We start from the raw sequence: 57,671 nt of genomic DNA, 5'->3' as shown, positions 1-57,671 counted from the left end.
TTGTACTTGTTCTCGGGGCATCACTTTATCCCTTCATGGTCTGGTTATAATCTTTCCGTTTTATTGCTTAGAAGCAGCCGCTAATGGTTGTTGAGCTTGTCTTTGGATCCTCGCGCTAATCAGCTGTACACCTATAGCGCTAGCAATTACGATAAACATACCGAACAGGCTTAATGTATCCGCATGGGAAGAAGAGATACTGTCTGGCCACCAATTATTCGCTACACAAAGCTCCGTTAGAATAAACGCGGTGACCGGAGAGAGTGCAACTGAAGCACTCACTTGCACGGTTTGCCAATAACGCATGGCTTGGGCAAAAGCGCCGTAAGCAATCAGTGTATTCAAACAACAAAAGGCAGCAATCCATGTATCTTGTGATGACATGGTCAGCAAGAGGCTTGGCGTAGTGAAGGGAAGCATCACTACGGCGGCATAACCGTAAATAGCGAGAAATATATTGGAAGGCCCTAAATACTTAAACAGGGACTTTTGTAGTAATGCGTACATAGACCAGCATACGGCTGAGACCTGGACGATCGCAAAGCCGACCCAAATTGTGCTTTTATTCGTTTGTCCAAACACGGGGTGGAAGAAAATTAACATCCCCAAGCCAATCATCGCGAAGCAAAGCCATTGCTTCCAATGAATCTTTTCTTTCAAAAAGAACACTCCCCCTAAGGCAAGAAAAAGCGGCGCTACTTGAAAGCTCAATTGAGCTGAGCCGGGTAATAGATAACCTAGACTCCAAACGAAGGTGGTGTAATTGACAATCAAAAAGCTAGCCGCAGCGCAAAGGCGTAGCCAATCCTTTCTTTTTAATGCTCGAAATTCACCTAACTTACCTCGTAGCCATTGCCAAAGCGCAAGAATGACTCCAGCGACGAGGAATCTAAGCCAAGTTAAGGTGATGGCATCAGCGAATCCGCCAGATAATTTCAGGGCGATGGGCAGCATTCCCCAGAATAAAACGGCGATGCAGCTAAAAAAAAGCCCGTATAAAAATGTTTGTTTTGCTGTCGGCATGTGTTGCTCTATTTTTGGACTGTTAAGAGGCTTACATCATGACTTTTCTTCTTCATCAAATCCAATGCATAATAGGTCTAACTATTATGTAAAAATCGGTTTTTACTCAATGACTTCTAATGCACTTCAGCAACTGGATCTTAAGGAAAGTCCTCTTGTCACGGCAATCGCTTCTGCATTGCCCTAATAGCCTAGATCCATGTAGGCATCAGCATGTGGATAAAAGCCGGTTATTCGAGGCGAGTGCAGAATGTGAATAGTTGCCCTATTGTCGAGGTGCTCCACAAAGAATTCGGACTTTCAGCCGCAAGCCAGCAGCCGGACTTTTCGATTGCAAACGACCCATTATTAGGCTCAACCTTATGTGCCTGCGATTGCTGAGCGTTTTTATCAAGAAGCGCCTTTAGCCTGTTTAGAAACGGCCACAGTGACAGAAAATACTTTACTGGATCAGGCAAAACATAGGGTAGATGTCGTATTGTGCAGTGAATATGTTTATATTTCAGATACTTACAGAAAAACTTTGCTAGGCTATGAAAAATTTCACTGTATTATGGCAAATCATCACTCCCTTGCTAAACCAGACAAGATTAAGCCTGTGCCCATCGAATTTCCTGATTCGAAATATTATTTAAGCTGGCCAAAAAGCATTGAAAAAGCCCCTGCGGTTGAATGGTTTCGAAACCTTATGGCAGAAGTGGCGAAGGGGCTATTTCTACCCTTTAGTTCAAGTTAGGGAATTCAGTTATACTCTTTTCTTAAAATAAGTATTTTAGATTAAGGTGACGGCAGCGTAGTGGTATCCAGAGGCAAGCATACAAAAGGTAAGCGGGTGAATAAGTTAGAACTTCATGTTCGTAACCCCCATCGAGCGCGTTATGATTTCGCCCTGTTAGCAGACTCTTGTCCAGAGCTATCCGCTTTTATTCAGCTTAATAAGTATGGCAATGAATCTGTTGATTTTTCTAACCCAAATGCGGTGAAAACATTAAACCGAGCCCTATTGAACCATTTTTATGGCGTTGCCTTTTGGGATATTCCACCGGGCTACTTGTGTCCTCCCATCCCAGGTCGAGCTGACTATATTCATTATCTTGCGGATCTTTTGGCGCACAGTAATAACGGTGTGATTCCAAGAGGGAGGGGCGTTAAGGTTTTGGATGTTGGGGTTGGCGCGAACTGTGTCTATCCCATTATTGGGCACCAGTCCTATGGTTGGCAGTTTGTTGGTTCCGATGTAAACCCAGTTGCTGTAGCGACTTGCGATACTATTATTAAATCTAATGCTTGTTTGAAGGGAAATATTTTTGCTCGCCTACAGGCTAAAGAAGACAAGATGTTTGATGGTATTTGGAATGCACAGGAACGTTTCGATCTGACTCTTTGTAATCCTCCTTTTCATACCAGTGAAGCCGCTATGGTTGGCGAAAACCAACGTAAATGGCGTGGTGTTAAATCGAGAGCGTCATCCGATGGGGCTAAACCAACATTGAATTTTGGCGGCACGGCAGCTGAACTATGGTGCGATGGTGGCGAAGTGGGCTTTGTATCACGTATGGCAAAAGAAAGTGTGCAGTACGCTGATCGCTGTTTCTGGTTTACGTCGTTAGTGGCTCGCCAAGAGAACTTAGACGCCATTTATCGAGCATTGAAAGAAGTAGGTGCTCGGCAAGTGAAAACCATTGAAATGGCCCAAGGTCAAAAAATCAGTCGATTTGTCGCTTGGAGTTTTCTCGCAGACGATCAAATCGACTTTTGGCAGGATAATTATTGGCAGAGCTAGCCGATAAATTTAGAGAGCAACTGCAATTTTTGCCGCAAGGCGAGCATTGTTAAAGACCAGTTGGATGTTACTGGCTAAGCTGTTGCCGCCAGTTAATTCTGCCACTCGCGCCAATAAGAAAGGCGTCGACTCTTTACCTGCAACCCCTTGCTCTGCCATTTCTGCTAAGGCTTGATTGATCGCGCTATCAATAGCGCTTTTTTCCATGGCAAACTCTTCTGGAATTGGGTTGGTGATAATGGCACCGCCATCTAATTGCATTCCCCATTTTGCGGTTAGGAATTCGGCAATGTCCGTCGCAGATTGTAGGTTGTAATCAACAGTCTGATCGCTTTCTCGAGTGTAAAATGCAGGAAGTGTATCTGTTTTATAACCTAGTACGGGTACACCTTGAGTTTCTAGGTATTCGCGTGTCAAGGCCAGGTCTAAAATGGACTTGGCGCCGGCACAGACTACGGCCACATTGGTTTTTGCCAACTCTTGTAAATCTGCTGAAATATCAAAGGATTGCTGTGCACCGCGATGAACGCCACCAATGCCTCCGGTGGCAAATACCTTGATGCCAGCCATGGCGGCAATGATCATGGTGGCTGCGACTGTGGTGGCACCATGTTGTCTTTGTGCAACGACGAAAGGCAAATCACGACGAGAGCATTTGGTTACCGATAGCCCTGCTTGACCAAGAACATCGATTTCATCATTGCTTAGACCTGCTTTTAGACGGCCATCAATGATGGCAATGGTCGCGGGTACGGCGCCATTATCACGGATGATTTGCTCGACTTTTTTTGCTGTCTCTGCGTTTTGTGGCCACGGCATTCCGTGAGAAATAATCGTGCTTTCTAAGGCCACTACAGGTTTTCCAGCAGCAAGTGCTGTAGCAACGTCGGGATGTATGTCTAAATATTGATTCATAGGGATGCGATCCATTGAGTTACGTTTTGAATGGTTAATTCGGGATTGTTTGCGAAAGGGCTTTCTAATGTCATAGCGGCACAAGCAAGAGCAAAGGAAAGTGCTTGGTCAAGCTTTTGGTTTTGCTGGCTGGCACTTAAAAAGCCTGCGAGCAGAGCATCTCCTGCGCCACTGTCACTAATGGGTTGGCTTGGGTGGCAGTTTTTTTGCAGACAATTTTCGCTGTCTGCATATAAAACCCCTTGGCTACCTAGACTGAGTAAGACACTCTTGACACCAGTGGTAAGTAGGTCTTGTGCGAGTTTTTTAGGATCAGTCTCGGTGCAAGCTAGGATAGCTCTGGCCTCATCTTGATTGGCTTTTAATAGCGTGAGTTGTGACAAGATGGGCCGTAATCTTGGGGCTTTTGTGGCTGAAACCGCATCGGCTATCCAGTTGGTGTCGAATGTTTGTTGGGCGAGCCAGTCGATGGTATTTGACGGTAGGTTAGCATCGACGATAATGCGGTAAGCACTTTGCAGTATCGCTTGTTTAGTTTTTAATTTATTTTCATCTAGCGCATCAATAATACGCATATCCGCAATGGCCGCTTGTAGTTGGCCATCTTCATCGTTGATTGATAAATAAGAACCTGTAGGTAGGCTTTCGTGGCGCAATATGTGGAGGGTTTCTACACCACATAGGCGGGTTTGCTCAATCAACCAATTGCCCCGCTGGTCTTCTCCTATGGGGGCGATTAAATGTACTTTTTCGCCCAGTCTTGCAAGGTTTTCTGCAATATTACGGCCTACTCCGCCAGGGCTTTGATTGATGGTGCCTGGGTTAGAGTCATAGGCTTGCAGGGCTTTATGGCTATGGCCGTTAATGTCAACATTAGCGCCACCTATCACCACAAAGGTATGTTGTTCGGCGAGTAAATAGCCTTTTCCTAAAATGTAGCCATGACGGGTAAGTTGCATTATGTGACCTGCGACAGATTCACGACTCATTTGTAGGCGGTCCGCTAGGCTTTGTTGTGAGGCTAGCGGATCCAGCTTAATGGCTTCATAAACGCGACGAGTAAGTTCTTTCATAATGTTGTTTAACATAAGTTTAAATAAATAACATATGTTAAAGTGTCTGTGTGTACAAGTGTCTTATTGGCCCATATAGCATAAAGACTCTATAAGTCTTATTATTCTTTTTACATTAGCTTGTATTATGTGAGCCGGGTACCAGATCAGTATGAAATCATTTATGAGGTTAAAGGTGTTAAAAAGCTTTCAGGCACGACTGATTCTGTTCATTTTGGTATTGCTCGCCTTGGCTCAGCTAGGCACGGCGTTGGCTGTTTTATCTACCTTAAAAGAAGATAATTTCAAACAAGGTGTTAACTCCATTGATGTGGCGCGTAAGGTCTTTGATTTTTTACTTCAAGATCGAGCTGAAGAGTTGACCAAAGGGGTTGAGATTTTGACCTCGGACTTTGGTTTTAAACAGGCTGTGGCAACACAAGAAATTGGCACCATTCGTTCTGCTTTGGTCAATCATGGTGCGCGAATTGATGCTGACTTGTCTTTTTTAGTCTCCCCTAAGGGGAAGGTGATCACGGCGACTACAAAGGTTAGTACTAATACTATGATCGCTGATTTAGTGCTAGAGGCGCGTCGATCTGGTGGTTCTTCTATTAGTACCATGATGGCGTTCGACAATAGTTCTTATCAGTTGGTTTTAGTGCCTATTCGAGCTCCTAATATTATTGCTTGGGTAGGCATGGCATTTTCATTGGATCAACTGGTTGCAGAACAGATTAAGAAGGTGACTGGCTTAGATGTCAGTGTGGTGTATGAGACGGAAGGTGTTCATCGTCTTTGGGGTGTGTCTACTTTACCTGCTGTGGATAAAGATATTCTGTTTCGAGAAGTCACTAATGTTGCCGAAATATTGCAAGTTCCTAAGTTCTCCAATAATGAAAAATACCTTTCTTTAGGCGTGGATCTAGGTGCGAAAAACCAATGGGGGATTTTGCATTTACCTTATGGTTCTTGGCTCGAGAGTTATGAGAATACTCGAAATCAATTGTTACTTATTTTTGCTGGTGCTCTGGCATTGGCTTTGCTGCTTGGTCTAGTACTAGCGCGTAATATGACACAGCCGATTAAACGATTAGTCGAATATGTTAATCAAATTAGTATTGGCAGTAGTCGTATTAAAGCACCGGAGTTTAGTGGTGAGTTTGGTGTGTTATCTCACACCATGGACGTGATGCAAGATGCCATTGCAAACCGGGAAGAGGAGTTAACCTATCGAGCTTCCCACGATTCATTGACGGGTCTATATAATCAAAGCTCAGTTGAGTCTTATTTGAAAGAACAGCTTCCGCGACAAACGGGTTGCCTCGCTATTATTAATGTTCAGCGTTTTAAAAATATTAATAATATGTTGGGTTATGATGTGGGTAATGTGCTGATGGCTAAGGTCGCTGAACGTCTTCAGGCATGGGGAAGGGATGCGCAAATTGTTGCTCGAATGGGCTCAGATAAATTTTTACTCATCTTTGAAAAAGAGATGGTTGCAGCGGATTGTGACAGCTTAGAGGCTGAATTTGATAGGGAATTTGAGGTAGAAACAGGCTCTGAAATTCGATTGGGTATTAGTATCGGTGTGTTGCTTTTTAAGCATACTACCTCGAGTGTTAATGATGTGTTTAGGCGCATCGATATTATTGAAAGTATCTCTAAAAGTGCGCCAAAGTCATATGCTTTTTATGAGGTGGGACAGGATGAAAGTCATCAGCGTCAGCTCGCTATTATTCGAGATCTGCCTGATGCTTTAGAGAGCGGTCAACTGTTTGTTGTTTATCAACCTAAAGTTGGGGTGGCGCAAGGGGACTGTCAGGAAGCGGAAGCGCTTGTTCGTTGGCAGCATCCTGAGCTTGGGTTTGTTCCTCCAGATGAATTTATTACCCTATTAGAACATGCTGGTTGTATTCAAATTCTAACCAAGTGGATGTTGAAAACTGTCTTGGCTCAATTAAAAGAGTGGTGGCAAGCGGGGCATGAAATTCGCGTTGCTGTTAATTTATCTACTTACGATTTATTGGATGAAGAGTTACCTGATTTTGTCGCTGATGCGTTAGAAGCTCAGAATTTGTCTACCCGCGCGCTTGCGTTAGAGGTGACAGAAAGTGCCGTCATGGAAGACAGAACCAAGGTTATTAATGTGCTAAAAGCTTTGCAGCTGATGAAGATACATTTGGCCATAGACGACTTTGGAACTGGTCAATCTTCTTTGGCTTATTTACGCGAGCTGCCAGTGAATGAGGTGAAAATTGATAGGGCGTTTATCCAGCATATGGATACGGATAAAGGTGACGCTTTTATCGTTAAAGCTTCTATCGACTTATCCCATAGTTTGGGTTTTCAAGTGACGGCGGAAGGTGCAGAGAATGAGGCAGGTGTGGCTTTGTTGAGAGATTATCATTGTGACAAAATACAGGGCTATTTCTTCTCGAAACCATTGCTCGCCAAAGATTTTTTCCAATGGCGTAAAGATTTCCATGAAGCGAAAGCATAATGCAAAAATATCAATTACAGAGACAATTTTCTGGTGATGTTTTGTAACAAATCTTATTTGTTTTTTTATGGTGAGGTTTATTTCAAGGTGTTGTTTTTAATCAGGATTTTAATTTTATTCGTGCTTATTGTTGGCGTGACTTTTTTCGGTACCTTGCTCTGTTTAGCGGCACCTCGTTCAAAAAATCGTGTCCATAATGTGGCTCGAGTATTTACCAAAGTAGCGCCTTTATTTGGATTGTCAGTAGAAGGTCGGGTTAATCCGAGTTCGAAAGCTGTACCGCAAGCTGTCTATGTCGCTAATCATCAAAATAATTTTGATTTGTTCACTCTCTCTGTGGCTGTGCCAAAAGGCGTGGTGACAGTTGGTAAGACGAGCTTACGCTGGATTCCTTTTTTCGGCACTTTATATTGGGCGAGTGGCAACATTCTTATCAATCGTGATAACCGTCAACAAGCCATCGCGACGATTGATCAGGTGGTTGCCAGTATGAATAAAGCTGGGCTTTCTATTTGGATGTTTCCTGAGGGAACTCGCAGTCGAGGTCGTGGTTGGTTACCCTTTAAACGAGGGGCTTTCCATGCTGCGGTTCGGGCTGGAGTGCCTGTTATTCCTGTGGTTTGTAGTAGTACTCATCAACAGGTAAAAATGAATCGTTGGGATAATGGCAAGGTGCTTGTAGAGACGTTGGCGCCTATTGATACTACAGGTATGAAAGAAACAGATGTGGTGTCTTTAATGGAAAGATGCCAGACCGACATGCATCAAGCTCAACTGAGACTTAATGCGGAGCTCAGCGACTCTCAATTCGTTGCTTCAGCTAAGTGAATTTGCAGTAGCTTTATTATGGCCTGTTTACTTGGTTGAGAATCATCCAATTGTATATCAATCCATTCTGGGTGTTGTTGAGCCTGTTTCCAGTATTTCTTCATCTTGTCAACTAAAGTGTTTAACGCTTGGCTCTGTTCTTTACTGGTGATTTGGTAAGCCAATACAGAGGCATGGCCTCGCTGATGTAGGTGAACGATTGCTGTTAACCCTCTTACGCAGAGCAGTGTTAAGGTCGCATTATCCGTGCATAAATAATGTTGATTAGTGAATTTGTTTTTTAACGTGTCTTTGTAATGTTGTCCTGTTTGCCAAGTTGCTCCCAGTATGGCGCCAATCGTTGTTGCTGTGCCCAATGTTAGACCTGCCGAGATGACATCAATTCCTGCCCCTATCGCTGCGCCGGTGAAAGCACTGGTGCCTGTTTCTATGCCCCATTCCTTCAGTGTGTTTGTATCAAAAATGTCCTGTTGCCAGCGGCCATTTTGAATCGCTAATGGCGTAACAATGAGGTCTTCTTCGCGAAAATCATACAGGGCTAATAAAGAGGACAGGCAGTGCTTTTCTAATGATCTGAGTTGATGTTCAAATTCTGAAGACTCGGCCTCTTCCGGTGGATATTGCTGACACTCAAGGCGTGTGCAGGCGGCGTTTATTAATAAATCGGCTAGTTGACTGGTTGCCATTTGCAAGCGTAATTGTGCGGCTTGTTTTCGACTTTGTATTAAACGAGAGATTGCTTCGTAGTGGTCTGGCATGAGACTTTGAATGCTCTGATAAAGGCGTTTTTCGTCTTCAAAGTAAAAGGCAACAGAGTCGTATTTGACGACAGCGTGTAAGTGACGTTCAGCGAGTATGGTGCGCCAATTCTCTAAATGAATACTGGTTTTGGCGCTGAAATTTAAAATAGGCACGATGGGCTTATTGGCACTGGCGAGCAGAGTGAGTTCGTCTAGATATTTGCCGAGAGGGGCTTGGCGAATATCTATTACGTATAAAATGATATCAGTCGTGAGGAGTTGCTTGAGTATTTTAGCTTCTTGTTCAAATTCATCTTGGGCGTAATGACTGTTACAAAAAGCGGTTAACCAAGTATTGCCTTGAAACGTTTGGAAAGTATCACTTTGGCGAATTTTCCATAGGCCAATAGAGTCTTCAAAGCCTGGAGTGTCGGTTAATGTGAGTACTGTCTCGTTGGCAATTTTGATGTTTACGCTTTCCACATGACGAGTCGTGCCTGCTCGATCACTGACTTCACCAAAATTATGTTGGCGAAGTAGCGTGCGTATCAAAGACGTTTTCCCTGTGTTGGCGTGGCCGACGACCAAGAGTGAAATTGACATGGCTTACTCCTCTGCTTGAGGCTGGAAGGATGGCACGGAGGTTTCTTGACCTAGACGCAGCCACTGTTCGGCAAATTTGGCATTTTTTCCCTGAGATATCACCATGCGTAAAGCAGAATAAGCGACGTTAGCTTGTAGAAAGAAGCGCCTTGTTCCTCGATCTGGACTATGGTTTCCATCCACCAAAATATAGACAGGGTTATGGCTCGAAGAGGTTAAGAAACTATCCTGTTGTTCGCGACTATTTAGCATGACTTTTGTGTTGGCCGAGTGCAAGTAGCTTGGTTCGGTTGTACTCCATTCGAATAATCCCCAATCTTGCTTGAAAGCTTGAGCATCTAGTATTGATAGTACATTTTTACCATGACTGGATGCTGAGGGAATAATGGCATGTTTATCATTGTCTATGATGTGACGATTTTGACTTTCTGCATCTTGGTAGCGATTCTGGATGATTTTCTCCTGTGTACTGATCGGCTGTGTGGCTCGTTTTAGTTGATACATAGCAAGGCTGAAGAGCGCTAAAACCAGTCTTGGTAATACGCCATATAGCATTAGGCTGGCGAGTAAAAAATTCGCCCAATGTTGCCTCGTTGAAGCGGTCTGAGTAATAAGGTCGACACGACTTGCCAGCACGTCTAGCTGGTTAGGAACCCTGATGCCTAGCCAGTTAGGAATGACACTCAAGGTATCCGTTAACGTTAAAAATGCTTGATCACTGAGTAGGGTGGTTTCCCAAACAAAATTCACCTGATTGGTCAGTAGCAGTACAAGTGTCATTAGCCAACCGGCGAGCAAATAACAGCCCCAAGCAATATGGGATAGTGTACTTATTAGCCATTTGTTTGCGTTAGGTTGGCATTGCCAATGGAGGAAGGCATGGCTTACATCTGTTTTTATATGTAAATGCTTACTTACTTTTTGAGTGATGAAAATCAGGCTGCTAAGAAATATACCCTTGGCTCCAGTAGTACGGAAATTACTGGTCATTAAGGTAGCTAGCCAAATGATGAGATTCAGGCTGTGGAAGCCCAGCAGCACTATGAGTAGCCAAAAAACATTAGCCTGATTTGCTTGGTCGGTCGCAAAAACAGGTGGAACTGCCATTATCCCCAAGGCAAAACATATTAATAGCAAAACGAAAATAGTTCGATTGAAATAACGCTTCAAAGTGCAAAATTGATCTAGGTAGCTCGTCGTATGAAGTGGTGTTTCTAATGATTTTTGTTCTAAGGATTTGAGGGCCTCAGGTAAACTTTTGCTATGGCTTGGCAAGCGAAATTCTGTGTGGTTTTCTAACCAAGTGGCAAGGAATAGTTTGGCGCGGAGTGAAGGAAAAGCCATGTGAAATATTACTCTTTGTAGGGTTGGTAATATGAGTTGGTTAATCCAGTATCTTGCTTCATATCTTCCTGAAGGGCAAAGGTGTATCGGCTTTTTTTGCACGAATCCCAAAGAGACTGTGAGTGGTTATTTGACGTGGAAAATAGTGTCAACGAGTGATAGCGGAAATCTTTTTAAAGCTTAATAGGGACTAGAGTGATCAATCGTTTTTATATGCGGTATTAATGTATGGAATTGTTACATGCAATTGCCTCTGAACTCTTCTAGCTCCTACAATGGCTTCGTCTGGCAGTACGTAATTTAAGCAGTACGTCAAGTAGGAGAAGAATATGCGTATTAACTCAATTCGGGTGAAGAGTTCTTTGCCTGTCATGGTGATGGCGATTACCTTTGTTATCACATTGGCCTTCGTAAGCTATATTATCAAGCAAAGTAGCGCGGCACTGAATGCCCAAACGGACAGCTATTTGAAAGCTGTTTCTGTTGTTATTAATGCCGATCGCGACCTTTATCAAGCCCAGCTGGCTCAACAGCGATTAATTGTTGGTGTTGGGGATATTGAAGCCGAAAACGCAGATCGTATTGAAAATGCGCAACAGGTAAAAGATAGGTTTGCTCTGTTCCGTAAATATCTTGCTAATGAACCTGATATTGCTGCTCCTTTTACAAGTTTTGATGAAGTTTTTGACACTTGGTTAGTGTCTTCTAATACCTTGGTTGAGTCAAATCGTGAGGCGGCCAATCTTACTGAGCTTGAAGAACAAGCTAATGCGAACTTTTCTGCATTAAGGGATATCTTGGATCTAGCAGGCGAGGCGGTGAATAAGCACTCTGCGGAAACGAAACTGGTGCTTGAAAAGCAACAGAGTGAGTTTATTGCTATGTCGTCCGTCGTTATTTTAGTTGGCTTGTTAATCGCTATTTGGTTCAGCTACCGTACACCTAAGACACTAACCGATCAGGTTCGTTATCTAGGACAGCGTATTCGTGAAATCTCTGAAGGAGATGGTGATTTAACCCAACGCATTGAATTTTCGACTAAAGACGAATTAGGGGATCTTGCGACTGAATTTAATGAATTCCTGTCACGTTTAAGAGGGATTATTTCTAATATCCATAAGCAATCTTCGGCACTGGGTGATGTGACTGTAGAGCTTAATGATGCGGCAACAAAAACTTCAGGCATTACCGATGCGCTTGCTAATGCGTCTGCTTCTATTGTGAGTGCTGGTCATGAAATGGATATGTCCAATCAGCAAATGGCGAATGTTGCCAGTGAAACTGCATCTGAAGCAAACAACTCTAATGATTTGACACAAAGTGGCATGGTAGCGGTGAATAAATCTCATCAAGCCATTACTGAATTAGTATCTGATATTGAGCATGCCCTAAGCCGTTCAGGCGAATTACAGAAAAGCTCTGAAAGCATTGCTTCTGTATTGGAAGTTATTCGCAATATTGCAGAACAAACTAACTTGTTGGCGCTCAATGCAGCAATAGAGGCGGCCCGTGCGGGTGAGCAAGGTCGAGGTTTCGCTGTGGTGGCCGATGAAGTACGGACATTAGCAACACGTACACAAGACAGTACCAATGAAATCGAATCCATGATTGAACAGTTGAAAGTCAATGTTGGGGAGTCATCTAAAGCGATCCAAAATAGCCGTGATAACGCAGACTTTACTGTGAATAATTTTGAAGAAGTGACACAAGTCTTTGGGATGCTGCAAGAGTCCTTTAGCAAGGTTCAAGATATGGCTGCGCAAACCGCGCAGGCGACTCAAGAGCAGTCGGTTGTCTCTAATGACATTAATCAAAACATGGTGTCTCTGAAGGATCAGACGGACTCCGTACAGTCTGTATCGAATATGATTCAACAGCAGTCACATAATATGACAGAGCTTTATACTGAGTTGGATAAACAGGTCGGTAGTTTCAAGGTTTGATGTTTGGCTGAAAGAGAGTTTTGAAGTAATTAAAGCCTCATTTGTTTTTAATTAAATGAGGCTTTAACTTTTTGTTAATTGTAAAAAATTAACAATGATTAGATTTTATCGTTGATTAGTAACGATATTTTTAAGAAATACCTTTTGAAAGTGTTTCTATATCAATGAATTATGGAAGAGTTATTGATCTTGTCGCGATGTAAATTAGTAAAATCCTAAATCAACATAAAATTACAAAAAAAATGGATTTTTAGTATATTTCATCTTTGAGCTATGGAATGTTAAAAAATTAATGCTACTTATGAAGTGTAGAGGGTTAAAAAATGCGTATTAATTCCATTCGGATTAAAAGTTCCATACCTGTGATTGTTATGACACTTACCTTTTTGGTCAGTTTACTGTCTATAGGTCAGATGCTTGTTCAAAGTAATGATGCACTGAAAGTACAAACAGAGAATTATCTCAGGGCGATTTCGACCATTATTAACGCAGATAGAGACATCTATCAGGCGAAACTAGCAGAGCAACGTTTAATCGATGGCGATGGTGATGCTGCTGTCGAAGACAGTGATCGTTTAGAAAATGCTCAACAGGTAAAGGATAGGTTTGGTGTATTTCGCCAGTACTTGTCTGCTGAACCTGAAGTTTATGCGCCTTTTGCTAATTTTGATGATGCCTTTAACCGTTGGTTAAATGCCTCTAACGCGCTTGTTGGTGTCGACAAATACTCTATGGATTTCGGTGCTTTGTTGAAAGAAAGTAATCAAAGTTTTTCTGCTGTGAGGGAGATATTGGATCACGCAGGAGAAGCGGTTAATAAACGTTCAGCAGAGTTAAATATAGAAGTTAAAGACCGTATTCAGAAAAGAACGACAATAGCGATTATTGTGACCGTAATTGGTGTGTTGATTGCGGCTTGGTTTAGTTATCAAATGCCAAAAGTCTTGAGCCAACAGGTGCGCTACTTGGGGCAACGTATTCGTGAAATCTCCGAAGGTGATGGCGATCTAACCCAGCGTATTGAATTCTCGACTAAAGATGAATTGGGTGACCTTGCTAATGAGTTTAATGGCTTTGTATCACGTTTAAGAGACATTATTGGCAATATCCATAAGCAGTCTTCTGCATTGGGTGGTGTGACCATAGAGCTTGAAGGTGCTGCAACAAAAACGGCAGGTATTACCGATGCACTGGCTAATGCGTCTGCTTCTATTGTGAGTGCAGGCCATGAAATGGATATGTCTAATCAGCAAATGGCGACCGTTGCTAGCGACACCGCATCAGAAGCAAATAAATCGAATGATTTAACGCATAGCGGAATGGAAGCGGTCAATAAATCCCACAAAGCCATTACGGAATTAGTAACGGATATTGAACATGCTCTAGGTCGTTCAGGCGATCTGCAGAAAAGTTCTGAAAGCATTGCTTCTGTCTTGGAAGTTATTCGCAATATCGCAGAACAAACCAACTTGTTAGCGCTCAATGCGGCGATAGAAGCCGCTCGTGCGGGTGAGCAAGGACGAGGCTTTGCCGTGGTAGCGGATGAAGTACGTACACTAGCAACACGTACCCAAGACAGCACCAATGAAATTGAATCCATGATTGAACAACTGAAAATCAACGTTGGTGAATCATCTAAAGCGATTCAGAATAGCCGTGATAACGCAGACTTTACGGTAAGCAATTTTGAAGAAGTGACAAAGATCTTCGGCATGCTGCAAGAATCTTTTGGCAAGGTGCAAGAAATGGCCGCGCAAACTGCGCAAGCGACTCAAGAACAATCTATTGTTTCCAATGACATCAACCAGAACATGGTGTCCTTGAAAGACCAGACAGATTCTGTACAGGCTGTATCTAACATGATCCAGCAACAGTCGCAAAATATGACTGAGCTTTATACTCAGTTGGATAAACAAGTCGGTAGTTTTAAGGTTTAATCTTTAGGCTCATGTGGCAAAAAGAAACCCGCTTATCGAAAGGTAAGCGGGTTTTTTGTTGTATGCCGAAGTCGAATTAATTACGCATCAATACGTTTGTATTTGATACGTGTTGGTGTGGCTTCGTTGCCAGTACGTTGTTTGTAGTCGGCTTCGTATTCTGCGTAGTTGCCTTCGAAGAAGATGGCTTTAGAATCGCCTTCGTAGGCAAGGATATGCGTGGCGATACGGTCTAGGAACCAACGGTCATGGGAAATGACAATGGCGGCGCCGGGGAAGGCCAGTAGTGCATCTTCTAGGGAACGTAATGTTTCCACATCAAGGTCGTTGGTCGGCTCATCCAGTAGTAATACGTTACCGCCTTCTTTCAGCAGTTTCGCTAGGTGCAAACGGTTACGCTCACCACCTGATAGGTGTTTAACAAATTTTTGCTGATCAGAGCCTTTGAAGTTAAAGCGTCCAATGTAGGCACGAGACGGAACCTTGTAGTTGTGGACTGTGATCATGTCTTGGCCGTCGGAAATTTCTTCCCAAACGGTTTTGTCGCCATCCAGTTCACGCATTTGGTCTACGTAAGCAAGTTGTACGGTTTCACCTAAGGTCACTGTGCCTGAATCCGGTGTTTCGATACCAGCGATCATTTTGAATAGGGTCGATTTACCCGCACCGTTACCACCAACAACACCGACAATCGCACCTTGTGGCACTACCATGTTGAAGTCTTCTAGCAGCATTTTGTGTTCAAAGCTTTTGCTAACGCCTTCGATTTCAATGACTTTAGAACCAAGGCGAGGCCCCGGTGGAATGTACAATTCGTTGGTTTCGTTACGGTCTTGGAATTCTTGTGAATTCATTTCTTCGAATCGAGCCAAACGTGCTTTGGATTTAGATTGACGGCCTTTGGCGTTTTGACGAACCCATTCAAGTTCAGATTTAATGGCTTTTTGGTGAGAGGCTTGTTGCTTTGCTTCACTTGCTAGTCGAGCATCTTTTTGTTCTAACCAAGAGGAGTAATTGCCTTCGTATGGAATACCATGGCCACGGTCAAGTTCCAGAATCCAGCCCGCAGCATTGTCCAGGAAATAACGGTCATGGGTAATGGCGACCACTGTGCCGGGATAATCTTTTAGGAAGCGCTCTAACCAAGCCACGGATTCTGCATCCAAGTGGTTAGTTGGCTCATCTAGTAGGATCATGTCTGGTTTGTCGAGCAATAATCGGCAAAGCGCAACACGGCGACGTTCACCACCAGAAAGGTGCTCTACGCTGGCTTCCCAAGGTGGAAGACGAAGGGCATCGGCGGCGACTTCAAGAGCACGTTCTAGGTTGTGGCCTTCTTTGGCTTCGATCAGGGCTTCAAGTTGACCTTGTTCTTTTGCTAGTGCGTCGAAGTCGGCATCGGGTTCTGCATATTCGGCGTAAACTTGGTCCAAACGTGCCATGGCATCGATCACATCAGCGAAAGCTTCTTCAACAATGCCGCGTACGTTTTTTGTTGGGTCAAGGTGCGGTTCTTGTTCTAGGTAGCCGATTTTAATGCCCGGCATTGGACGAGCTTCGCCGTTATGCTCTGTATCTACGCCAGCCATGATGCGAAGTAGGGTCGATTTACCCGAACCATTAAGGCCCAAAACACCAATTTTTGCACCGGGGAAGAAAGAGAGAGAAATGTCTTTAAGAATCTCGCGTTTGGGGGGAACAACTTTTCCTACGCGGTTCATGCTATATACAAACTGAGCCATCAACTTATCCTGTGTAATTAAGCTTAGAGTTCACGCTTTTCAATGGCTGCCTATGGTGGGCGAATCAATGTAAAGCGGAATGAAAAAACGAGTGCGCTAAGAATAGCACAGGGGAAGAAGGGGAAAAATATCTGGACAGCGGAACCTTCACTATTTGCAGGCTCCGCTTAGGAAGTATCCGTTTTTTAAAGTTTAAACTTAGATAGGTCCTCTTTAATGCTGGCGCTAATCGTGTGCAGTTGATTGCTCAGCTGTTCCACATTGGCGGCATTGCTGGTGATGGCGGTCGTGGCTTCGTTTATCACGACGACTTTGTCACTGACGCCTGCGGTGACGGAATTTTGTTCTTCTGTTGCGGTGGCAACTTGCGCGTTCATATCGTTGATGATGTTGATGTCTTCGATGATGTCTTCAAGGGCAGTGATGGCTCCACCAGATTCATCGATGGTTTGTTGTAAGGTTTTGCTGGAGACTTCCATTAGTTTATTCACTTCTTCAGAAGACGATTGAAGGTCATGAATAATGGTTTCGATTTCGGACGTTGAATCTTGCGTTCTTTGTGCCAACCCCCTTACTTCGTCGGCCACTACGGCAAAACCACGACCTTGTTCTCCTGCTCGTGCGGCTTCGATAGCGGCGTTGAGGGCAAGTAGGTTAGTTTGCTCAGCAATGCCTTTAATGACTTCAATGACTTCATTGATGTGTTCACTTTTTCCTTTTAGTTCAATGACTTTTGCTGAAGTGTTGTTTATCTCAGAGCCTAAGTTATGGATTTCATCAACCGTGTGTTTAACGATGGCGTTGCCTTTCTCAGCTAGTTCATTACAGCTTTGTGTTTTACTGGCGGTCTGGTTGGCGTTTTGTGCGACTTCTTGTGTTGCTGACAACATTTGATTTAATGCTGTGGCAACGAGCTCGGTTTCTAATAATTGTTTCTCCGTGGCAGTGGTGTTTTTATTAGCATTGGATTGTATGTCAACGGAGCAAAGGGTTAGTTCATTGGTTGAGTTAACGATCTTTTGTATTAGGGTATGCAGGTTGGAGATAAAGGTGTCAAAGCCTTGGGCAAGCATGCCAACTTCATCATTGCTTTTAATGTTAAGACGTCGAGTTAGGTCGCCGCCACCTTGCGCAATATCAGACATAGCGTCCGCAATTATTTTTATTGGGGCGATAACAAAGCGGTTTAATACCAGCCAATTGGTGGCTTGCAACACCACTAGTAGGGAGACAGCGATAAATATAAAGAGAGTTTTTATAGAAAGCAGAAGCGCGTCGTTGCTGTTCATGCGGTAGGTAATTTCTAGGTGGCCGATTTTATTACCGTTGTTCCAAAGGATATCGACTTTTTCTGTGTTGAGTTGGCTAACATCTTGACTGCTGTTCCCTTCTTTAGTGGTTTCACCAAGCGGTTTTTCACGTTGATCGAAGGCTTTAATACTGTCGATGAAAGGGAATCCTACAAAGGATTGCATGATGTTGTTGATGACATTGGAGTCGTAGGAAAAAATAGGTTCTTGCAGTGCCACTGCTAGGGTGTGCCCCATATTTTTCATGTCACTTCTTAAGGCATCGTCAAAGTGTTTTTTCGCTAGCATGTAGCTTACTGAGAAGATTAGCACCATGACAATAAGAGAAGAGGTGGAAAGCAATAACATGGATTTTTTATTATCAGAAAGGCGTTTGTAAATAGATTCAGCTGTGATGTTTGGATAGGTTGTTGTTAGGGGAATGGCTAAATTATGAGAGCCCCTGCTCCGGTTACAACCAGTATGGCTCCAACCCAAGCACCCAGTGCCGGTCTTTCACCTGTTTTGACCCAGAGTCCAGGTAAGATCAATACGGGGACTGTGGCAGATAGTGTGGTGACGATACCTACATTAGCGTTGCCGATCCCCCAAACCAAAATACTCATACCGATGACCATTCCAATGATGCCCATGACAGCGACGCCGAGATAATCGGATGTGGTGAGTTGCTGCAATGGTAACGCGTGTTTTGGTTGCTTATGTCGGTAGTAGAGTCCATAAGCGAGAAGCAGTGCGATGGCGCCAGTGGTGACGCGCACCGCGGAGACAGCGATGGGGTCAGCGCCACCGATTAGGGCGGGTTTACTGAGTAATGCTCCGCTGGCTTGACCAAGAGCACCACCTAGCGCCATTAGAATACCCACGCTGAGGTTGCCTTTGGTTTGTTCCCAAGCATGTTGGTTTTGGCGTTTGCCAAATAGTATGGCGATGATGACACCACTCAATACTACGCCGCAGGCGAATAATTGCTGCAAGGTGAGAGCTTCGTCAAGAAAGAGCCAAGCAAGAAGAATAGAAATAGGGGCGTTAGTCGCAAAAAGCACCCCAGTGCGTCTTGGCCCAAGCCGATGAACCGCACTAAACAGCATGGTATCACCAAGAAAAATACCGCATAGGCCGGATAGCATAATGATATTGGCATGTTGCCATAGGGAGGCCTCAAAACGCTGAGTGACGAGACAAATGAATAGTAGGACGGTGCTGGCAATAGTGATGCGGAAAGTGTTGAAACGCATGGTACCAAAACGTTGAATTAATCTAGGTGTCATCAGGCTGGAAATCGTCCAGCAAAGTGCTGCTCCTAAGCCTGCTAACTCAGCAAATAACATGGGGAATCCTTAATAAATTGGCTGCATATTTATGGAGATGCGCGCAGTGGCTTGGTAGCTATATGCTAGCTAGGTTGTTATGATTTGAGGCAGGAAATCATCGCCTAATTCAGGCATTTTTACATCATATTAGAGAGATTGGAAGCACCATGCGATGCCCATTTTGTGGAACTCAAGACACGAAAGTCGTCGACTCTCGCCTAGTATCTGAGGGCGCACAAGTACGTCGTCGTCGAACCTGTAGTCATTGCCAAGAACGCTTTACTACCTTTGAAGTGGCAGAGCTGCAAATGCCTAAGCTGATAAAAAGTGACGGCAGTCGAGAGCCTTTTGATGACGATAAGCTGCGTAACGGCATTATCAAGGCGCTTGAAAAACGCCCTGTTAGTATTGAAGCGGTGGAAACCGCGATTACTCGTATCAAAGAAAAAATGCAGGCTACAGGTGAGCGAGAATTGCCTTCGCGTATGACTGGCGAAGCGGTAATGGAAGAGTTGCAGCGACTGGATCAAGTTGCTTATGTGCGTTTTGCCTCTGTGTATCGAAGCTTTAAAGACATCAACGAATTTCGTGAAGAAATTGACCGTCTAGAAAGCCGCAGTGAAGCAGGCGCTTTATTAGCCCAGTCTTTGAAAGAAGAGAAATAAATGACTCAGCATAACCATGAATACTGGATGGCGAAAGCGATTCAATTGGCGCAAAAAGGCCGTTATACCACTCACCCTAACCCTCGTGTTGGCTGCGTTTTGGTTAAAGATGGCCAGCTTGTGGGGCAAGGGTTTCATGCTAAAACAGGTGAAGGTCATGCGGAAGTGAATGCCTTGGCAGACGCAGAGCAAAAAAGCATGACTCAACATGTGAAGGGCGCAACGGCTTACGTGACATTAGAGCCCTGCAGTCATCAGGGGAAAACACCACCCTGCGCTGATACCTTGGTGAAAGCGGGTGTAGCTCGTGTGGTATTCGGCATGCAAGACCCTAACCCTGAAGTCGCTGGTCGTGGCTTAGATAAAATTAAAAAGGCAGGCATTGAAGTCATCGGGCCGATTTTAGAAGCCGAATGCGAAGGATTAAATCCTGGTTTTATCAAACGTATGCGGGAAGGCTTGCCTTTTGTTCGCGTGAAGTTAGCCATGAGTCTTGATGGGCGAACTGCGATAGAATCGGGCGAAAGTCAGTGGATTACGGGGCCTGAAGCTCGCCAAGATGTGCAACGTTTACGGGCGCAAAGCGATGCCATTGTGACAGGCATTGGTTCTGTTTTAGCGGATAACCCAAGCATGACGGTTCGCATTGATAATGATGACCAAGAAACTGATGCGAAAAATGTGCGTCAGCCGCTTCGCGTGGTTATGGATACGGCGTTGTCTATTTTGCCAGAAGCCAAAATTTTGTATCCGAGTAAGCAAGCTTGGGTGTTTTCCGTGGCAGAAGAGGTTGAATCAGAGCACTTAGATGTCTTGTCTAAGAAAGGCGTGACAGTACGATTTTCTCCGCGCGGTGACGATGGTCGTTTAGATTTGTTAGATGCCATGGGGCAGCTTGCAGACGCAGGTATCAATGAAGTCTTGTTAGAAACTGGCGCGGAATTGGCCGGTGGCTTTTTACAGGCGGGTTTGGTTGATGAAATCGTTGTTTATATGGCGTCTAAGCTATTAGGTTCCAGTGCACGTCCTTTGTTTCAGCTACCGTTAGAAACCATGAGTGAGGCGGTTGAGTTGGAATTGAAATCCGTGCGTCAGGTAGGTCAAGATATACGTTTGGTGTATCTGCCAACTTACTTGGAGGATGACTTCGATGAGGGCTTTGAAGTCTAGCTGAAACGCGAGTCATTGCTTTCTCGGCTTTTTCTTAAGAAATTATAGGAAACCGAGTTTTCTTCGTGATATTTAGGTAAGTTTGCCGAGAAACAAAAGATAAACATTGCTATAATCGCCGACCAAGATGACAAGCATATTTGTACCTTTGGTCATAATGGCCCTAGGCACTGTCTAACAGACGAAAACAGGTACGACCAAGCAGACGAAAAGTGTCAGCCCATAAGGCGATGCAGTCTGGATAACTGAGGCAAAAAATGAGCGAAGTGGAAACAACAAACGACCAAACTCCAGCACCGAAACGTAAGGATAAAAAACCTTCGCGTTCGCAAATGCGCAGTGCTTCCCGTCGTTTGGCATTACAAGCCGTCTACCAATGGCAGATGAATCAGTCTGCGGTTAGCGAGATAGAAACTCAATTCGCGATGGATCAAGACATGGCGTCTTGCGATAAGACTTACTTTCGTGAGTTGTTGCATGGTGTTATTGTCAGTGCCAAGAAATTAGATGACTTGTTTGAAGAATTATTAGATCGCCCAATGAGCGAACTTGATCCAATCGAGCTGGCTGTGATGCGTATCGGTTCATTTGAATTGTCAGAGCGTTTAGATGTGCCATACCGAGTGGCGATTAACGAAGGTGTGGAGCTGGCGAAAGGCTTTGGGGCAACCGAAAGCCATAAATACATTAATGGTATTTTAGATAAGCTTGCACAGCGTGTTCGCCGTGAAGAAATTGCCGCACGTCGAGAAGCGAATAAGTAATCCGCTAGTGATGAAGTAAACATCATCAAAAGATAGCTAAAAGCCCCGTTATTATAGTGTTAATAACGGGGCTTTTTTATGTGGCTATTTCAGCGCGTGCGTATCACTGGTCGAAATAGAACAAACATTTTAGTATCAAGGTGTCAGTATTTACTTTCGGGAGAGGTCGTTCGGTGAAGCTAAGTAAAATAATACTAGTGCTTTTTTTCATAATGTTTTTGCCCGTTTTCGCTGCCACAGAAGATGAAATTAATCACCTTCTAAACTTTGTGGCTTCAACAGACTGTCAATACGAACGAAATGGAATTATGCATGATAATCAGGAGGCGGTTGAGCACATTAAAAAGAAATATGCGTATTTTTCTGATGACATTCAATCGACTGAAGATTTCATAAAGTACTCCGCGACGAAAAGTAGCTGGTCTGGTAAAGACTACAAAATCCATTGTGCGAATAAAGTGCCGATGCAAAGCCGAGAATGGTTGTTGATAGAGCTACAGACATATAGAGCATCGCAACAATAATTAGGACTAGAAGTTTAAATCATGGCTAAAGACAAAGTGCTTTTATCGACCTTATTGATGGCTGCATCCTAGCTAACCCGTTATCATAGGCGTTATTAAGGTAGTTGTTATGCTGCCCTGCCCAACACTTTATTAGGATCACAATGAAAAAGAACTTTGTTCTATCCCACCCAAAAATCTCTTACCAGCGTTTAATCGAAATGGCGAAAAGTGATGTGAAAAAGTACATCAAAAAAGAGCGCACCAAAGTTTTGCCAGAAGGTGCGGATTTTTGGGGTTTCGACTGCAAATTTGGTCAAAAACCGGACAGTGCAAGGGTGATTCATGAGGGTGATATTAATAGCAATATTAGTTCTGCACAGAGCCAGCATTGGAAGTCTTTTTACCTTGAGGTTGTGGCAACGCCAAAGACTCGCATTAAGCGTCGAGATGTAGATTTTGAAGAAGGCCCTGAAGACGAATAAGTGGCCGACACATACCAGTACTGAAATGAGTCCTCGTTATGATTACTAATTAGTAATAGAGCGGGGATTTTTTATAATATGAGAACTTTGCGCGATTGCTGTTCGTACCAATACATTCGGCTTGTAGAACACAAGGACATTTTTTGAACGAATTCGAGTTAATACAAAACATTTTTAAAGCCTCTGTGATGGCAAACACGCAGGGACGTAAGGATATTTTGTTGGGGATTGGTGACGATTGCGCGCAAGTGCAGGTTCCCCAAGGGCAGAGCTTAGTATTTTCCATGGACACCTTGGTAGAAGGGCGCCATTTTCCCTTTGATGCAGACCCTGTGGATATTGGTTATCGAGCGGTGGCAACCTGCGTCAGTGATCTTGCCGCGATGGGCGCGAAACCTGCTTTTTTCACCTTAGGCCTGACCATTCCTAAGTCTGACCCTCAGTGGTTGGCTGGGCTAGCACAAGGTATGGCTGAGTTAGCAGAGCCAATTGGTTTAACTTTGCTCGGTGGTGATACTACGAAAGGGCCGTTAACTCTGACCTTGCAGGTTCACGGTTATGTTGAGGTGCGTCAAACGCCTTTGCGTTCCAATGCGAAAGTCGGCGACGATGTTTATGTGACTGGCTTGTTGGGGGACGCGGCGGCGGCGGTGCCGATTGTGACAGGCGAAGTGTTAGTGTCGAATGAACGCCTTGATTACTTTTATGATAGGTATTGGCGACCCACACCACGTCTAATTGTTGGCATGGCATTAAAGCGAGTGGTGAATGCTATGATGGATATCTCCGATGGCTTGGCTCAAGATATTCAGCATATTTTAAAAGCTTCCAATGTGGGAGCAAGATTAGAAGCAGATCGTGTTCCTATTTCGGCAGAGTTACGACAGTGGCAACCTGAGTCGGCGCTGAGCTTGGCGCTGACGGGCGGAGACGATTACGAGTTGTGTTTTACCGCGTCTAAAGAGCAAGCGAGCGAGATTCAATTGATTACCCAGACATTGAGCTTGCCTTGTACTAAGGTGGGTGAGGTGGCGTCGGAAGGTTTTAGTATTGAAGGCTATGATGGAGATATATCGGGTTGGCAACACTTTTAATAGAATAGTGAACGTTGTGTTTTAATAAACGAGTGAACGAAATTTCAAAAGAGGTGAGTTTCTAATGGCAAATTCTGCCCCTGCGTCGGTTTGGCGTAACCCTATTCATTTTTTGGCCTTTGGTCTGGGTTCTGGCGCCGTGCCGAAAGCACCGGGCACTTTTGGAACCTTGGCGGCGGTACCTTTTTTCTTATTGCTGCAAAACCTGAGTGATGTGCAATACGCTATTATGCTGGTGGTGACATCGCTTGTCGGTATTTATTTGTGCGGTAAGACCTCGAAAGACCTCGGTGTTCATGACCATTCTGGCATTGTTTGGGATGAGTTTGTTGGTTACTGGATTACCATGTGGATGGCACCTGCTGGCTGGTTTTATATTGTGCTAGGTTTTGTGCTGTTTCGCTTGTTCGATATTTTAAAACCTTGGCCGATTTCTTGGATAGACAAAAACGTTCACGGTGGTTTTGGGATTATGCTTGACGATATTTTAGCTGGGTTGATGTCTTTTGTTGTCTTACAGGCGTTAGTGCGTTTCGTTTTTTAGCATGGCTTTGTCAGGTTTGAATAAAAGCAAGCGCTATGGTCTTTGGCGGGCCATGGCGCTTTTTTATGGCTTTTAGTCAATGGTCGTTGCGCCTCAGGTGGGCTTCGAAAGCTCGGATCATCAGGGATAAACTGAGAGTGAGCACTAGGTACATAAAGGCAACGACATTATAGGTTTCAAAAAATTGAAAGCTGGAGGCGCTGTATACTTTACCGAGCAGGGTGATGTCTTGCACGCCTAACACAGATACCAAGGCTGAATCTTTGATCATGGCGACAAAGTCGTTGCCGAGTGGCGGTAATATTTTACGAATGGCTTGTGGCAGGGTAATGAGCCGAAACCTGTGCCAATTTGACAGGCCTAGGGCTTTTGCCGCTTCTGTCTGTCCTTTCCCGACTTCCTGAATGCCAGCTCGGAACACTTCGGCAATGAAGGCACTATAACTGATTGAGAGGGCGAAAATAGCACGCCAAAGTAGGGTAAAGTCGCGTGTTTTGGCTTTCTCTATCCAGCCTGCCTCTATGGGGATTTGTAGGGTCCAGTTGTAGAAGTTAACCATTTCTGGAGCGCCAACGAAGGCAATATAGAACAAGAGCACGAGAATAGGAATACCGCGGAATATTTCCACATAGAAGCGAGCAAATTCGCGTATCAATCGAAAACGTGAGAAGCCAGCTAACGCAATCATTAGCCCTATTATGCTGGCGATGAAAAATGCCGCTAAGGTAACGCCTATGGTGGTGAGCAGTCCTTGGCTCAGTGCACTTGCAATTCTTTGGTAACTTTGGTCAGCGACCATGTTCCATATCAGAATCAGGGCAATAATAATGATGGTGACTAACCACCATGGTGTATTTTCTAAGGTTTTTTTCAAGGACTTAATCATTCACTGTAAGGGCATGGAAGCATGACCTGATGAAAAGGTGCTTGGTTAATGACTAGGCTTCTATAGCAACCTAGTCATTAACCAAAGAAGGTGTTTTTAACTTTGGTTATATTCGAAAAACCATTTTTTGTTTAGGGCCTCTAACGTGCCGTCTGCTTTCATGCTTTTAATGGCTGCGTTAACCGGAGTAAGCAGATCTGAGCCAGGCGATAAGATGAAGCCAAATTCTTCTGTGCCTAGTGGTCCACCGACCATTTTAAAAGCACCTGGATTTGCACCCATGTAGCCGCGGGCTGAGGTGGCATCCATTAATACACAATCGACATCACCTGTTTTTAGTGCTTGAACCGCGGCGCCAAAAGTATCTAGCAATGTAATGCGAGAGTTGTCTTCATTGCCGTCTAAGACGTTATAAACCGCCACGTAGAAGTTGGTGGTGCCCGGCTGAGCGCCAAATTGTAGATCATCGTTGGCGGCAAAGGTTTTGGCATCATAGAAGCGGTTTTCATCAGCGCGAACCAGCATGAATTGCTGAGAGGTCATGTAAGGAATAGAGAAATCGATTTGCTTTGCTCGTTCTTCATTAATGGTGATGCCATCCATGCCAATATCATATTGACCTTGTTTAACCGCTTGGATCATGGTGTCCCAGCTACTGGTATGCCAATCGATTTTTGCATTTAGGCGTTTGCCAATTTCATTCATTGCATCGTACTCCCAACCTATGCCTTTGCCCGTTGCTGGGTCGACAAAGTTAAGCGGCGTGTAGGCGTTTTCGGTAACCGCAAGGATGGTGCGACCTTTTAGGTCCGGTAAGCTGTCAGCAAAACTCATACTACTGAAAGCAAAGACAGCAAGAAGAGCGCAACGTGATAATAAGGAGATCATGATTTTTACCCTTTCGGTATCAATTAGGCTGTTTAATGATTGATGAGAGATTATACACAGGAGAAGAATTCTAGACCATGTAATCTTCTGGTCATCCAGTGGCATATGATCTGCTAAACGCGTATATTCTTGTATCTAATTTGTCATTTAGCAATGGCTTATAACTTCCAGATAGTTAAGGTTTATATGACCCGCGAACTTGATCCACAGCAGGCGTTTCAGACCCATTGCTTAGCGCAAATGGGAGTCACCTCGTGGCTGTCCTCTGCTGATGGTGAACCTGTTGCAGTTAATGGTATTGCGGGTATGGTTTATATGCCGCCTCAGCCTTGGTTAGTTAATGCATCGTCAGATGCTGATCCCGTGCCGAGTATTGCTGCGTTATCGAAGGATGTTTTGCCTACGGGATTTGCCGCCGCAGCGCCAGAGCCCATCGCGAAAGTACTGCCTGAAGAAAAAGAGCAGTCGGTGGCTTATCTTAGAGAGCAGCTTAATGCTGGGCCAGAAATCATTGTTGAAGACCTGCAACCAATAGAAGAGTTGGCGGTTGATATTGTGGTTGAACCTGAAATTCAGGCGTCGACTCGAATGACTCAGCTAGATGTTCGCTCTTATGCGTTAGCCAATAAGCTGTTAATTATAAGCGATGTGCCTAAGGTGTTTTCTCAGGAAGAAGAGGTCGCTCAGTTGGCGTTGAAAATGGGAACGGCATTATTAAAGCAGCCAGTGGATGAATGGCAAAGCAGTGCTTTGTCTTGGCCCGGTGGTTTAAAGAACCCTCAGTTTTTGGCTCGCACGGACTGGTTATTAGGGGCATTGGAAAGTTACATTTTGCGCTTACTTAAGACCTTTCCTGAAACGCCAAAGTTGGTCTTGGCTGGTAACCAGATAGTCCAACTAATGGAAGATTTACCCGCAGATAGCCCGATTAAAAGCTACCCAGTGGCTTGTATTGTTAGCTTGCCTGAATTACATCGCATTCCTGAGTTACGCAAAGAAGCATGGCAAATAATGCAAACCCGTCTGTTCCGTTCTGATGTCTAGTGATCACACATCTCATACTATTTTATGATGCCTTCTATTCGTATTCGACCTGCCACAGAGCACGACCTGTTAGCCATCATTCAGCTTGATGGGCTTTCTAATCCTTATCCGTGGGGGAAAGCCTTGGTTGCTGATGCACTGATAACGCGAAAAAATTGGGTTATTGAATCTGAGGGGGAAGGACAGGTTTCTTTAGCAGGTTGGTTAACGGCTTCGGTGTTATTTGATCAGTCTGAATTGGAGCTTATTGTGGTGGCGCAAAAAATGCGTCGTCAAGGCTTGGCGAAAAAACTGATGGTCACTTGGTTGCATGCTGTTGCTGAACAAGGTGTCTGCGAATACCTATTAGAAGTGCGGGAATCGAATCTAGGCGCGATTAACTTATATCAATCTTTGGGTTTTGAGTTGGTTGGGCACCGAAAAAATTATTACCAAACAGAGGGTGGTCATGAAGCAGCCTGCCTCTTTAATCTAAAATTGAATGAAGGAAACTAAGTATGAGCAATGTATTGGTTCCTATCGCCAATGGCAGTGAAGACATTGAAGCGGTTACTATTATTGATGTCTTGCGTCGTGGTGGTGTAACGGTAACGGTAGCCAGTGTGCATGATGAAAAAAATGTGCTGATGGCCCGTGGCTGTAAAGTAGAAACAGATGTTTTATTAGCTGATGTGGCTGAACAAATGTACGACGCCATTGTTTTGCCGGGTGGTATGCCGGGTGCAGAGTCTCTTCGTGACAGTAAGTTATTGATCGACATGCTAGAAAAACATGATATTCAAGATGCCCTGTTGGCTGCGATATGTGCTTCTCCTGCTGTGGTGTTTGGCACCCATGGTTTTGTTACTGATAAACAGGCTACCTGTTATCCAGGCTTTGAGGGTGGGTTAATGGGAGCGGAATATATAGCGGATCAACCTGTGGTGATGGACGACAATATTATCACCAGCCAAGGCCCAGCGACGGCCATGGCGTTTTCTCTTGGTGTGCTGGCTAACCTTGAAGGTTACGAAACGGCACAAAAAGTGGCAGATGCTCTACTCTGTTAAGTGATGACATAGCGAAGGTTTATTTCTGACCAAAAAGTCAGTTAAGAATCGTGCCAATTCGTTGGTTTTTCCCTTGAATACGGTGGACGCTAGCGACGTATCAGAGTAAAATTGGACAGATTTTTTGAGTGTTTGATTTGTTGATAATCGATCAATGGATAAACACCGAAAACGCAATTATTAAAAAGCGAGGTGAACCTTTGGTTCGTCTCGCTTTTTTGCAACCTGAATAGCTCTAAATGGGAGGTTCCTTTGGCAACAACAGCGATTCTAGCTCTGGAAGACGGCACTGTATTTAAAGGCGTGTCGATCGGAGCTGATGGCTCTTCAACCGCTGAGGTGGTGTTCAACACCTCAATGACTGGTTATCAAGAAATTCTGACCGATCCTTCCTATGCTCGACAAATGGTCACCTTGACCTATCCCCATATCGGGAATACTGGCGTTAACTCTGAAGACGAAGAATCCAACAATGTATGGTGCGAAGGTTTGATCATCCGTGATCTCCCTTTGGTCGCGAGCAGCTGGCGTTCCGAGGAGTCTTTGGATTCTTACTTAAAGCGTAAAGGCGTTGTGGGTATCGCGGATATTGATACGCGTAAGTTAACTCGTATTCTACGAGAGAAAGGCGCGCAAGCCGGTTGCATTATGGCAGGTGAAAACCTAGATGAAGCCGCCGCTATTGCTGCTGCTAAAGCTTTTCCTGGTCTTAAAGGCATGGATCTAGCAAAAGAAGTCACGGTAGAAAAAACGTACCAGTGGACGGAATCTACTTGGGATCTTGTGCAGGGCCATACAACGCCAGATGCATTTGACTTCCACGTTGTTGCCTACGACTTTGGTGTCAAACAAAACATTCTTCGCATGTTGGTTGAGCGTGGTTGCCGCTTGACGGTGGTACCCGCTAAGACCTCAGCAAGTGACGTATTGGCGCTTAAGCCAGATGGCGTTTTCTTGTCTAACGGACCGGGTGATCCAGAGCCATGTGATTATGCTATTCAGGCGATTACTGAAATTTTAGAAACAGACATTCCAGTATTTGGTATTTGTCTTGGACATCAGCTTTTGGCCCTGGCATCTGGCGCGAAAACGAAAAAAATGAAATTCGGCCATCATGGTGCTAACCACCCAGTGCAAGCCATTGAAAAAGGCACAGTGATGATTACTAGCCAAAACCATGGCTTTGCGGTAGATGAAGAAACCTTGCCAGCGAACCTTGTGATGACACACAAATCTTTGTTCGATGGTTCTTTGCAGGGTATTTCCCGTACTGATAAGAGCGCATTCAGCTTCCAAGGTCACCCGGAAGCAAGCCCGGGGCCGCACGATGTTGCGCCTTTGTTCGATCAGTTCATTGAAAACATTAAAGCATCTAAAGCCTGAGCAGGAACGAGAAGACTATGCCAAAGCGTAATGACATAAAAAGCGTCTTAATTTTAGGTGCGGGCCCTATCGTTATCGGTCAGGCCTGTGAATTTGATTATTCTGGTGCTCAAGCGTGTAAAGCACTTCGTGAAGAAGGTTTCCGCGTTATTCTGGTGAACTCTAATCCAGCCACCATTATGACCGATCCATCCATGGCGGATTCGACTTATATCGAACCTGTTGAGTGGAAGACAGTCGAAAAAATCATTGAAAAAGAACGTCCAGATGCTGTGCTTCCAACCATGGGTGGCCAAACCGCATTGAATTGTGCCCTTGACCTTGAGCGTCATGGCGTACTTGAAAAATACAATGTGGAAATGATTGGTGCGACGGCGGATGCCATTGATAAAGCGGAAGACCGTAACCGTTTTGACCAAGCAATGAAGGCCATTGGCCTTGAATGTCCTCGTGCTGGTATTGCTCACAGCATGGAAGAAGCGTTGAAAGTGCAGTCTGACTTGGGCTTCCCTTGCATCATCCGTCCTTCTTTCACCATGGGTGGTACCGGTGGTGGTATCGCGTACAACATGGAAGAGTTCAATGAAATTTGTACTCGTGGTTTGGACTTATCTCCAACCAACGAATTGCTAATCGATGAATCTTTGATCGGTTGGAAAGAGTACGAGATGGAAGTTGTCCGCGACAAAAAAGACAACTGCATCATTGTTTGTGCAATTGAAAACTTTGACGCAATGGGGGTTCACACTGGTGACTCCATTACTGTTGCGCCTGCACAAACGCTGACAGACAAAGAATATCAAATTATGCGTAACGCTTCTTTGGCGGTATTGCGTGAGATTGGTGTTGAGACAGGTGGTTCAAACGTACAGTTTGGTATGGACCCAAAAACAGGTCGCTTGGTAGTGATCGAGATGAACCCTCGTGTTTCTCGCTCATCGGCTTTGGCATCGAAAGCAACAGGCTTCCCGATTGCGAAAATTGCGGCGAAATTGGCGATTGGCTACACATTAGATGAGCTGCAAAATGACATCACGGGCGGTCAAACACCAGCGAGTTTCGAGCCTGCAATCGATTACGTTGTAACAAAAATTCCTCGTTTCACTTTTGAGAAATTCCCAACAGCTAATGATCGCTTAACGACGCAGATGAAGTCGGTGGGCGAAGTAATGGCGATAGGCCGTACTTTCCAGGAGTCTTTGCAAAAGGCATTACGCGGTTTGGAAGTCGGTGCGGATGGCTTTAATCCGCAATTGGATTTCTCTGAAGAAAATAGCAAAGAGAAGCTGGTATTTGAATTGCAAACGCCAGGTGCGGATCGTATTTGGTACATTGGTGATGCCTTCCGTTCAGGAATGACGGTAGACGACATTTACGCAGCGACAGGTGTTGATCATTGGTTCTTGGTGCAAATTGAAGACTTGATCAAAGAAGAAGCGGCACTTGCGAATAAAGGCTTAGTTGATTTGAACTACGATGTGATTCGTCGTTTAAAACGTAAAGGTTTCTCGGATGCTCGTCTTGCTAGCTTGATGGATGTAACAGAAAAATCCATGCGTGAACGCCGTTACTTGATGGATGTTCATCCTGTCTATAAGCGTGTTGATACTTGTGCTGCAGAATTCGCAACAAACACGGCTTACATGTACTCAACTTACGAAGACGAATGTGAAGCGGCACCAACAGACAAAGATAAAGTCATCATTCTTGGTGGTGGCCCGAACCGTATCGGTCAAGGTATCGAGTTTGATTACTGTTGTGTTCATGCGGCATTAGGTCTACGTGAAGACGGTTACGAAACCATCATGGTGAACTGTAACCCTGAAACGGTTTCTACGGATTACGATACGTCTGATCGTTTGTATTTCGAACCCGTTACACTGGAAGATGTACTCGAAATCGTTCGTAAAGAAAAACCAAAAGGTGTGATCGTTCAGTTTGGTGGTCAAACACCATTGAAGATTGCCCGTGCCTTGCAAAACGAAGGGGTGCCAATTATTGGTACCACGCCTGAATCGATTGACCGTGCGGAAGATCGTGAGCGTTTTCAAAGCATGATTCAGCGCTTAGGTTACAAGCAACCACATAACGCGACTGTGCGTAGTGTAGAACAAGCGGCCATGAAAGCAGCTGAAATTGGTTATCCTCTGGTTGTGCGCCCATCTTATGTATTGGGTGGCCGTGCGATGGAAATCGTCTATAACGAGAAAGAGCTAAATCGTTATATGACGTCGGCGGTTAAAGTATCAAATGACAGTCCTGTCTTGCTTGATCACTTCCTTAATGCGGCGATTGAAATTGATATCGACTGTATTTGTGACGGACATCAAGTGGTCATCGGCGGCATCATGCAGCATATCGAGCAGGCGGGTGTTCACTCTGGTGACTCTGCGTGTTCTTTGCCACCTTATTCTTTGTCTGTGGAAGTGCAAGATCGAATCCGCGAGATGATTAAGAATATGGCTCTAGAGCTTGGTGTTGTTGGTTTGATGAACACTCAGCTAGCGGTTCAAGATGGCGAAATTTACGTGATTGAGGTGAACCCTCGCGCCTCTCGTACTGTGCCTTTCGTTTCTAAGTGTATCGGTCGTTCTTTGGCGCAAGTGGCTGCCTTGGTAATGGCAGGTAAAACGCTGGAAGAACTTGGCTTAACGAAAGAAATCATCCCTTCTTACTACAGTGTGAAAGAAGCTGTCTTCCCATTTAATAAGTTCCAAGGCGTTGATCCAATCCTTGGGCCTGAAATGAAGTCGACAGGCGAAGTGATGGGGGTTGGTGATACCTTTGCTGAAGCATTTGGTAAGGCGGTTCTTGGTGGCGGGACAGAGCTACCAACCTCGGGCCGTGCCTTTATCAGTGTGCGTGATATGGACAAAGAAGGTGCTATCGCCGTCGCTAAGCGTTTATCTGGCTTAGGTTTTGATCTAGTCGGAACAGAAGGTACTGCTAAGTTCCTGACTGAAAATGGTGTGGAAGTTCGTAAGGTCAATAAGGTGAACGAAGGTCGTCCACACATTGTTGATATGATGAAAAATGATGAAATTGACTACATCATTAATACGACTTCTGGGACGCAAGCCATCACAGATTCCTCTGTTATTCGTCGTACAGCATTGCAGCGCAAGGTTTGTTACACTACGACATTGGCTGGCGCTGAGGCGAGCAGTTTGGCTATTGGCCTAACAGGTGAAACAACAGTTAGAAGATTGCAAGATTTGCACTTGGGGAAATAATGAAAAAAGTACCAATGACAGTCGCGGGTGAAAAGAGCCTTAGAGAGGAGCTAAATCACCTAAAAACAGTAGTACGTCCTCGCGTAATTTCTGATATCGCTACCGCACGTGAGCATGGTGATTTGAAAGAGAATGCAGAATATCACGCTGCTCGTGAAGAACAGAGCTTTGCTGAGGGACGTATTAAAGAGATCGAAGGCAAGCTTTCAGACTCACAAGTTATTGATGTGACCGCTTTGCCTGCATCGTCAAAAGTTATCTTCGGCACCACAGTGACACTTTATAATCTTGATACAGAAGACACTGTGACCTATACGATAGTGGGTGATGACGAAGCGGACGTGAAAGTGAAGAAAATCTCCTACGCATCACCGATTGCGAAAGCCATTATTGGGAAAGAAGAAGGTGATGAAGTCATCGTTAAAATCCCAAGCGGTGAAGCGACATACGAGATTGAGAAAGTCGAATACATTTAATGTGTTAGGGCGTTCTTTTAAAACCACGATGTGAAAGCATCGTGGTTTTTTTATGCTTAGAAGAAAGCGTTATTTTGTCTAATGGGTATGGTCGTGTTGAATGATGCTGTTATACGCCTTTTTCATTGCCCCACAGGTAAACATGGAGCTGGGGTAATACGCTAGTGTCAAACCAACCACGCTTGAGGACCTCGTCTACTAGGTTGAGGGTCTGTGTGGTTAACTTTTCTAGGCTTGGTGTATTTTTTAACTCTAGATTGCAAGGCTGCAAATACAAGGGAAGCTTGGGGTACTGGCTTTTAAGTTCCCCTGCCCATTCTAAGTCGGTGTGATCGGCAATGACGATTTTTAGACTGATATTGGTGTTATTTGCATTGTGTAAACTGGTATCAAAACGGACTTGATCAAATCGCATTTTGCTAGAAGGTGGCTTGGGGCTGAGAGTCAGGTGATCAAGCATAGCAAACCAAGGAGCGCTAACACTGCCTTGTGTTTCCATAGCAAAACGATAGCCTTTCGCTTTGCCTATCTTTATTAGTTCTGATAAGTCTTGAGTGGCTGGGTTGCCGCCAGATAGCGTCACCAAAATGGGCTTTCCGCCACTTAATTGTTCGACTTGCTCGAATACGTCTTGCGCAGACATTGTTAGCCAGTCATCTTTATACTTTTTATCTACGGCGTGAAGGGTATCGCACCAACTACAACGGAAATCACAACCTCCGGTTCGTACGAATACCGTTGGTGTGCCAATGAGTGCTCCTTCACCTTGTATCGTTGGGCCAAATATCTCTGAAATTATCAACATGGTCGATACTCCGCCCATGTTTTTGGCGTTTCAGAAACGCTAATGGCGCAGACTTCTGGCCAACGCTTTTTACTCCAATGATAGAGATGCTCGGCGAGGCGTTCCGCTGTGGTGTTATCCGCGCCAAGTACGTCATTAAGGTGGCGATGATCGAGTTGGTCATCGAGGTAAGATTTAAACTGGGAAAGCTCTCGGTAGTCTCGCACAAAACCTGTGCTATTTAAGGTGCCAGATGCTAACTCTATCACCACTTCATAGTTATGGCCGTGCAGTCGGCTACAAGGGTGAGAGTCTGGTAAACCTTGCAGTTGGTGCGAGGCGCAGAATTGAAAAGATTTTCGAATACGATACATATGCATTGTCCTAAAACGTTGATAACAATGCAGCACTCATTACCTAAAAGACGTTAGGTGTGTGTTTTTAACCTGGTGCTACGACAGGGCCGGAAGGCCCACGCAGTATAACATCCACGGAATATCGCGTCCTAGCTTTGTTCTGTTCGTATGTATGAATTGGTTTACTTTGAGGCTTAAAGTGGGAGTTATGAAAAGCGGCGTTTTGATGAGGTAGGCGCAAGTTTCGAAGAGAAACGCCGCTTGGCTTGGTATCATGTGATTAGGTTTGTATTTGTTTGTCGGTCTGAAGGTGCGACCTACAGAAAGTTTTGCTTTTAAGACTCCTTCCTTAAACTTCCCCTTGAAGAGAAGGGAGCAGTAAAAACAAAAACACCAGCCTCGGCTGGTGTTTTTAGTGGCGCTGTATGAAAGGTTAGGCTATTAGGCCTGAGCTTCCTTAAATGCTTCGATCAGTGCTTGGGTAGAAGCATCCAGTGCGCTGTTGTCGCTGTTGCTGACGAGGCGGTTGTAGATGTCGGTTCCTAGCACTTTGCCAAGTTCTACACCCCATTGGTCGAATGAGTTGATTCCCCAGATAGTGCCTTGTACGAAGGTGCGTTGCTCATAAAGCGCGATTAAAGCACCAACGGTGGCTGGGGTCATTTTATCAGTCAGTAGGGTGTTGCTTGGGCGATTGCCCTTGATCACTTTGTGAGGGGCAATCTTGGCAACTTGTTCTTCGCTAGCGCCAGCGTCACGAAGTTCTTGCTGTGCTTGCTCAAGGGTTTTACCGACCATTAAGGCTTGTGACTGACTTAGGCAATTGGCAAATAATTGGGTGTGGTGTTCACCAATTGGGTTGTGACTGATTAATGGCGCGATAAAGTCTACAGGAACAAGGCGTGTACCTTGATGTAGTAGCTGGTGGTAAGCATGTTGTCCGTTGGTGCCTGCGCCACCCCAGATGATTGGGCCTGTGTCGGTTGCTACACCGTCACCACTTAGTAAATTACCTTTGCCGTTACTTTCCATGTCAAGCTGCTGAATGTGCGCAGGCATGGCGCGTAGGTAATGGTCATAGGGAATCAAGGCATGGGTTTGTGCGTTATGGAAGTTAATATACCAAACGCCTAAGGTGCCCATGATAACAGGAAGGTTTTCTTCAAACGGCGCGGTGCGGAAATGTTCGTCCATTTGGTGTGCACCGTCTAACAATTCGTAGAAGTTCTGCATGCCGACCGCGATGGCAACAGGCAAGCCAATGGCTGACCAAAGTGAATAGCGTCCGCCAACCCAATCCCACATTGGGAAGATGTTTTCTTCTGCCATGCCAAAGTCGACAGCTTTTTTCACGTTTGAGCTAACTGCTGCGAAGTGTTTGCTGACAGTTGCTTGTGAACCGCCATTACTAAGAAACCAGTCGCGTGCAGCATTGGCGTTTGAAAGGGTTTCTAATGTGCCGAAAGTTTTGGAGGAGATAACAAAAACAGTGGTTTCTGGATTTAGCTTTTTGAGCTTGCCAGTAATGTCTGAGCCATCGATGTTGGCAACAAAATGCACTTTAATGGCGTCTTGTGCATAAGGTGTCAGTGCTTCCGCTACGACTTTAGGGCCAAGGTAAGAGCCACCGATACCGATAGATACGACATCGGTGATGTTTTTTCCGCTATAGCCTTTCCATTCACCACTGTGTAACTGGGTAACAAACTTTTCCATTTGCTTGAGCGTTGAACGAACTTCCGCTAATACGTTGACGCCATCAACCATAAGCGATTCTTGAGCTTGGCTGGCGCGCAGTGCGATATGTAGAACAGAGCGGTCTTCCGTATTGTTGATATGAGCGCCGCTAAACATGTCTTTAATGGCACCTTCCAATCCTGCTTCTTTTGCTAGATCGGTTAGTAGTGATAGGGTTTTTTCATTAGCGCGGTTTTTTGCGTAATCTAACGTCCAGCCAGCCGCCTGTGCTGTGTACTTTTCGGCACGTTTTGGGTCCGCTGTAAATAAAGATTGCATGTCTACCGATGCTATTTCTTGTTGATGCTCTGTTAGCTTCTGCCAAGTAGATAGTTCTGTGGGTGAGCGCATTTCAGTCTCCCTAAGTGGTTGAAAGTGAATTAGGCTAATTCAAAACGCAGGTTGTCAATCAAACGTGCGTTGCCTAGGTATGCCGCAGCCAAAATGACTAGGCTTTTCTCTTTCTCTGACGGTATTTGTAAATTATCTTGTGCGCGGATTTCGAAATAATCACGACGGAAACCAGCCGCTTCAAGCTTCTGTTGAGCTTGTTCGCGGATGTCCTCGTGATTCGCGCTGCCTGTTATTAACGCTTCTTTTGTCCATAACAGGGTCTGATACATCGCTGGTGCGATGCCTCTTTCTTCTTTGGTAAGGTAACCATTACGTGAGCTCATTGCTAGGCCATCTTCATTACGCGCTGTGTCTACACCAATAATTTTTACATTGGAGCTGAGGTCACGCACCATGTCTTCAATGACTTTTAATTGTTGAAAATCTTTGTTACCAAAAATCGCGTAATCAGGCTGGGTAATATTAAATAATTTGGTTACGACTGTCGCTACGCCAACAAAGTGGCCTGGGCGAGAGGCGCCACAAAGAATGTCTGATAGTCCCATGACTTCGATTTGTGTTTGGCTGCGTTTGCCATCGGGGTACATTTCTAAGGCGTCTGGTGCAAATAGATAATGACAGCCATTGGCTTTAAGGACTTTTTTATCTTCTTCGAGTGTTTTGGGGTAGCGCTCTAGGTCTTCGTTGGCGGAGAATTGCATTGGGTTCACGAAGATGGAAGAGACAATGACATCACCTTCTTGAGCAGCACGACGGATTAATGACATGTGTCCATCGTGTAAGTTGCCCATAGTGGGGACAAAGACAATGCTTTTATCTTGTAGGCGTTCTTTTTTAAGTGCGGCACGTAATTCAGCAATAGTGTGAAAGGTTTTCATGATTTGAATCCGTGCTCTGGTGCTGGAAAGGTTTCTGCTTTTACTTCATCCACAAATGCTTCGAATGCATTTAGGACATTGCGACCATCTGTTAAAAAGTTTTTTACAAATTTGGGTGGCTTTCCAAGGTTAATACCTAACATGTCGTGCATAACTAAAACTTGTCCATCGGTGTGTACGCCAGCACCTATACCAATCGTTGGTACCGATACTGCTTCTGTTAGGGTTTTACCGAGTTCTGTTGGGATGCACTCATACAATAAAATATCTGCGCCTGCTGCAACCAAATCGAGTGATTCTTGTAGTATTAAATCGGCCGCTTCTTGGCCTTTCCCTTGTACTTTATAGCCGCCAAACTTGTGAACAGATTGAGGTGTTAGTCCTAGGTGGGCGCAAACAGGAATACCGCGTTGGCTTAATAGTTTAACAGTTTCCGCTAACCAGCTACCGCCTTCTAATTTGACCATACTTGCGCCAGCTTGCATCAGCTTTGCTGCATTATCTAAAGCTTGTTTTGGGTCGCTATAACTCATGAAGGGCATGTCAGTGAGAATGAAGGCGTTGGTATTGCCTCGCTTTACTGAAGCGGTGTGATAGCACATGTCCTCGATTGTGACAGGCAATGTGCTGTCTTGGCCTTGAATGACCATGCCAAGGGAGTCACCTACTAAAATAGTTTCTATTCCAGCTTCGTTCATTACATGGGTGAAGGAAGCGTCGTAGCAAGTTAGGCAAGTGAACTTTTCTTTATCGATCTTCATTTTCTTTAGTGTCGATAAAGTGACTGGCTTACCTAATTTTTTTTGTGAGTTGTCTGAATACATAGTTATTTTCTCAGATAGAAACCAAATCATCGGTATCAAGTTGGCGTAAATGCTCCGTAACGGTATTGCCGTTTGTCAGTCGCATCTCTGGAGCCAGATCCATAAGGGGACGGATAACGAACCCTCTTTCTAGCATATAAGGGTGAGGTACAGTTAGTCGAGAGTTTTGGATTTGTTCTTCGCCATACAGGAGTAAATCTAAATCTAGTGTGCGTGGACCCCAATGACGGGTGCGAACTCGATTGTGCTGTTGTTCAAGGCTCTGTAATAAATCAAGCAAGTCGAGTGCTGGGAGTGCAGTTAAAAAAGACGCGACGGCGTTGACATAATTTGGTTGATCTTGGGGGCCAACGGGCTTGCTAGAATATAGGCTAGAAGCGAGAAAGTTGTTTAATTTCGAGTCTGCTTTTAACGTCTCAATAGCACGTTTGATTTGTGCTACTGGATCGTTTAGGTTGCTGCCAAGTCCAATGTAAGCAAGTATCAAAGTCGGACCTACTCTTCTGAAATTTCGCTTTGTGTTGCATTGCTTTTTTTACGACGACGGGGGCGGCGTTTCTTGGGGCCTTCTTTATTGGAAGAGCGCAGGTCGATGCTTTTAATTAGCTCTCTTTGCTCATTTTCATCACCATGTTGAAAAGCTTCCCACCATGCGCCTAAACCGTCTAATTCAGTGCCGCTTAATTCGCGAATGAGTAAGAAGTCAAAAGCGGCACGAAATCTTGGATGTTGCAGTAGCATGAATGCGCGTTTGCCATAGCGTTTTGGCAAGCGGAACTGCATATCCCAGATTTCTCTCATTGGGGTAGAGAAACGTCGAGGAATGGCGGTTGCGGCGACTTGATTGTCTAGTACCATGCTCGCGGCTTGATGTAATGCTGGGGTGGCCGGCATACCTTGCGCTTGGAATTCTTCATGGCGCAGGGTGACACTTGGCCAGAGTAGGACGGCGTATAGGAAATAAGGAGCGGTGCTCTGTCCACTTTGAATGCGATTGTCGGTATTGATGAGTCCTTGCATGATAAAAGCGGCTGGATCAATATCGTCGCGTTTCCAGCCGCTTTGAAGAAGAGCTTCTGTATCTGGGAAAAGGTAGCGGAATAAGCCGTATTGGCGTAGTAAATGAAAGGTTTTTACACCATTGCCACTGCCTAGTAGTTTTAATACTTCTTCGAACAACCGTGCTGGTGGAATATGGTCCAGTAGGTGAGCCATTTCTTTGATTGGAGCTGCGGTGGCTTCTTCTATATCAAAGCCCAGCTTACCTGCAAAGCGAATGGCGCGTAGCATGCGTACAGGATCTTCTTGATAGCGTTGGCGCGCATCACCAATAATACGAATTTGTTTGTTTTCTATGTCTGCAAGGCCACCACAGTAATCATGAATACTGAAGTCTTTGACGTTGTAGTAGAGGGCGTTAAAAGTAAAATCCCGGCGTTCAGCGTCTTCTTCTATCTTTCCGTAAACGTTATCGCGTAAAACAATGCCGTGGGATGATCGTGCAGAGTCTTTTCCTTTCAGAGATTCTTGTGGCTTGCTGCTTTCTTCATCATGGGAAGCGCTTGCTCTAAAAGTAGATACTTCGATGATTTCTCGGCCAAAAGTAACATGGACGAGTCGAAAGCGACGTCCAATGAGTCTTGAGTTGGAAAAGAGGTTATTGACCTCTTCTGGTGTCGCGTTGGTAACCACATCAAAGTCTTTTGGTTCAATGTCGATTAGGTGGTCTCGAATACAGCCCCCAACAAGGTAAGCGTCATAGCCCGCTTTATTTAAGCGATACAGTACTTTAACGGCATTAGGGCTTAAATTTTGTCGAGATAAGCTGTGATCGTTGCGCGGGATGATAATTGGGTAAGTCTGTTCCTCAGGTGAGGTAAACAGTGAGGTGGCTTTACGTACCAGAGATTTTAATCCTGTAAGCATTGGGCGACAAATTTTTCAAAGTTAACAAAAAGTGTATTCTACACGGGATGGGCGAAATTTACACGATTAATGGGGTGGTTTGCGTGAATTTGATAGGGTGACAGGGAGATAGAGAAAGCGATTATTAACGAGACTATTTTACTAGAAAATAAAATAATCGCTTTGGATACATGAAGATACTAGTTCCGAAAACAAAGTTTGCGCTGCTTCAGCAGTTCTATTCAAATTTTATTTTTATTATTGCAATGTTTTCATTGCCCGAAGGCTGACATATCTAAAAAAATCAATTATCCAAAGCGATTTTCCATCCATGGCCTCAAATTTTATTTTTATTTTGAGAGGCCACGGTGTCCTTAGTTTTTATTTTTATTATTAAGAACATATTTACGACGATTAACTTATTTTTATTCTTGGTCAATCTTCTTATCGTTGTGCCCTTATAAGGCATTAGTTGTGCCAAAAATAATAACCCAATGATTTAATTGAATTTTATTAAAACGCTGTACACTTTCTTTGCACTATTTTGTGTGTTTTTTGTGTGCTTTGGTAACAGGTGTTACTTATTGTTTGTTACTTTTTTGGGGATTTCTAACTTTTGTCGTCTTTCCCATAGGCTTTTTCTAGATATGCCCAGAGAATGTGCAAGCTGTGTTTCAGTCATTGTGTGTTGGTGCGTGGTAACAAAATATTTGAAGTAATCATCCAGTGTTGTGCCTTCTTGGGTGCTGGTGTTCATTGTCGGTTTGGCGTCTTTTGTGGAGCTTGAGTCATTTTGAATTTGTGCTGCAATTTTTAAATTAGCGGCCTCAACTTTGTGTGTTGGGCTAAGAATGACGGCTCTCTCTATTGCGTTTTCTAGTTCTCTGACGTTGCCGGGCCAGTGGTGGTCTCGGATGGCTTTGTTGAATTCTTTATTGTATTCACAGATAGGGCGCTTGTGCTTTAAGCAGGTTTTTTCTAGTAGTGCTTTAGCGAGTATTGATATGTCATCTCCTCGATCGCGTAATGGAGGCAGTAGAAGTTCCATTACGTACAGTCGATAGTATAAATCTTCGCGAAACCGACCTTGCTTAACCATTTGTATCAAGTTTCTATGGGTCGCAGTGACTAGTCTGATGTCTACTTTAGAGGATTGCACCGCACCTACTCGTCGTATTTCTCCTTCCTGTAATACTCGTAATAAGCGAGCTTGTGCCTCTAGAGGAAGCTCCCCTATTTCATCTAAAAATAGCGTGCCTTTATCGGCAGCATAAATGAGGCCGTCACGGGCTGAGACCGCACCAGTAAAGGCGCCCTTTTCATGGCCAAAGAGCTCTGATTCTATTAGGTTTTCAGGAATAGCGGCACAGTTCACGCTGATAATCGGATGTTTGTGTCTTTTGCTTAGGCTGTGCAGTGCTTTTGCAACCAGTTCTTTACCTGTGCCTGATTCCCCTCGAATTAAAACGGTAACATCAGTTCCTGCCACTTTGCGAATATCGCTAAATAAGCTCTGCATTGGAGGGCAGTGGCCAATGATATTGCTATCTAGATCTCCTAGGTGTAATGCCTCTTCTTCTTTTTCTGTTCGTGCAAAGAGTATCTGCGAGGTGGGTTTGTTTACTGTTGTGCTTGGTGGAGCGTCGTTGGCTTTTTCTAGTACATTCACTACGTGCTTGAGTAGGTTTTCAGAGTCGGTAGGGAGCGGTAGGTAATAGACTGCTCCGTGTGCCATAGCGTCGACGCCTGTGCTTAGGCTTGGTCTTGAATCCAGTACAATGCGTGGTGGTGTATCTGGAAATGGTGTGTCGTTAGTCTGTAGTTCGTCTAGAATTTTCTGATCGACCAAAATAAGATGAAAATCTGGTAGATCATAGTACTTGTTGGCTTGCTCTAGTGTGCTGCAGATATTTACTTGAAAGCCGTATCGTGAAAGCCACTTTTCTGATTCTTTTAGTGGGGAGTCTTCTGGGCAAATGATCATAATGTGATGCATTAATTGTCACCTCTTGTAACTAGTGTAACAATTATACACACCTAGAGGGCGGGTGGTAGGGGCTAGATGAGGTCTTGATCCTGTTCTTCTAGTTTAATCTTGTCGATACTAATGAGTTTGCTTGGATTCCATTGTTGTGTAGCAAGAATGAGTGCTTCGTTAATCGATGTGGCATTTGTTACGTTTATTTTTAAGTAATGCAAAGCTCGTATTAGAGTATGTAAATTGCCATTTTTAATGGCTTGTGCATGATTTTGCTTGCTGACTTTGTCACCACTCAGGTTAACGATGAGGGGAATGTGGCATATGCTGGGTGTTACCCAACCAAAAAGCTCATATAGATAGAGCTGCTGAGCTGTAGTCTCAATGAGGTCGGCACCTCGAACTAGATGGGTGATATTTTGTTGGTGGTCATCAACCACTACGGCGAGTTGATAAGAAAAGTAACCGTCTTTTCTTTTTAAAACAGGGCTAGTGATTTCTAGGTCATTAGAAAAAAGTAGTCGTCCTTGGATGGGGTCTTGGTATTCATAACTTTGCTGGCAGGACTTCAAGCGCCATGAGTGAGGTCGGCTGGTGTCACTTTGGCAGATAAATGGGTGGTGGCCATTATGTTTAGTCAGTGATTGACGTGTACAGTTGCAGGGGAAGACTTTGAGTTGTTTTTTGAGTTCATAAAGTTTTGCTTCATATGCAGCAGAAAAATTACTCTGATACAGAATCGGCTCATCGGAATAGAGTTGGTAACTGTTGAGTGTGGTAATGATTTGTTGAGCAAAAAAAGGCGTGCAGCGTGCCCCATCCACGTCTTCGATACGGATTATCCAACGGCCATTTTTTTGTTTGGCATCCAAATAGCTCGCTAAAGCACTGACTAGCGAGCCAAAATGGAGTGGGCCGGTTGGCGAAGGTGCAAATCGGCCTCGATAAGGTGTCGACAAGGGGTTAGCCGCCGACTTGCTTCTCTTTGATCTCTGCCAATGTTTTGCAGTCGATACACAGGGTAGCAGTTGGTCGTGCTTCTAAGCGGCGAATGCCGATTTCGATACCACACTCATCGCAAAAGCCGTAATCGTCGTCATCAATACGTTCAATCGTTTGAGAGATTTTCTTTACTAGCTTGCGTTCACGATCTCGGGCGCGAAGTTCGAGGCTGAATTCCTCTTCTTGGCTAGCTCGATCATTTGGATCCGCATAGTTAACGGCTTCTTCCTTAAGATGGTGAACAGTACGGTCAACTTCTTCCATTAAGTTCTGTTTCCAGTTAAGCAAGATGCTCTTAAAGTGCGCCAACTGGTTTTCGTTCATGTATTCTTCGCCATCCTTAGCCGTGTAAGGTGTGAAGTCTTTCATTAATGAATCAGGGTTCATTTTTGGCATACGCATTGCCTCACTTCGCAGGTTTCCCTTGTGGTAACCTGTAAACAAATAAAATTAGGTAGTTTATTTTTCGGCCGGAAACTTACCAGATAATCTGCCTTTTAACCACATTTTTTATGTAAGATCCTGCAAAAAAAATGAAATAATTAGAGAGTAGTGGATGAAAAAGAGAACCTTGGCGTCTCGGGTTGAGGGAATTGCTCCCTTTCAGGTGATGGCGGTCTTAGCTAGGGCTAAGGTACTTCAAGCATTAGGCGAAGATGTTATTCATTTGGAGGTAGGGGAGCCAGACTTTGTTGCTCCTAAAGCTGTAGCGGATGCTGGCGTACAGGCTATAAAAGAAGGCAAGACGGGATATACCTCTGCGACAGGTTTGTCTGAGCTGAAGTCGACCATTAGCCGATATTATGCTTCTCGTTATCAGGTTGATGTGGCGCCAGAACGTATCATAGTGACACCCGGTGCGTCGGGGGCTTTGTTATTGATGGCCTCTTTAATGGTGGATCAAGGCGATGAAGTAATCATGCCTGACCCTTGTTACCCCTGTAATCGTCATTTTTTAATTCAGGCTGGTGCTAAGGCTAAGTTAATAGAGACGCAAGCTGAACGTGCTTTTGAAATTGACTTGAATCGATTGTCTGATGATTGGACAGCAAATACTTCAGGGTTGTGGTTGGCGTCGCCTTCTAATCCTACGGGTGCAGTATTAAATAAATCTTATCTTGCAGAGGCTTGGCAGCGGGTCGAGGCATTAGGTGGCCATCTTTTGGTAGATGAAATTTATCAGGGGTTGGTTTTCGAGGGTGACGATTTTACAGTCCTATCTATTAGTGACGAAATTTTTGTTATTAATAGCTTTTCCAAATATTTTGCTATGACAGGGTGGCGTTTGGGGTGGATAGTGGTGCCTGAATGGGCGATTGAAGGCGCAACAAAACTGGCACAGAATCTGTTTATTTCTGCACCGAGTGTCTCTCAATATGCTGCGCTAAGAGCGTTTGAACCTGATGTCTTGGCGGAGTGTGAGGCGCGTCGTCAACAGCTTGATCGTCGTCGAGTGACCTTGTTAGCAGGTTTGGCAAAAATTGGTTTGCCTGTCGTCGCTCCAGCGCAGGGGGCGTTTTATATTTATGTTGATGTGTCTAGTGTGACGGATGATGCCATGGCTTGGTGTTTAGAGTTGCTGGAAGAAGAAAAGGTGGCATTAACACCTGGGGCGGACTTTGGGATAAAGAACGCAAATAAGTATGTTCGCTTTGCCTATACCTGCGATGAATTGAGGTTGCAGGATGCATTGGAAAGAATTAAGCGCTTTATCGTCAGTAATAAGCGTTTGGTGGTTTAGTGAATAATGAGGGGAAGGCGTTAGCCCCTTCTCCTCATTAAGATAATGCCCGCGAGTAAGCAGATTAGAATAGGGATGCTAACTCCAATAAGTGGGGGGAAGTTTGCCGCAATGCTCATGCGTCCGAATAGGTTAAGACCATTTTGAAATGCCAGTCCTATCATGACACCAGAAAAAATTCGTCCCCCCATGGTTGATGATCTGAGTGGTCCGAATACACTAGAAAGTGCCACAATGACCAAGGCTAATGACGCTGCTGGCCGTAGGGCTTTCATCCAAAACTCTAATTCATACTGTGAACTGTCTAGTTTTTGCTGACTCAGGTAAAGCTGATAGCTCATTAGCTGGCTAAGGGATAGGGCATCAGGGTCTTGTGATGCAAGAAATAAATGCTCAGGCTTTATACTTACATTCCAGCTTGCTTTGTCGAGGCTTTTTACCTCTGTGTGGTCAGTAAAGAAGAGGGTTTCTGTTACCTGATTAAGTTGCCATTCTGAGCCTTGAATATGTTGTGCTGTTTGGGCTTTTTTGGCGCTTTTTAGTTGTTGGTCATTCGGTGAAAAAATTTGTATGCCGTACAGTTTTCCAGTTTTGTCAGCTGCATCGATATAGATAAAGTTATTTTCTGCTTTTAGCCACACGCCACCTGTTAATGAAAAAGCATTGTCTTTTTGGTTTTGCATCTTTTCTATTAGGTTGGCTTTTTGTTCTGCCGCAGGGGCAACGAACTCGGAAATGCTCATACCTAGTAACGCAATGAGTAGAATAGGTTGGCATGCTGCTAAGCCTATTCGCCAGATGGGCATGCCTGCGGCTCGCATAACGGTGAGTTCGGAAGTCGATGCAAGTGTCCCTAAACCTACTAATGTGCCGATTAATGAGGCGATAGGGATGTATTCCGCTAGTTTGCCGGGCAGTCGGTACATGAGTACCTGCAATAGCGATTGGATCGGGTAGGTGTCACTTACTCCCTTGATTTTTTCGATAAAGGTGAGAGTGAAGTCAAGACCGACCAGTACTAACGCAACAATCAAGAAAGACCACAAAACACTGTTGGCAACGTATTTATCTATTTTGCTCATGTGTTTGGCTCACTGTTTTCTATCATTGGGAGTTTTGCTTTACGTCGCTCAAAAGTTTGGTTGTATTGTAGGAAAAGTGCCGCAGCGATGAGTGCAAATAGGCCGTGAATCCACCAAAGTCCTAACTGGATAGGCAGTTTTTCTTTTTCTAGACTGGTTCGCCCCCAAATAAGCAAGGCAATATAAAAAATCATCAGCAGAATTGCTGGTAGCATCTTGAAGAAGCGGCCTTGTCTTGGGTTGACCTGACTGAGAGATAAGCCAATGATGGCAAGGATAGGTATCATAACCACCAATGAGATACGCCATTGCAATTCGACTTTATCCATAAGTTTGGCGCTATTTATTAAATAGCTAGTTGGTTGAGTGTAGGCTTCATTTATTGGCTCGACGGCTTTGTTTTCCATGCGTACCGCATAAGTATCAAATTGAGTGATGCGATAGTTTGCCGTCCCCGGAGTGCCTTCGTACTGAGTGCCATTTTTAAAGACTAGATAGTTTAAGCCGTTTTCTGAGTCCATGCGGATTTGTTCTGCGTAGGCAGCAAGCGTCTGGGTTGGAATGTTTTTGCCATCTTTACGAACGAAGCTAGATAAGAATATTTGGTTCATCCAGCCTTCTTTGGGGGTAAAGCTATCTATGTAGGTGGTGCGTTGACCACTGCCTTGGAAACGACCGGGCAGTAAAAAATCAAACGCTGAAAGTTGATCTTGTTCTTGAGCTGCTTCCGCCGCGCGGTATTCACTGGTTGGGGCGAGCCAAAAATTTAAAGTAGCGCTTAGCGTGCCAATAATGGCAGCAATGCCTAGGGTGTAGGTGGCTAGTTTTACTTTACTTATGCCACTGGAAAAAAGTACTGCCATTTCGTTTTCAATATAAAGGCGGCCAAAGGCGAGTAGTAATGAAAGAAAGAAAGCCAGTGGAAGTATCATTTGGATGAAACTAGGGATATGAAAACCAAGTATCACAAATAGGAATTCGAAAGACATTCTGCCTTCGGTAACGCGGCCTAAATAACTGACAAAGCGGCCACTGAGTATCACTAGAAGCAGAATGAGTGTTACCCCAGCAGTTGACACCAACACTTCTTTCGCCAAGTATCTGAATAGTCTCAAAGTCACCCCTGATGGATTTTGCTTTTACGCGTAGAGTTGATTACACATCTAAAGCCCCCATTATCTCGTGGTAGCACGGACATTATCCAGTTTTTTTTTAAATAGACCTTTGCACGACTACTTTTACTCGCGACATCGTGGAAAGGACTAAAAGTTATTATTTTGAGGGATTTCTCATGAATACAGCGTTATTTGACCGCTTATCAGCGGTTCAAGCGGACCTGCTTGTTGTCTTCGTACCAAGTGAAGGTGAATTTTCTGAATCTACTGCATGGGTAGATGGCAATACTGACGGGCAATTATCTCAATTACGTGAGACAGGTGTTTTTAAAGGTAGCTTGGCACAGACGTTACTTTTGCCGTGTGCATCACAAGATTTTGCGCAGGCTGTTTTGTTAGTCGGTGTTGGAAAAAATGCAGAATTGAGTGATATGCAAGCACGTAAAGTGATTGCTGCTATTGCGGCACAAGTGAAAACCTTGCCTTATGCCTCTATCGCTGTAGCAAGTGCTTGTTTATCTCTAAAAGGGCGTTCATCGAGCGATGTGCTTGCTCTAGTGGCCCAGTGGTTAAATGAAGGCTTTTATAATTTCCTTGGTTTTAAACAAGATGATGCTGAGAAAACCACTAAAGTAGAAAGCTTGCTGTTGGAAGGGACTGACGAAGCCGCGTTGACGATTGGCGCGGCGACGGCACAAGGCTCTGCTTTTGCTCGTCAATTGGGTAATCTGCCGGGGAATGTGTGTACGCCAAGTCGCTTGGCTTCTGAAGCCCAACAGCTAGGCGAAGAATACGGTATTGATGTTGAACTGTTAGATGAAACGAAAATGGATGAACTAGGCATGCATTGCCTACTGTCTGTTGGTCGTGGCAGTGATCAACCGAGTTATCTTATTGTGATGAACTATCGCGGTGGTGAAGAGGGTGATGCCCCTCATGTTTTATTGGGTAAAGGTATTACTTTTGATACTGGTGGTATTTCGTTGAAGCCAGGACCGAAAATGGACGAAATGAAGTACGATATGTGTGGTGCTGCCAGTGTGTTCGGTACTATGAAAGCAATTTGTGAGTTAAAGCCAAAGCTGAATTTTACAGCCGTAGTTGCCGCCGCTGAAAATATGCCGAGTAGTCGAGCCACTAAACCGGGTGATATTGTCAAAACCATGTCTGGTCAGACGGTAGAAATTTTAAATACTGATGCAGAAGGTCGTTTGGTTTTGTGTGATGCGTTGTCATACATTGAGCGCTTTACACCTAAGTCTGTCGTTGATATTGCGACCTTGACTGGTGCTTGTGTGGTCGCACTAGGGAGTGTGAACTCTGGTATGTATGCTAACAATGATGCCTTAGCGACAGAGCTGAAAGCAGCGAGCCAAGTGGCAGCGGATAAAATTTGGCAAATGCCGTTAGATGAAGAATATCAGCAACAGTTGGACAGTAATTTTGCTGATATTGCGAATATCGGTGGCCCAGAAGCAGGCTCTGTTACGGCGGCTTGTTTCCTTTCTCGCTTCACCGAGTCCTACCCTTGGGCGCATTTGGATATCGCTGGAACCGCATGGACTGGCGGTGCAGCAAAAGGTGCAAGCGGTAGGCCGGTTGCGCTATTGACTCGTTATCTTCTTGCTAAGGTTTAGTCTCTAAGGAAGGCGTTTTACTTGTAATGGAAAGCAGTGATGGGAAACCATTGCTGCTTTTTTATTGGCGAGAGTGGCTTTGCTTAGGGTGGACATTTATGTTTTTCAGTGCGAAAGTTGTGCAACTAGCTGGTACCTTATTTGGGTATTGACTGTTGCTTTCTCTTTTTTGAATATTGGTGTTTTTATATGCCGGATCTAGCTACTCAACATGACGATGGTGTTTTTGAACCCGATGAAGACACCTTGATAAATGCCTTGCGTAATCAAGATGATATCCCAATATTGATGGATGTTGTTACTGAGCAAGTCTCCTCATCAATGAGCCAAGAAGGTCATTTGGCCCATTCAATAGATAGTCCTCAGGAAGAAGTTGTGGGTTCAACCACCTTTATTGATAGTGGATTACCTTCACAAGAGTTTATTGCCAAAACTATTGCTAATGTTTTGGCAAGGCGTTTACCTGAATTAGTGACAGAAGTCGTTAGTTTGCTTCATGATGCTAAGGCGAATGAAGAAGATTAATTTTTACTTGGTGAAGTAACAGCATCTAGTAAATTCGGGAAAAACGTACTTATTATTTTTTATCTTGTTGTGACGAGTTATAATCGCCCACATTTTACATTGACCGCTATATTAAGAGCCTTAAGACACCATAATGGAAAAGACCTACCAACCACAAAGTATTGAACAGCCTATCTATCAACGTTGGGAAGAGGGTGGTTTTTTTACACCTAAAGGCAACGGCACACCTTTTTCTATTATGATTCCGCCACCAAATGTGACTGGTAGTTTGCACATGGGACATGCTTTTCAGCATACCTTGATGGATGCCATGATTCGTCGCGAACGTATGAAAGGTCGTCGTACATTATGGCAACCGGGCTGTGATCACGCAGGTATTGCTACGCAGATGGTGGTAGAGCGTCAACTTGCTGCGCAAAACGTGACCCGCCATGATCTTGGTCGTGAGAAATTTCTCGAAAAAGTGTGGGATTGGAAAGCTGAGTCGGGTGGCACTATTTCCGATCAGATGCGTGTTCTAGGCGATTCTGTTGCTTGGGATAAAGAGCGATTCACCATGGACCCAGGAATGTCTGCTGCGGTTCAAGAGGTGTTTGTTCGTCTTTACGATGAGGGCATCATCTATCGCGGTCAGCGCTTGGTTAACTGGGACCCAGTTTTACACACCGCAATCTCAGATCTGGAAGTTATCTCCGAAGAAGAAGATGGCTTCATGTGGTACTTCCGCTACCCACTTGCTGATGGTGCGAAAACGGCAGATGGCAAAGATTACATAGTGGTAGCAACGACTCGTCCAGAAACCATGTTTGGCGATGCGGCGGTTGCGGTTGCGCCAGATGATGAGCGTTTTACGGATCTTGTTGGTAAATATATTGATTTGCCATTGGTCGGTCGTCGAATCCCTATTGTGGCAGATGAATACGTTGATAAAGAATTTGGTACTGGCTGCGTAAAAATTACGCCAGCTCATGACTTTAATGACTATGAAGTAGGTCAGCGTCATGATATGCCGTTAATTAATATTTTGACGGATGATGCGGCAATTAATGATGTGGCTCCTGAAAAATATCGGGGCATGGATCGTTTTGATGCTCGTAAAGCGGTCGTGGCGGATTTTGATGCGTTAGGTTTGTTGGAAAAAATAGTCGATCACAAATTGAAAGTGCCTCGTGGTGAACGTGGTAATACGGTTATTGAACCTTATTTGACAAATCAATGGTATGTGGCGGTTGAGAGCTTAGCGAAACCGGCCATTGAAGCGGTGGAAAATGGTGATATTCAGTTTGTGCCTAAGCAATGGGAAAACACTTATTTTGCTTGGATGCGTGACCTTAACGATTGGTGTATCTCTCGTCAGCTGTGGTGGGGACATCAAATTCCTGCTTGGTACGATGCAGACGGTAAATTCTATGTAGGCAAAGATGAGGCAGAGGTGCGTACTAAGTACAACCTTGCTGCGGATCTTGAGTTAACTCAAGATGAAGACGTTCTAGATACTTGGTTCTCTTCTGCGTTGTGGACCTTTGCAACACAGGGTTGGCCGGAAGAAACAAAAGATTTTGCCGAATTCAGTGAATCCGATGTGTTGGTGACTGGCTTTGATATCATTTTCTTCTGGGTGGCCAGAATGATTATGATGACGTTGAAGTTCACCAATAAAGTCCCTTTTAAAACGGTTTATATTACAGGCCTTATCCGCGATGAACGTGGCGATAAAATGTCCAAGTCTAAGGGCAATGTTATTGACCCCTTGGACTTGATTGGTGGTATTGACATTGAGTCTCTGGTGGCTAAGCGCACCTATGGCATGATGCAGCCTCGTCTCGCTGCGAAAGTAGAAAAAAATACTCGTGAAACTTATCCCGAAGGCATTCAGGCCTATGGTACAGATGCTTTGCGTTTCACGCTTTGTTCATTGGCATCTGGTGGTCGAGATATTAAATTTGATCTTAATCGCTTGGAAGGCTACCGCAACTTCTGTAATAAAATTTGGAACGCGACCCGTTATGTTTTGATGAACACAGAAGATCAAGACTGCGGGCAAAATGGGGCGAATATTGAGCTCTCTCTTGCTGATAAGTGGATTATTTCTCGTTTACAGCATGCTGAAGACGCGGTAAATCGTGCTTTTGATACCCATCGTTTCGATTTGGCAGCACAGGCGCTTTATGAGTTCATGTGGCATGAATACTGTGATTGGTATTTGGAGTTGTCTAAGCCTGTATTGTGGGATGAAAATGCAACCCTTGCTCAATTAACGGGTACCCGTCGTACCTTGATTCGTGTACTTGAAGCTTTTTTACGTTTAGCGCATCCGATGATGCCATTTATCAGCGAAGAAATTTGGCAGCGTATTGCGCCTCTTGCTGGAATTCAAGGTGAGACGGTTATGTTGGCTCAATATCCAGCAGCGGATGAAAATAAAAAAGACGTTCAAGCTGAAGCCGATGTGGAATGGCTAAAAGGCGTGATTGAGGGTGTTCGTAATATTCGTGGTGAAATGAATATTGCTCCGTCTAAACCGTTAACGGTGTTATTGCGTAACGGCTCTGATCAAGATAAAACTCGTCTTGATGCAAACTTAGCTTTCTTGCAAACGTTAGCGAAATTGGAAACCGTTACCTGGCTGAATGCTGGTGATGATGCTCCTATGTCTGCGACTGCGTTGGTCGGGGATATGGAGGTTCTTGTTCCTATGGCAGGGCTGATTGATAAAGACGCTGAGCTGGCTCGTTTGCAAAAAGAGATAGATAAGGCATCAAAAGATTTGCAGCGTATTCAGGGTAAATTATCGAATGAAAGTTTTGTTGCAAAAGCACCTGAAGCCGTAGTAGAAAAAGAACGTGCTAAGTGCGATGACTTACAATTGACGGTCAGTAAGTTGGAAGAGCAAAAGGCAAGTATTGAATCTTTGTAAATAGACAGATGTTGGGTGCCATTTTGACACCCGATGACACGCTTACTTTATAAAAATAAAAAAAGAGGCGAATAAAATGGAACGATTAACTGGAAAGGTTAAGTGGTTTAATGACGCGAAAGGCGTTGGTTTTATCAAAAGAACAGAAGACTCAGATGTTTTTGTGCACTACAAATCCATCATGGTGGATGGGCATAAAACCTTAAAAAAGGGTCAAGCCGTCAGTTTTACTTTGACGAAAACGGAATTCGGTGTGCAGGCCATTGATGTTCAGTTTGAAAAAGAGGCACAAGTTGCTGCCTCTAATTTGAATGAACAGGAATCGGTTAGTGCTTAGCTTGTTTTGGGTTGTGTCTAGTCCTCGGCTTCTGCTTTTAGCATCTCGTGAGCCAGCTTAACAAAGTCGACTGGCGTTAGAATACCAACCAGTTTGTTGTCTTCGATGACAGGAAGGCTGCCGTATTTGTTTTCGATGAAAAACTCTGCGGCAGTGTCCAGTGCAATATTAGGGCTTAGGGTTAAAATGTCCTTATTCATGGCGCTGGCAACGGTTGTTTGTTCTTCTTTTTGCGACAGCATCTGTGTGCCGAACTGGCTGACGAGGTGAAAGGCGTGTCGTAAATATTCCCTTTGCGTCAGCATACCTACACATTCCCCAGCATCGTTGATTATGGGGATGTTTCTAATGTTTTTTTCCTGCATCAAGGCCTTGGCTTGTGCTAAAGAGTCTGTTTCTTTTAATGTTATTAAGTTTTTCATCATTAGATCGGCAACAGTGCGCATAAGGTATTTTTCCTTCTCTTTTTTATATACTCATCAGTGTAGAAGGGATTATGTATTAAAGACAATGGGTTCATTGTCATTGTGAGGTAGGCCAAAAGTGAGTGATCAAAAGTGGATGGAGCAGGCGCTTGAGTTAGCAGCGCAAGCTGCAACAGAAAGTGAAATTCCTGTCGGTGCGCTGGTGGTGCTAAATAATGAGGTGATTGGTACAGGGTATAACTCCCCTATATCCTTATGTGATCCCACTGCCCATGCAGAGATTCAAGCCATTCGTTCCGCCTGTAAAACCATGAATAACTATCGTTTACCCGGTGCTACCCTGTATGTCACATTAGAACCGTGCTCCATGTGTGCGGGTGCGATTATTCATTCGCGTCTTGCGCGGGTTGTCTATGCGGCGACTGAACCCAAAAGTGGTGTAGTGGAAAGTCAGGGCTGTTTTTTCGAGGCCCCTTTTCTTAATCATAAGGTGCAAATAAGCAAGGGCGTATTGGCTGATGTGGCTTCTGTTCAGTTAACAGAATTCTTCCAATATCGCCGAGAACAAAAAAGAAACTCAAAGAGCAGGCCAAAAAGCCTGTTTAAGCAATTTATTTCCTAATTTCTTGTAGAAAATTCATACTCTGCTGGCCTCTATTTACTTCATTGATTTAAAATACGCGCATAATTTCCCCCAAAATTACCAAGTGAGGCAAAACTCGACATGCTAACCCTGCATGGTTCCGCTGCGCTATCGGCGTTTCGTAAAGCAAAACTGTTACTCAATATGCAAGAATCTGTGCCTTCAGTCACAGAGATTGATGCAGAATTTCTTCATTTCGTGGAGTTGGTTGATGGGCAGGTGCTTTCTTCTGAGCAAGATACCGTGCTTCAGCGCGTATTAGCCTATGGCCCTAAATCCTCCCAAGTCAGTTCATCTGATCAGAGCGTGCTTGTTGTTCCTCGTTTAGGAACCATCTCGCCTTGGTCTTCAAAGGCGACCGATATTCTTCATAACTGTGGTTTGACGGCGGTTTCCCGCGTCGAGCGTGGTGTAGAGTACTTTATCCATAGTTCTAAACCGCTTACGGTAGAAGAATTAGATGTGTTGTCGATGATGCTTCATGACCGTATGACGGAAAGTGTCCTTTCAGCATTGAGCGATGCGGCAAGTATGTTCTCCCATGCAGAGCCTGCACCAATGGCGAGTGTTGATGTATTAGCTGGTGGCCGAGCCGCGTTGGTTGAAGCAAACCAGACTCTAGGTTTAGCACTTGCAGACGACGAGATCGACTATCTAGTTGAATCTTTTATCGAACTTGGTCGTAATCCTGTCGATATTGAGTTAATGATGTTTGCTCAAGCGAACTCAGAGCATTGCCGTCATAAGATCTTTAATGCTTCTTGGACAATTGATGGCGAGGAACAAGAACGTTCTTTGTTTAAAATGATCAAGAATACTCATGAGCATAACCCAGATGGCACTTTGTCTGCTTATAAAGATAATGCTGCCGTTATGGAAGGGAGCGTTGCTGGGCGTTTCTTCCCATCGCCAGATAATCGTGAGTACGGCTTCAGTCAAGAAAATATCGATATCTTGATGAAGGTAGAGACTCATAACCACCCAACAGCGATTGCGCCTTTCTCTGGCGCAGCGACGGGTTCTGGTGGTGAGATTCGTGATGAAGGTGCGACTGGAATAGGCTCTAAACCCAAGGCAGGTTTAAGTGGTTATACCGTATCGGACTTGAAGATTCCTGGCTTCGAACAACCGTGGGAAAGCCATTACGGTAAACCTGCTCGCATCGTGACGCCTTTGAATATTATGATGGAAGGTCCCATTGGTGGAGCGGCATTTAACAACGAGTTTGGCCGTCCGAACTTATTAGGTTACTTCCGTACTTATGAGCAAAAAATCCAAGGCGCTTCGCAACAAGAAGTGCGTGGTTATCATAAGCCAATCATGTTGGCGGGCGGTCTTGGTAATATTCGCCGTGAGCATGTTGAAAAAGACGAGATCAAGGTTGGTGCTAAGCTAATCGTACTTGGTGGGCCGGCGATGCTGATTGGCCTTGGCGGTGGTGCAGCCTCTTCTATGGCGTCGGCTGATGGTAATGAAGACTTAGATTTTGCTTCAGTACAGCGTGGAAACCCAGAAATGGAGCGACGTTGTCAGGAAGTGATCGACCGTTGTTGGCAGCTTGGTGATAACAATCCTATTAGCTTTATCCATGATGTGGGTGCAGGCGGTTTGTCTAACGCTTTGCCTGAGTTAGTAAAAGATGGTGGCCGCGGTGGTAATTTCGACCTACGTAAAGTTCTGAATGATGAGCCGGGCATGTCTCCGCTAGAGATCTGGTGTAACGAATCGCAAGAGCGTTACGTTATGGCTGTGTCACCTCATCGTATTGATGATTTTGTCGCGATTTGTGAGCGGGAGCGCTGTCCTTTCGCTATCGTTGGTGAAGCAAAGGAGGAGATGCACCTCGAAGTGGCAGACGAGCATTTCGGTAACAAGCCTGTTGATCTGCCAATGTCTGTGCTTTTTGGTAAGCCGCCGAAAATGCACCGTGAGGCAAATAAAGCTGTTATTAAAGGTGATGATTTCACCGCTGTTGATGTGGATTTAGTGGAAGCGGCAAATCGAGTGCTTAGCCTTCCTACTGTAGCGAGCAAAAACTTCTTGATCACCATAGGTGATCGCTCGATTACTGGCATGGTTGCTCGTGATCAAATGGTTGGCCCTTGGCAGGTGCCTGTTGCTGATGTGGCGGTAACGACTTCCTCATTAGACAGTTATACTGGTGAGGCAATGACGATGGGTGAGCGCACGCCTATCGCACTTTTGGACGCACCGGCTTCTGGTCGTATGGCCGTTGGTGAGGCGCTAACTAACTTGGCAGCGGCTCAAATAACCAAGCGTAACCACATTAAATTGTCTGCTAACTGGATGTCTGCTGCGGGCCATGAAGGTGAAGACGAAAAACTTTATCAAACCGTTAAGGCGGTGGGGATGGAGTTGTGTCCCGCTCTAGACATCGCGATTCCTGTTGGTAAAGATTCCATGTCAATGAAGACGGTATGGAAAGAAGACGGTGAAGAAAAGGCCGTAACTTCTCCTTTGTCCTTGGTGATCACGGCTTTCGCTCCTGTAGCCGATGTACGCAAAACATTAACGCCAGAATTGCATCATAAAGCGGATACGCGTTTGCTTTTGATCGACCTAGGCGCAGGTAAAAATCGCCTTGGTGGGTCTGTTATTGCTCAGGTTTATAACAAGCTGGGTCAGCAAGCGCCTGATGTGGATGATGCCGCTGTACTGGCTGGTTTCTTTGATACGACTCAGGCATTGAATGGCGAAGGTAAGTTGTTGGCTTATCATGACCGCTCTGACGGTGGTGTCTTTGCCACTCTGGTTGAAATGTCCTTTGCAAGTCATCTGGGGTTGAATATCGACCTAGATGAAACGATTGCTGATTACTCTCAAGTTACTCCTGCTTTATTTAGTGAAGAATTGGGGGCGGTGATTCAAGTAAACGAATCAGATGTTACCGAGGTGATTTCGACTTATGCGAAAGCAGGTGTGACAGTGACACCTATTGCAAGCCTGTCTGGTGATGATCATATTCGTATCTTCTTTGCGGGTGAGACCCTTCTAGAAGAAACACGGACTAATTGGCAGCGTGTCTGGTCTGAGACCAGTTACCGTATTCAGGCGTTGCGTGATAACCCAGAATCGGCACAGCAAGAGTTCGATAACTTGCTAGATGTAAAAGACCCAGGTTTGTCGGCTAAGGTGACCTTTGATATTAATGAAGATGTTGCTGCTCCTTTTGTTGCTTCCGGTGTTAAACCTCGCATTGCGGTATTGCGTGAACAGGGTGTGAATGGTCAAGTTGAAATGGCAGCGGCTTTCCACAAAGCAGGCTTTACGCCTGTTGATGTTCATATGAGTGATATTCTTTCTGGTCGTACGACATTAGATGAATTTAGCGGTTTAGTTGCCTGTGGTGGTTTTTCCTACGGTGATGTTCTAGGTGCGGGTGAAGGTTGGGCTAAATCCATTCTTTTTAACGCAGTTGCTCGTGAACAATTCGAGGCGTTTTTTAAGCGCCCGGATACTTTTACGCTAGGTGTGTGTAATGGTTGTCAGATGCTATCGAACCTCCATGAATTGATTCCTGGAACAGATCATTGGCCGAAGTTTGTTCGTAACCAATCGGCCCAATTTGAAGCGCGCCTTGTACAGGTAGAAGTGCAGAAGTCTAATTCTATTTTACTTGCCGGTATGGAAGGTTCTCGTATGCCAATCGCTGTGGCGCATGGTGAAGGTCAAACGGAATATCGTGATGAGCAAGACATGTCGGCCTTGGTGTCTTCTTCTCAAATAGCACTGTGTTATGTGGATAACTATGGCCAAGCGACAGAGCGTTATCCATTTAACCCTAATGGTTCTGCACAGGGTGTGACTGGTTTAACATCAGAAGATGGGCGAGTGACTATTATGATGCCTCATCCAGAGCGTGTTTATCGGACTGTTCAGCACAGCTGGCATCCGAGCGAATGGCAAGAACAAGCACCTTGGTTGCGCTTGTTCCAAAACGCGAGAAAGTGGTTGGGTTAATGCGTTAACTTAAGAACCTAATAAAAGCCTCCATTCCATACGGATTGGGGGCTTTTTTAATGATTCGGTGTTTTGTGTTTTTTGAATCGCATTGGTTGGTCGAAATTTGAACGAAAAGTGTGTTGTATCAATAGGGATTGAGTGCTTTATGAGCGAATCCTGTGAAATGTTGAATTAATTTAAAGAATAGTTAAAAAGAGGTTGCGTTGAAAAATCATCAATGTATTATACGC

General features: G+C 44.6%; 50 protein-coding genes (1 of these 50 running past the window's edge). 27 read left to right on the top strand and 23 right to left on the bottom strand.

All coding sequences use genetic code 11. The features are described 5' to 3' along the window. Positions 1-50, top strand: partial view of a DUF6164 family protein gene (locus tag I8J31_RS10045; protein WP_199468373.1) — the 3' end only. 301 nt of this gene lie to the left of the window's left edge; the window shows 50 of its 351 coding nt (coding positions 302-351); the start codon falls outside the window, past its left edge; its stop codon occupies positions 48-50. 10 nt (positions 51-60) lie between these two features. On the opposite strand, the gene I8J31_RS10040 is transcribed toward I8J31_RS10045, so the two are convergent. Next, complete coding sequence (locus I8J31_RS10040; RefSeq protein ID WP_199468372.1) at positions 61-1,023, bottom strand: DMT family transporter; 963 nt, start codon at positions 1,021-1,023, stop codon at positions 61-63. Between the two features lie 364 nt (positions 1,024-1,387). On the opposite strand from I8J31_RS10040, the gene I8J31_RS10035 reads away from it, so the two are divergent. Together I8J31_RS10035 and rlmF are read left to right on the top strand one after the other, a co-directional pair. Further along, positions 1,388-1,759: a LysR substrate-binding domain-containing protein gene (locus tag I8J31_RS10035; protein WP_199468371.1), complete on the top strand. Its 372-nt coding sequence runs from the start codon at positions 1,388-1,390 to the stop codon at positions 1,757-1,759. Positions 1,760-1,855: 96 nt separating this feature from the next. After that, the gene (gene rlmF / locus I8J31_RS10030) at positions 1,856-2,806 is read left to right on the top strand and encodes a 23S rRNA (adenine(1618)-N(6))-methyltransferase RlmF (protein ID WP_438941491.1); all 951 of its coding nucleotides are present in this window, start codon (positions 1,856-1,858) and stop codon (positions 2,804-2,806) included. A gap of 9 nt (positions 2,807-2,815) precedes the next feature. On the opposite strand, the gene I8J31_RS10025 is transcribed toward rlmF, so the two are convergent. Together I8J31_RS10025 and I8J31_RS10020 are read right to left on the bottom strand one after the other, a co-directional pair. After that, positions 2,816-3,721 (bottom strand): pseudouridine-5'-phosphate glycosidase, encoded by a 906-nt coding sequence (locus I8J31_RS10025; protein WP_325101193.1) that lies wholly within the window; start codon positions 3,719-3,721, stop codon positions 2,816-2,818. Then, on the bottom strand, positions 3,718-4,794 hold the full coding sequence (locus I8J31_RS10020; RefSeq protein WP_199468368.1) for a carbohydrate kinase: 1,077 nt from the start codon (positions 4,792-4,794) through the stop codon (positions 3,718-3,720). The genes I8J31_RS10025 and I8J31_RS10020 overlap by 4 nt, the downstream gene beginning before the upstream one ends. Before the next feature lie 175 nt (positions 4,795-4,969). Here I8J31_RS10020 and I8J31_RS10015 point away from each other — a divergent pair, with 175 nt between their 5' ends. Together I8J31_RS10015 and I8J31_RS10010 are read left to right on the top strand one after the other, a co-directional pair. Then, on the top strand, positions 4,970-7,276 hold the full coding sequence (locus tag I8J31_RS10015; RefSeq protein ID WP_199468366.1) for a bifunctional diguanylate cyclase/phosphodiesterase: 2,307 nt from the start codon (positions 4,970-4,972) through the stop codon (positions 7,274-7,276). Between the two features lie 87 nt (positions 7,277-7,363). Then, complete coding sequence (locus I8J31_RS10010) at positions 7,364-8,104, top strand: 1-acylglycerol-3-phosphate O-acyltransferase (protein ID WP_199468364.1); 741 nt, start codon at positions 7,364-7,366, stop codon at positions 8,102-8,104. Here the strand turns inward: I8J31_RS10010 and I8J31_RS10005 are convergent. After that, positions 8,080-9,447: a DUF3482 domain-containing protein gene (locus I8J31_RS10005; RefSeq protein ID WP_199468362.1), complete on the bottom strand. Its 1,368-nt coding sequence runs from the start codon at positions 9,445-9,447 to the stop codon at positions 8,080-8,082. The genes I8J31_RS10010 and I8J31_RS10005 overlap by 25 nt on opposite strands. 3 nt (positions 9,448-9,450) lie before the next feature. Continuing rightward, positions 9,451-10,791, bottom strand: a complete 1,341-nt coding sequence (locus I8J31_RS10000; RefSeq protein ID WP_199468361.1) for a DUF2868 domain-containing protein — start codon at positions 10,789-10,791, stop codon at positions 9,451-9,453. 329 nt (positions 10,792-11,120) lie between these two features. On the opposite strand from I8J31_RS10000, the gene I8J31_RS09995 reads away from it, so the two are divergent. Continuing rightward, positions 11,121-12,734, top strand: coding sequence for a methyl-accepting chemotaxis protein (locus I8J31_RS09995; protein WP_199468360.1), 1,614 nt, complete (start codon positions 11,121-11,123; stop codon positions 12,732-12,734). A 323-nt stretch (positions 12,735-13,057) separates the two neighbouring features. Continuing rightward, positions 13,058-14,671 (top strand): methyl-accepting chemotaxis protein, encoded by a 1,614-nt coding sequence (locus I8J31_RS09990; RefSeq protein WP_199468359.1) that lies wholly within the window; start codon positions 13,058-13,060, stop codon positions 14,669-14,671. An 80-nt stretch (positions 14,672-14,751) separates the two neighbouring features. On the opposite strand, the gene ettA is transcribed toward I8J31_RS09990, so the two are convergent. The 3 genes from ettA to I8J31_RS09975 form a co-directional block, all read right to left on the bottom strand. Continuing rightward, positions 14,752-16,413, bottom strand: a complete 1,662-nt coding sequence (gene ettA / locus I8J31_RS09985) for an energy-dependent translational throttle protein EttA (RefSeq protein WP_199468358.1) — start codon at positions 16,411-16,413, stop codon at positions 14,752-14,754. 185 nt (positions 16,414-16,598) lie between these two features. After that, positions 16,599-18,071 carry a methyl-accepting chemotaxis protein gene (locus I8J31_RS09980; protein ID WP_199468357.1) on the bottom strand — a complete coding sequence of 491 codons (1,473 nt, stop codon included), beginning with the start codon at positions 18,069-18,071 and terminating at the stop codon, positions 16,599-16,601. Between the two features lie 77 nt (positions 18,072-18,148). Beyond that, a complete protein-coding gene (locus tag I8J31_RS09975; RefSeq protein WP_199468356.1) occupies positions 18,149-19,051 on the bottom strand; it encodes a DMT family transporter in 903 nt (300 codons plus the stop codon). A gap of 149 nt (positions 19,052-19,200) precedes the next feature. Here I8J31_RS09975 and nrdR point away from each other — a divergent pair, with 149 nt between their 5' ends. The 7 genes from nrdR (at position 19,201) to I8J31_RS09940 (ending at position 24,258) form a co-directional block, all read left to right on the top strand. Then, positions 19,201-19,698: a transcriptional regulator NrdR gene (gene nrdR / locus I8J31_RS09970; RefSeq protein ID WP_199468355.1), complete on the top strand. Its 498-nt coding sequence runs from the start codon at positions 19,201-19,203 to the stop codon at positions 19,696-19,698. Continuing rightward, positions 19,699-20,868, top strand: coding sequence for a bifunctional diaminohydroxyphosphoribosylaminopyrimidine deaminase/5-amino-6-(5-phosphoribosylamino)uracil reductase RibD (ribD, locus tag I8J31_RS09965; RefSeq protein WP_199468354.1), 1,170 nt, complete (start codon positions 19,699-19,701; stop codon positions 20,866-20,868). Positions 20,869-21,125: 257 nt separating this feature from the next. Continuing rightward, positions 21,126-21,632, top strand: coding sequence for a transcription antitermination factor NusB (gene nusB / locus I8J31_RS09960; RefSeq protein WP_199468352.1), 507 nt, complete (start codon positions 21,126-21,128; stop codon positions 21,630-21,632). 212 nt (positions 21,633-21,844) lie between these two features. Further along, the gene (locus tag I8J31_RS09955; RefSeq protein WP_199468350.1) at positions 21,845-22,156 is read left to right on the top strand and encodes a DUF5329 family protein; all 312 of its coding nucleotides are present in this window, start codon (positions 21,845-21,847) and stop codon (positions 22,154-22,156) included. Positions 22,157-22,299: 143 nt separating this feature from the next. Then, entirely contained in the window at positions 22,300-22,620 is a 321-nt protein-coding gene (locus tag I8J31_RS09950; RefSeq protein WP_199468348.1) for a DUF6172 family protein, read from the top strand. Positions 22,621-22,763: 143 nt separating this feature from the next. After that, on the top strand, positions 22,764-23,714 hold the full coding sequence (thiL, locus tag I8J31_RS09945) for a thiamine-phosphate kinase (RefSeq protein ID WP_199468346.1): 951 nt from the start codon (positions 22,764-22,766) through the stop codon (positions 23,712-23,714). 64 nt (positions 23,715-23,778) lie between these two features. Next, positions 23,779-24,258 carry a phosphatidylglycerophosphatase A family protein gene (locus tag I8J31_RS09940; protein ID WP_199468344.1) on the top strand — a complete coding sequence of 160 codons (480 nt, stop codon included), beginning with the start codon at positions 23,779-23,781 and terminating at the stop codon, positions 24,256-24,258. 76 nt (positions 24,259-24,334) lie between these two features. Here I8J31_RS09940 and I8J31_RS09935 read toward each other — a convergent pair whose 3' ends face one another. Further along, the gene (locus I8J31_RS09935) at positions 24,335-25,132 is read right to left on the bottom strand and encodes an amino acid ABC transporter permease (RefSeq protein WP_233402693.1); all 798 of its coding nucleotides are present in this window, start codon (positions 25,130-25,132) and stop codon (positions 24,335-24,337) included. Positions 25,133-25,240: 108 nt separating this feature from the next. Next, positions 25,241-26,032 (bottom strand): transporter substrate-binding domain-containing protein, encoded by a 792-nt coding sequence (locus I8J31_RS09930; protein ID WP_199468342.1) that lies wholly within the window; start codon positions 26,030-26,032, stop codon positions 25,241-25,243. Between the two features lie 186 nt (positions 26,033-26,218). Between I8J31_RS09930 and I8J31_RS09925 the strand changes: the two genes are divergently transcribed. The 6 genes from I8J31_RS09925 (at position 26,219) to greA (ending at position 33,217) form a co-directional block, all read left to right on the top strand. After that, positions 26,219-27,076 (top strand): hypothetical protein, encoded by an 858-nt coding sequence (locus tag I8J31_RS09925; RefSeq protein ID WP_199468340.1) that lies wholly within the window; start codon positions 26,219-26,221, stop codon positions 27,074-27,076. Between the two features lie 24 nt (positions 27,077-27,100). Further along, positions 27,101-27,571, top strand: coding sequence for a GNAT family N-acetyltransferase (locus I8J31_RS09920; protein WP_199468338.1), 471 nt, complete (start codon positions 27,101-27,103; stop codon positions 27,569-27,571). Between the two features lie 2 nt (positions 27,572-27,573). After that, positions 27,574-28,125: a DJ-1 family glyoxalase III gene (locus I8J31_RS09915; RefSeq protein ID WP_199468336.1), complete on the top strand. Its 552-nt coding sequence runs from the start codon at positions 27,574-27,576 to the stop codon at positions 28,123-28,125. A gap of 252 nt (positions 28,126-28,377) precedes the next feature. Further along, entirely contained in the window at positions 28,378-29,508 is a 1,131-nt protein-coding gene (carA, locus tag I8J31_RS09910; RefSeq protein ID WP_199468334.1) for a glutamine-hydrolyzing carbamoyl-phosphate synthase small subunit, read from the top strand. Between the two features lie 17 nt (positions 29,509-29,525). Then, positions 29,526-32,741, top strand: coding sequence for a carbamoyl-phosphate synthase large subunit (gene carB / locus I8J31_RS09905; protein ID WP_199468332.1), 3,216 nt, complete (start codon positions 29,526-29,528; stop codon positions 32,739-32,741). Next, the gene (gene greA / locus I8J31_RS09900; RefSeq protein ID WP_199468330.1) at positions 32,741-33,217 is read left to right on the top strand and encodes a transcription elongation factor GreA; all 477 of its coding nucleotides are present in this window, start codon (positions 32,741-32,743) and stop codon (positions 33,215-33,217) included. Before carB ends, greA begins: the two co-directional genes overlap by 1 nt. A gap of 109 nt (positions 33,218-33,326) precedes the next feature. Here greA and queE read toward each other — a convergent pair whose 3' ends face one another. The 10 genes from queE to dksA all read right to left on the bottom strand — a co-directional run bounded on the left by queE (position 33,327) and on the right by dksA (position 43,431). Then, positions 33,327-34,022 carry a 7-carboxy-7-deazaguanine synthase QueE gene (gene queE, locus I8J31_RS09895; protein WP_199468328.1) on the bottom strand — a complete coding sequence of 232 codons (696 nt, stop codon included), beginning with the start codon at positions 34,020-34,022 and terminating at the stop codon, positions 33,327-33,329. Continuing rightward, positions 34,016-34,375: a 6-carboxytetrahydropterin synthase QueD gene (queD, locus tag I8J31_RS09890; protein ID WP_199468326.1), complete on the bottom strand. Its 360-nt coding sequence runs from the start codon at positions 34,373-34,375 to the stop codon at positions 34,016-34,018. The genes queE and queD overlap by 7 nt, the downstream gene beginning before the upstream one ends. A gap of 423 nt (positions 34,376-34,798) precedes the next feature. Further along, complete coding sequence (gene pgi / locus I8J31_RS09885; protein WP_199468324.1) at positions 34,799-36,445, bottom strand: glucose-6-phosphate isomerase; 1,647 nt, start codon at positions 36,443-36,445, stop codon at positions 34,799-34,801. 29 nt (positions 36,446-36,474) lie between these two features. Next, complete coding sequence (gene panC / locus I8J31_RS09880) at positions 36,475-37,326, bottom strand: pantoate--beta-alanine ligase (protein WP_199468322.1); 852 nt, start codon at positions 37,324-37,326, stop codon at positions 36,475-36,477. Next, positions 37,323-38,150 (bottom strand): 3-methyl-2-oxobutanoate hydroxymethyltransferase, encoded by an 828-nt coding sequence (panB, locus tag I8J31_RS09875; RefSeq protein WP_199468321.1) that lies wholly within the window; start codon positions 38,148-38,150, stop codon positions 37,323-37,325. The genes panC and panB overlap by 4 nt, the downstream gene beginning before the upstream one ends. Before the next feature lie 10 nt (positions 38,151-38,160). Further along, on the bottom strand, positions 38,161-38,637 hold the full coding sequence (gene folK, locus I8J31_RS09870) for a 2-amino-4-hydroxy-6-hydroxymethyldihydropteridine diphosphokinase (RefSeq protein ID WP_233402692.1): 477 nt from the start codon (positions 38,635-38,637) through the stop codon (positions 38,161-38,163). A gap of 8 nt (positions 38,638-38,645) precedes the next feature. After that, on the bottom strand, positions 38,646-40,076 hold the full coding sequence (pcnB, locus tag I8J31_RS09865) for a polynucleotide adenylyltransferase PcnB (RefSeq protein ID WP_199468319.1): 1,431 nt from the start codon (positions 40,074-40,076) through the stop codon (positions 38,646-38,648). A 556-nt stretch (positions 40,077-40,632) separates the two neighbouring features. Further along, a complete protein-coding gene (locus tag I8J31_RS09860) occupies positions 40,633-42,051 on the bottom strand; it encodes a sigma-54-dependent transcriptional regulator (RefSeq protein WP_199468317.1) in 1,419 nt (472 codons plus the stop codon). Positions 42,052-42,113: 62 nt separating this feature from the next. Next, positions 42,114-42,992, bottom strand: a complete 879-nt coding sequence (gene gluQRS / locus I8J31_RS09855) for a tRNA glutamyl-Q(34) synthetase GluQRS (protein ID WP_199468315.1) — start codon at positions 42,990-42,992, stop codon at positions 42,114-42,116. A 4-nt stretch (positions 42,993-42,996) separates the two neighbouring features. After that, the gene (gene dksA, locus I8J31_RS09850) at positions 42,997-43,431 is read right to left on the bottom strand and encodes an RNA polymerase-binding protein DksA (protein ID WP_438941492.1); all 435 of its coding nucleotides are present in this window, start codon (positions 43,429-43,431) and stop codon (positions 42,997-42,999) included. A 160-nt stretch (positions 43,432-43,591) separates the two neighbouring features. Here dksA and I8J31_RS09845 point away from each other — a divergent pair, with 160 nt between their 5' ends. Continuing rightward, positions 43,592-44,776, top strand: coding sequence for an aminotransferase class I/II-fold pyridoxal phosphate-dependent enzyme (locus I8J31_RS09845; RefSeq protein ID WP_199468311.1), 1,185 nt, complete (start codon positions 43,592-43,594; stop codon positions 44,774-44,776). 20 nt (positions 44,777-44,796) lie between these two features. Here I8J31_RS09845 and lptG read toward each other — a convergent pair whose 3' ends face one another. Together lptG and lptF are read right to left on the bottom strand one after the other, a co-directional pair. Beyond that, positions 44,797-45,858 carry an LPS export ABC transporter permease LptG gene (gene lptG / locus I8J31_RS09840; protein WP_199468309.1) on the bottom strand — a complete coding sequence of 354 codons (1,062 nt, stop codon included), beginning with the start codon at positions 45,856-45,858 and terminating at the stop codon, positions 44,797-44,799. Then, positions 45,855-46,979 carry an LPS export ABC transporter permease LptF gene (lptF, locus tag I8J31_RS09835; RefSeq protein WP_325101192.1) on the bottom strand — a complete coding sequence of 375 codons (1,125 nt, stop codon included), beginning with the start codon at positions 46,977-46,979 and terminating at the stop codon, positions 45,855-45,857. The genes lptG and lptF overlap by 4 nt, the downstream gene beginning before the upstream one ends. 170 nt (positions 46,980-47,149) lie before the next feature. On the opposite strand from lptF, the gene I8J31_RS09830 reads away from it, so the two are divergent. The 4 genes from I8J31_RS09830 (at position 47,150) to I8J31_RS09815 (ending at position 52,389) form a co-directional block, all read left to right on the top strand. After that, entirely contained in the window at positions 47,150-48,610 is a 1,461-nt protein-coding gene (locus I8J31_RS09830) for a leucyl aminopeptidase (protein ID WP_199468305.1), read from the top strand. Between the two features lie 189 nt (positions 48,611-48,799). Continuing rightward, positions 48,800-49,135: a hypothetical protein gene (locus I8J31_RS09825; RefSeq protein WP_199468303.1), complete on the top strand. Its 336-nt coding sequence runs from the start codon at positions 48,800-48,802 to the stop codon at positions 49,133-49,135. 133 nt (positions 49,136-49,268) lie between these two features. Next, entirely contained in the window at positions 49,269-52,052 is a 2,784-nt protein-coding gene (locus I8J31_RS09820) for a valine--tRNA ligase (RefSeq protein ID WP_199468301.1), read from the top strand. Between the two features lie 76 nt (positions 52,053-52,128). After that, a complete protein-coding gene (locus tag I8J31_RS09815) occupies positions 52,129-52,389 on the top strand; it encodes a cold-shock protein (RefSeq protein ID WP_199468299.1) in 261 nt (86 codons plus the stop codon). Positions 52,390-52,406: 17 nt separating this feature from the next. Here I8J31_RS09815 and I8J31_RS09810 read toward each other — a convergent pair whose 3' ends face one another. After that, positions 52,407-52,835 (bottom strand): CBS domain-containing protein, encoded by a 429-nt coding sequence (locus I8J31_RS09810; RefSeq protein ID WP_199468298.1) that lies wholly within the window; start codon positions 52,833-52,835, stop codon positions 52,407-52,409. 97 nt (positions 52,836-52,932) lie between these two features. Between I8J31_RS09810 and tadA the strand changes: the two genes are divergently transcribed. Both tadA and purL read left to right on the top strand, forming a co-directional pair. Further along, positions 52,933-53,436, top strand: coding sequence for a tRNA adenosine(34) deaminase TadA (gene tadA, locus I8J31_RS09805; protein ID WP_199468297.1), 504 nt, complete (start codon positions 52,933-52,935; stop codon positions 53,434-53,436). A gap of 102 nt (positions 53,437-53,538) precedes the next feature. Next, on the top strand, positions 53,539-57,438 hold the full coding sequence (gene purL / locus I8J31_RS09800; RefSeq protein ID WP_199468296.1) for a phosphoribosylformylglycinamidine synthase: 3,900 nt from the start codon (positions 53,539-53,541) through the stop codon (positions 57,436-57,438). Positions 57,439-57,671: the final 233 nt, after the last annotated feature.

It is taken from the genome of Marinomonas transparens, from assembly GCF_016463975.1.
GTDB lineage: Bacteria > Pseudomonadota > Gammaproteobacteria > Pseudomonadales > Marinomonadaceae > Marinomonas > Marinomonas transparens.
Note: the sequence above shows the minus strand (reverse complement) of the source record. Positions and strands in the feature narration are given on the sequence as shown.

What these genes read in the sequence shown, in the direction of transcription:
- I8J31_RS10040 (WP_199468372.1), bottom strand. Translation starts at nt 1,023, where the DNA reads ATGCCGACAGCAAAACAAACATTTTTATACGGGCTTTTTTTTAGCTGC.
- I8J31_RS10025 (WP_325101193.1), bottom strand. Translation starts at nt 3,721, where the DNA reads ATGAATCAATATTTAGACATACATCCCGACGTTGCTACAGCACTTGCT.
- I8J31_RS10020 (WP_199468368.1), bottom strand. Translation starts at nt 4,794, where the DNA reads ATGAAAGAACTTACTCGTCGCGTTTATGAAGCCATTAAGCTGGATCCG.
- I8J31_RS10005 (WP_199468362.1), bottom strand. Translation starts at nt 9,447, where the DNA reads ATGTCAATTTCACTCTTGGTCGTCGGCCACGCCAACACAGGGAAAACG.
- I8J31_RS10000 (WP_199468361.1), bottom strand. Translation starts at nt 10,791, where the DNA reads ATGGCTTTTCCTTCACTCCGCGCCAAACTATTCCTTGCCACTTGGTTA.
- I8J31_RS09995 (WP_199468360.1), top strand. Translation starts at nt 11,121, where the DNA reads ATGCGTATTAACTCAATTCGGGTGAAGAGTTCTTTGCCTGTCATGGTG.
- I8J31_RS09990 (WP_199468359.1), top strand. Translation starts at nt 13,058, where the DNA reads ATGCGTATTAATTCCATTCGGATTAAAAGTTCCATACCTGTGATTGTT.
- ettA (WP_199468358.1), bottom strand. Translation starts at nt 16,413, where the DNA reads ATGGCTCAGTTTGTATATAGCATGAACCGCGTAGGAAAAGTTGTTCCC.
- I8J31_RS09980 (WP_199468357.1), bottom strand. Translation starts at nt 18,071, where the DNA reads ATGTTATTGCTTTCCACCTCTTCTCTTATTGTCATGGTGCTAATCTTC.
- I8J31_RS09975 (WP_199468356.1), bottom strand. Translation starts at nt 19,051, where the DNA reads ATGTTATTTGCTGAGTTAGCAGGCTTAGGAGCAGCACTTTGCTGGACG.
- nrdR (WP_199468355.1), top strand. Translation starts at nt 19,201, where the DNA reads ATGCGATGCCCATTTTGTGGAACTCAAGACACGAAAGTCGTCGACTCT.
- ribD (WP_199468354.1), top strand. Translation starts at nt 19,699, where the DNA reads ATGACTCAGCATAACCATGAATACTGGATGGCGAAAGCGATTCAATTG.
- nusB (WP_199468352.1), top strand. Translation starts at nt 21,126, where the DNA reads ATGAGCGAAGTGGAAACAACAAACGACCAAACTCCAGCACCGAAACGT.
- I8J31_RS09955 (WP_199468350.1), top strand. Translation starts at nt 21,845, where the DNA reads ATGTTTTTGCCCGTTTTCGCTGCCACAGAAGATGAAATTAATCACCTT.
- I8J31_RS09950 (WP_199468348.1), top strand. Translation starts at nt 22,300, where the DNA reads ATGAAAAAGAACTTTGTTCTATCCCACCCAAAAATCTCTTACCAGCGT.
- I8J31_RS09940 (WP_199468344.1), top strand. Translation starts at nt 23,779, where the DNA reads ATGGCAAATTCTGCCCCTGCGTCGGTTTGGCGTAACCCTATTCATTTT.
- I8J31_RS09930 (WP_199468342.1), bottom strand. Translation starts at nt 26,032, where the DNA reads ATGATCTCCTTATTATCACGTTGCGCTCTTCTTGCTGTCTTTGCTTTC.
- I8J31_RS09925 (WP_199468340.1), top strand. Translation starts at nt 26,219, where the DNA reads ATGACCCGCGAACTTGATCCACAGCAGGCGTTTCAGACCCATTGCTTA.
- I8J31_RS09920 (WP_199468338.1), top strand. Translation starts at nt 27,101, where the DNA reads ATGATGCCTTCTATTCGTATTCGACCTGCCACAGAGCACGACCTGTTA.
- I8J31_RS09915 (WP_199468336.1), top strand. Translation starts at nt 27,574, where the DNA reads ATGAGCAATGTATTGGTTCCTATCGCCAATGGCAGTGAAGACATTGAA.
- carB (WP_199468332.1), top strand. Translation starts at nt 29,526, where the DNA reads ATGCCAAAGCGTAATGACATAAAAAGCGTCTTAATTTTAGGTGCGGGC.
- greA (WP_199468330.1), top strand. Translation starts at nt 32,741, where the DNA reads ATGAAAAAAGTACCAATGACAGTCGCGGGTGAAAAGAGCCTTAGAGAG.
- queE (WP_199468328.1), bottom strand. Translation starts at nt 34,022, where the DNA reads ATGTTGATAATTTCAGAGATATTTGGCCCAACGATACAAGGTGAAGGA.
- queD (WP_199468326.1), bottom strand. Translation starts at nt 34,375, where the DNA reads ATGTATCGTATTCGAAAATCTTTTCAATTCTGCGCCTCGCACCAACTG.
- pgi (WP_199468324.1), bottom strand. Translation starts at nt 36,445, where the DNA reads ATGCGCTCACCCACAGAACTATCTACTTGGCAGAAGCTAACAGAGCAT.
- panC (WP_199468322.1), bottom strand. Translation starts at nt 37,326, where the DNA reads ATGAAAACCTTTCACACTATTGCTGAATTACGTGCCGCACTTAAAAAA.
- panB (WP_199468321.1), bottom strand. Translation starts at nt 38,150, where the DNA reads ATGTATTCAGACAACTCACAAAAAAAATTAGGTAAGCCAGTCACTTTA.
- pcnB (WP_199468319.1), bottom strand. Translation starts at nt 40,076, where the DNA reads ATGCTTACAGGATTAAAATCTCTGGTACGTAAAGCCACCTCACTGTTT.
- I8J31_RS09860 (WP_199468317.1), bottom strand. Translation starts at nt 42,051, where the DNA reads ATGCATCACATTATGATCATTTGCCCAGAAGACTCCCCACTAAAAGAA.
- dksA (WP_438941492.1), bottom strand. Translation starts at nt 43,431, where the DNA reads ATGCCAAAAATGAACCCTGATTCATTAATGAAAGACTTCACACCTTAC.
- I8J31_RS09845 (WP_199468311.1), top strand. Translation starts at nt 43,592, where the DNA reads ATGAAAAAGAGAACCTTGGCGTCTCGGGTTGAGGGAATTGCTCCCTTT.
- lptG (WP_199468309.1), bottom strand. Translation starts at nt 45,858, where the DNA reads ATGAGCAAAATAGATAAATACGTTGCCAACAGTGTTTTGTGGTCTTTC.
- I8J31_RS09830 (WP_199468305.1), top strand. Translation starts at nt 47,150, where the DNA reads ATGAATACAGCGTTATTTGACCGCTTATCAGCGGTTCAAGCGGACCTG.
- I8J31_RS09825 (WP_199468303.1), top strand. Translation starts at nt 48,800, where the DNA reads ATGCCGGATCTAGCTACTCAACATGACGATGGTGTTTTTGAACCCGAT.
- I8J31_RS09820 (WP_199468301.1), top strand. Translation starts at nt 49,269, where the DNA reads ATGGAAAAGACCTACCAACCACAAAGTATTGAACAGCCTATCTATCAA.
- I8J31_RS09815 (WP_199468299.1), top strand. Translation starts at nt 52,129, where the DNA reads ATGGAACGATTAACTGGAAAGGTTAAGTGGTTTAATGACGCGAAAGGC.
- I8J31_RS09810 (WP_199468298.1), bottom strand. Translation starts at nt 52,835, where the DNA reads ATGCGCACTGTTGCCGATCTAATGATGAAAAACTTAATAACATTAAAA.
- purL (WP_199468296.1), top strand. Translation starts at nt 53,539, where the DNA reads ATGCTAACCCTGCATGGTTCCGCTGCGCTATCGGCGTTTCGTAAAGCA.